We start from the raw sequence: 57671 nt of genomic DNA, 5'->3' as shown, positions 1-57671 counted from the left end.
CACACAAGTTAGTAGACACTCTTACATTCGGTTGCTAGAGTCTGCCTAAGGACGCAAGCGGGATGGCGCCAACAGACAATTCGATTACTCCTTCTCAATCATCCGTTTGGTGGCTGCAATATCTGCTGCTCCTAATACTCTATTCCGGATGTTTTCTTTTTCTAGCGAGTGCACTGAAAATTCAATTCGGGTTCCCGCTTGACGACTCTTACATTCATCAAACTGTTGCGCGTAATTTCGCTCGTTACGATGTTCTTGGATTCATCCCTGGCAAGCCATCGTCTGGCGCCACAAGTCTGATCTGGGCCTGCATTCAGGCATCGAATTACAAGTTTCTGCACTTCGATCCAGTCAAATTCAACTTCGTGTTTAGTTGGATCATGCTGGCATTGATTGGGCCGCTGCTCTTCACACTTTCGCGAAGAGACGGATTGCCACCTCTTTCCAGTTTCGTATTAGCTGCATCTCCTGCTCTGTGCGGGAATTTCATATGGCTGGGCTTAATTGGCATGGAGCACTTGCTTTTCATCATGCTCGTGCTCGTCTCTATTTACTTCTGGTTTGACCTCGGACCTCATCGCGGCCGTAACGCCGTATTTGCGGGGCTTGGATCTGGCCTGCTCGCGATTACACGGCCAGAAGCGATGGTTTTTGGACCCTTGCTGGCGCTTTCCTCTTTGAAAGTCAAGCGCACCTTTTCTGAGATCACCTCGGCTCTCGCTGTCTGGGCAGTGTTCCTTGTTCTTTTGTTCGGATCAAACTTCTACACATCTCACTCGTTCATGCCCGCTACACTAAAAGGGCGAACATGGCTCTATTTCCATACTAGCGGGGGCCCACACACAGTCCACTCCATGATTCGCTTTCTCGGCGCATGGATTCAGCGGCTACCGCGACAGTTTTCTACAAGATACGTTCAGCAGATACAGAGCCTGCACGAGGTACATGGCAGCTTTGCCTTGTATGGCTTTCTGCTTTTCATCCTGGCCGCCATCGGCGTGTATGCGCTGGTGTCTAAACGCTTGCCGCGCGTGAGCTTTCTACTCTCATGGGCCGTTCTCCACTCGTGTATCTACTTGCTTACATTTCCAACTGGCGGTCATGGCGGCCGCTACCAACCTCTTAATCTTCTGTTACTGTTCCCGTGTCTTTTCTTTGGAGCGCTATGGCTTCTTCAGAGAGTGGCGAGAGGTCAGACTCCATGGACCTCCACCGTTGCCGTCATTGCACTCGTTGTCGCAGGAACTGCGTCCCTTCGCACTTGGCGAATCGTTACGATTGATGGGATCGGGCACATTAACGGGACGCATGGCAAGATGGGAGTGTGGATGTTGCAGAATCTTCCTCCTGACGCAGACGTAGCAGCATTTGATATTGGTCGCATCAGTTACACCTGGAACAGAAGACTGTTGGATCTAGGAGGACTAGTTGATCCTTCTTATGTGCCATATTTGACGTCAGGCCGCATTCCTGAATACCTCGAAGAACATCATGTGCAGTACGTCGTACTGCCGAAAAAAGCAGCGGACGAATTTGGATTTACACACGATCCAGCGTTGACGATGACAAAGCTATCTGAATTCTGCAGCCCATATGATCCCTGGATCATCGGTTTCCGATATACGATCCATGCTATGGAGTGCCAGGAGCTTTATCAGTTGCACTACAATGACAGCGCGGAAAAGCAGCCCGTGGCATCCAATAAGCAGAATTGATTTGGGACGTGTTTACATACTCAATTCCGTGCGAAGGAGGTTTAAATGTACAATCTACGGCCTTTTCGTCTTACGCCTGGATTATTGGTTGCTGGCCTAGCCTTGCTGGTTTCCTACAGCAAAGCTCAGACTACGCGCGTCACACAATCCGGTACCGTCTCTGGCACAATGCCTCAATCCCTTCGCGTTCCGACCGGACTCTCTTTTAAGGTGCGATTGAAAGAGGGCTTGAGTTCTCGCATTGCGACGCCTGGCACTATTTGGACCGGTGTGCTTGCTGAAGATTTTGTGAGTCCCCAGGGTCGAGTCTATGCAGTTGTCGGGACCACAGTAACTGGTGTTGTAGCAACGGTGCAGCCTGCAGTCAACGATCAGCCGGCATCGCTTTCGCTGCGCGCAATGTCGATTGATGGAGTCGAGATATACACCGACAACAGGACCAGGAGCGGACCGGGGCCCTCCCAAGGAGGAGACCTGCTAACAAGCGGCAGCTACAATCTGCGCAACGATCATGCAGGCACAACTGGAGACTCGGGAGGATTCGCTACTTCCGGCGCAAAACAACAGGTAAATCTGGCAGCAGGTTCCCTGCTTACCTTTAGTACAAGCGCTCCTTAACCCTGAAGCAACTTTTCTTCTACGACAATCATCTCGTTGCAGGCGAAGACCGTTTCTGATGATGAGGGATTTAGTTAAGTGACTGCGTCATAGTAAGTTAACAATTACCCCTTGCTACTTTCGTTTCCCCGTGTCAGAATCTAATCAATAAGGGTACTATCGATCCACAAGGTAAAGCTGAGACTTTTAATGCATTACGGCTGATCCCTTTGCTGCTGATCTTCGCCCTTTCCACGAAAGTGGTGAATCTAAGCCACTTCCGCTCGACGCGTTTTTCCTGCCGACTCGTTGTAAAGAAAATGTTACCGGTTTGTAAGAAGTCATTGATACCGGCCGTGAGATGCAACCCTTGAGGCGGCTCGCACGGTCTAAACCATATATCAATCGCTAGCTCTTCTGCCCGGGGACCTTAAGTTGAAAGACTCGGTCATGCATTTGAGATGACGCTGGTGTACCCTCTCGGGTTTCACATCTGACCAGTAACACTTTGGCAACGGAAAGTTAGCGCGAGGATTTATGTCCCACAGTTTAGCGATCGCCAGCCGATCCAATACTTCTGTCGTATCCATCGTAGAGAGCGCATTTCGTCAAAGGCGAGTGTTTCTCTGGGCGTCGTTGGCAACCTTTTTACTGGCCATGCTTTTCATCTTTGGAACGCACAAGAAGTACAGTTCCGAGATGGTGTTATTGATTCAAAATGCACGCGGCAATCAGCCAATTACCGCCGAGCCAACTGCTGCCATGCCTCCACCCAGCGACGTCACCGAAGAGCAGTTGAATTCGCAGGCCCAGGTTCTGCAGAGCCAGGATGTGCTGGACGAAGTGGTTTCGCCGGGATGGCGGAATACTCCTGTTCAAAATCGTAGCCAAGCTGAATTGATGGAACATTTGGGCGCCACTTCGTTCCTTGCAAAGCATCTTGATATTACCCCGACCAAAAAGTCACATTTGATCTCTGTCGAACTCAGAGAACACGATCCCAAAACGGCGACTGATACCATGAACCATTTGCTTGCCGTTTTTCTCTCCAAACAACAGGATCTAACACGTCCCCGCGGGGCTTCAAAGTTCTTCGCGGAAGAAGCGGAAAAATACAAGACGCAGTGGGCCGCAGCTCAGCAGAAGCTCTCCGCCTACCAGCAACAACAATCCATAACTTCGCCGGGCGATCGAGAGACGTGGCTGCAACAGCAACTTGCAGACGCTGAGATGAACTTGCGCAACACGGATGCCCAGGTCGATGAGATGGACAAGCGCATTCTAGCCGACAAAGATGAATTAGGCCGTCTCCCGGCACGACAGAACACCGTGCAGAGAACTCTTCCCGATTCCGGATACATGGATCAAATGAGCACCCTTCTCATCCAATTGCAGAATCAGAGAACTGAGTTGCTCACGAAATATAAACCTGGCGACCGTCTGGTGAAGCAGGTGGAGGATCAAATAGCTTCAACCGAAAAGGCGCTCAACGACGCGCGCTCCAATCACTTTGGAGAAGTCACCACTGATGTCAATCCGACCTGGCAATCGGCGGACCAGAGCTATAACTCGAACAGGGCAGCGATTCAGGGCCTAAAGGCTCGCCGTGCCGCTCTGGCTGCATCGATTGCCAGCTTACAGGATCAGTTGAACAAGGCAGAAGGAGGGGAGACCACTTATAAGTCGCTTCTGCACGATGTAACCGATGCTGAGAATAACTACCAGCTGTACGTGCAGAAACGTGATGCTGCTCAAATCGCAGATGCAATGGACACGCACGAGTTGCTGAATGTGGCAGTTGTGCAGTATCCCACCTATTCACCAACGCCAGTTCACCCAAGACCTCTGATCGATACCGTGCTCGCTGTTCTTAGCTCGCTATTCATCGGCGCATTCGCGGTCTTTCTTGCCGAAAACGGACGACGGACTTTCTCCACACCCTACGAGTTGGAACAAGCCTCGAAGTTTCCTGTTCTGGCGACGGTGCCGCTCGGAGAAGCTGCACCACCGGCGATACTCGATCCAGGCGGGCGGTCTGGTCGCGTGGCGGTTCTAACAACACCGGGCATGCGATCCACTCAACTGACCAAACTAAATTGGGCGAACTTTTTATCGCATTTTGGTTTCAAGGACGGTGAAGACCCCGTTGGTTCGGCGCTCTGATGAAGGGACGAGATATGCAGTCTTATGGCACCATCTTTCAGGGTTTGATTTACAACGTCCTCCAGCAACCTCGAGCTGAATCTGACAAAGGCATCGTACTTTGTTTTACATCTGCTCAATCAGGAGAAGGCGTCACGCACGTGGTGCGCGCACTCTCGAACGAGCTCGGGACGCAGGCTCCGGAGCGCGTCGCTCGCGTGGACCTGGCATATCTCCAGACACGCGCCCTGCCATCTCCAACATCTACGGCGATGATTCTCAGTCCAAGAGCTGACGGGACAATTGAAGAGGAAGAAGAACCCGAGTTTGCATCAGGCAGCCCAGATTTGTCTGTTAATTGGCACGGCAGTCGGCAAATCCGCCAGGACAGTATTGATAAGCTCAGATCGCACTTCGACTATGTGCTGATCGATTGTCCATCGCTGAGAATCAGTGGAGATGTCCTGGGCATAGCATCGCTGGTAGACGGTGTTTTCCTCGTCGTCGAAGCAAATCGTACGCAGGCTCACCAGGTGCTGCATGCCGAACGTCAGATTCAGGCTGCAGGCGGCGTCATTTACGGCCACATTCTCAATAAACGGAAATACTTTGTTCCTCAATGGATCTATCGACGACTAGCGGCGAACTAAGGGGGTAAGTCATGAAAATGAAAGGTATCGGACTGTTGCTCGCTACGTTATTGATTGCGTCTATTGTGCATGCCGATGATCAGTTGCATAAGCGACCGCGTTATACCCTACACGTGGGAGATGTCGTCGATCTTAGTTATCGATTGACGCCTGAGTACAATCAATCGGTCACAATTCAGCCTGACGGCTATGCCAGCCTCAATGTTGCCGGAGATGTTCATCTGGAAGGTTTGACCCTCGACGAGGCGCACGATCTGATTATCAAAAAGGACTCCGAACGACTGAATGATCCGGAACTGAATCTGATTTTGAGCAGCTTTCAGCGACCCTATGTCATCGTTGGCGGTGAAGTGCTCCAGCCTGGCAGAATTGATCTCCGCGAGAACATGACTGCGATGCAGGCAGTCATGATGGCAGGAGGGTTCAAGCTAAGTGCCAAGGACACCAAAATTGTGGTCTTCCGCCATATCAATGCTGACATGGGTGAAGTTCGTGAACTCAACCTACACAACATCAACAAGACGGCAAAACTGGAGCAAGATATGGTGCTCCAGCCCGGAGATATGCTGCTTGTGCCCGCCAACAAGATGGAGCATTTTGCACGTTATATGCATGCGTTCTCGTTCAGCTCAAGTTTTGCACCTTCAAGTGTTTTCTGAGGCGACTACACGGCGGAATTTGAGTAGGGCCAGCACGGACTGCGACGTTTCGATTACATGTTTCCAGATTTCAAACCGGACAGGCGGCTCTGTGCGCGATCTATGCCATCCAAGAGTGAATCGCGTGGGCTTTGCCAGAATCTTCTCTAAGGGAGAGCGCAGACGTTCCGCAAAGCGTAGTGTTATTGGAGGAGGAAGGACCGCCGCATGAGCACAGCGGAGGTAAATGTTGCTCCGAACCCCGCATGGAATGATCCCGCGCCAGCGTCCCGGCAACGAGGCGCCCACGCGATAGCCCAGACGATCGGCAGTAAGATCCTGATTCAGGCTATCAACGCCGGTACGGGTATCATTACCGCGCGCGCGTTGATGCCGGCGGGCCGTGGTCAGCTCGCGGCAATGATTCTTTGGTCCCAGTTTCTTTCTTATCTTTCGTCGCTAGGTATACCTAGCTCTCTGGTTCACGCCTATCGGCGTCATCCGGAAAAGCGCTACGATATTGTCGCCACTGGGCTTCTGATGAGCTTGGGTACAGGCATTCTTGTAACTTTGATCGGAGTAGTCTTCTTACCTCACTGGATGCAGCGATACCCTGCGCCGGTCATCCGCTACGCCCAGTGGTTTTTGATTATCACTCCGATTTGCTCTCTTACTTACACAGGAAAATCGATTCTAGAGGCCGCAGGATCCTTCACCTCCTCCAACTTAATGCAGATCCTTACGCCCGTAGCCACGATCATTCCATTGATTGTGCTCGCTCTGTTTCATGCGCTTACACCGTTTAATTCCGCACTTTGTTATGTAGTAGCAGCAATCCCTCCGTTCTACTACCTCATGCTTCAGGTACGCCCATACGTCCATGGGCTGAAGCCGAGTCTGGACATCGGCAAGCTTCTTCTTAGTTTCGGCGTCCGCTCGTATGGCATTGATATTCTTGGCACACTTGCATTCCAGGTCGACCAGGTTTTAGTCGTAAACCTGCTAACACCGGCAGAGATGGGCTCATACGTTGTCATTTTGAGTCTTACCCGCACACTCAATGTTTTCCAGAACTCAGTTGTGAGTGTGCTTTTCCCAAAGGCTTCCGGACTTCCGAAAGAATCAGTCCTCAAGATGAGTGAGAAGTCGGCGCGTGTCAGCATGTTGGTGACTTCGTTCTTTGCTGTCGTGGTTTATATCTTCGGCCCGATTCTTCTTAGAGTGCTCTACGGCAAAGCCTACATGGGTGCGCTGAACGCGTTCCGCATCCTACTGATAGAAGTCACCCTCTCTGGCTGTGTTTTTGTATTGGCGCAGGCATTTATGGCGCTGGGCCGACCAGGTATTGTTACTTTCCTCCAAGGAACCGGCCTCTCATTGAGTATTCCCCTCATGCTCGTACTCATTCCCAGATGGCACATTCTGGGAGCAGTGGTCGCTCTCCTGGCCTCCACAATCGCGCGTCTGATTTTTGTTTTCCTGGGATTTCGATTGTTCCTGAAAGCACCTCTGCCTGATCTCATGCCGCGCCTGCGTGATTTCGAAGAGCTACGAGCAATGTTTCGCCGGCGCCGCGCAGCGGAGGCAGCATGACACTGCATCGCAGCAATCTTCCGGATCAATTAGGAAGCCCGGAAAAGAAAGCGCGCGTGACATGGGTCTTTCTCGTCTTCATTTTGACAAATGCTCTGGTGGCTTTTTCGCCGCTCGCTCGTGCTGCGATCGTCTTTTATCCAGCTTCGTGTTTTCTGGTTAGCCTGTTTGTTATCAGGCGTTCCAAGCCGGCATATACTGCCTTTATCTGCTGGCTCTGGCTTCTCACGCCATTTGTTCGCAGGGTTGTTGAATGGCGCGCCGGAGGCACCCTAAACCTCATCCTTCTTGCGCCTTATGTTTCGATCGGCGTCGCCGCACTCTTTCTAGTACCAAAGCTATCTCAAGTCTTGACGCGGCGAACGATGCCTTTGCTCTTTGCCCTGGCTGCGGTTTGCTATGGAGTTTTCGTCGGGATTCTCCATCTCACCTTCACCGGACTTCCGCAGGCGGTCATCGCTTGGGCAATGCCTCCACTTTTCGCACTCTTTCTCTTTGGTGAACGTTCGGAGCACGAGTCCATCTATAAAAGCTTTGAAATGGCAATGGTCATCGGCCTCTTCGTGATCGGCGCATATGGAATCTATCAGTTTTTCATGCTGCCGGAGTGGGACGCGCAATGGATGATCCAATCCGATCTCCAATCCATCGGGTTACCGGAACCATTTCAAGTGCGTGTCTTCAGCACAATGAATTCTCCGCAGGTGTTTGCCGCATTTTGCGCTGCTGGATTGCTGGTCGCACTGCGATCACATTTGAAGATCCGCTATCTTGCAATTCCCGCCGGCTTCATCTCGCTGGTGCTATCTCTTAGTCGAACAGCCTGGATGGGGCTGACTGTCGGAGTTCTTTATCTCTTCTGCTTGATGCCCAACCGCCAGCGCATTCGCATTGTGGCCGCGGTTGGTTGCTGCCTTATCGTTTCATTCGTCGCGCTGCAGGTGCCAGAAGTCAATACGATCGTGATGATGCGTTTCAATTCACTTGCCGATCCTCAACATGACAGCAGTTATGAAGCTCGGATGCACGATTACAACACCGTGGTCCAAACCATGATCGACAATCCATTCGGCCACGGGCTTTCAGCCGACGCGGGCAGCGGCGACCAGTCGGCGCCGCCTGGCGCAATATCGCAACAAGACAGCAGCATCACGGCTTCGCTCTTTTCGCTCGGGTTATTGGGGACAACAATCTTCGGCCTTGGCCTTCTATTGCTTGGCTTTGGCATTTTCAGTACACGAGGCACTTCCGGCGCGCTGATTGGGGCCAAGGCCACATTGTTAGCGATCGCAATAGAGGCTCCGTTTAACAACGTCATCTCCGGGCCCGTCGGGTTTCTTCTCTGGTGCTGTATTGGGCTTTGTATTGCCGAGTGCGAAACGGTGAATGCGCTCGATCTGAATCATGACCCAGGCACCGCTCAGGCTTCGGTATCTCCGCCTGCGGCCATTGCAAGCTAATCCCATGCGCATCCTACACGTGATGAATCACGTTTCCGATCGCGGAAACGGAATCGTTAATCTCGCTGTTGATCTCGCTATAGAACAGCGCAAAGCAGGACACCTCGTCACGTTTGCCAGTGGTCACGGCGGATATGAGCCGCTGCTCCAGCAATATGGAATTACCTTTTACCATCTCGACCAAACACGCTCGCCCAAACAATTGTTCGCGGCTTGCATGGAATTCCGAAGAATTCTTGCTGAATTTGAGCCGGAGATTATCCACGCTCATATGCGCGTTGGCCTGCTGATCTCCTGGTTGTGGTCGCGGGCGAGGCACATACCCCTCGTAGCGCACCTGCACAATGTACACGACAAGGCTTCGATCCTCATGGGGCTCGCTGACCGCATCATCGCAGTCAGCCAATCTGTCAGCAAATCCATGCAGAAGCAGGGCATACGCCAGTCAAAGCTACGTGTGGTTCTCAATGGCACCTTGAATGGTGCTCGTGCCACTCAGGAAGGAGCAGTTGCGCCAGCAAGGTTGCAGCGCCCGGCAATCACAACAGTAGCCGGCATGAACCATCGGAAAGGCATCCATGAGTTGATCGCTGCGTTCAACATGATTGCCGGGGATTTTGTCGACTCGCATCTATATCTTGTAGGAGACGGACCGGAACGCAAGCTATTTGAACAGTTGGCAGCAGAATCACCCTTTCGCGATCGTATCCATTTCGAGGGCTTTCAAAGCAGACCCCAAGCGTATCTTCTCTCGTCGGATATTTTCGTTCTCGCTTCCAGGCGCGAGTCGTTCGGCCTCGTTCTCTCCGAGGCCCGCCAAGCCGGCTGCGCGATCATCGCCACGAACGTCGATGGCATTCCTGAAGCATTGGAGGACGGCAAAGCAGGAATGCTCGTCCCTCCGCGCGATCCCCGAGCGCTTGCAAACGCCCTACGTTTGCTGCTTGACAATGATGAACTCCGCCGCGACTGGCAAAACAGAGCGCGACAAAACACTGAGGTATTTACAACTGCTCGCATGGCTGAGGAAGTGGAAAACGTCTATCTCGAATTGACTCCGGCGACCGCAATCAAGATGTCGTTATGAAACTCCTGCTTACCCGCAGCCTCGGGTTGAGCGCTTTCCTTACGGCAACATCTCAAGAACAAGTACGTGATCTGGAATATTCACGTCGACCTTTGCCGCTTTGCTCCACTGCTGGATTGGGCTGGCACTTTCCATCGGGTTGTAGAGATTGATGTGCCGGAAAGCCTTTGGAAAAGAGATGCTCTCATGTACAGCCTGCACGACCAGATCGGTTTGCGTCTTGGTATCGTAGCTTGGGACCTCCTGCCAGATGGCAAGGTAGTACGCACCATTGCGCTTGCGAAGCAGTGTATGCGCGAGGTTTGGTGATTCATCGCTGATCTGATAAGAAAGCATACCGGCGCTCGCAGGACCGCCAGAGTTGTCCCGCAGGATCGAAATCAGATTTCGCATGGCCACAAACGCAGGCTTGGGAGTGCCATCATAGCGAACCAATCCAAAGTGAAACTCCTGATTTGTTTGGGCCGGGTCATTGCCTTCGTCAAAAAATTCGTAGAGATATGTTTTTTCGATTCCGGCGTTGAACGACTGAAAATATAGCCGTGGAATATATTTCGCGCCAGCCGCTTCGGATATTGGAGGCTGCGAGCCATGATTATTCATGGCATTGTGATAACCGGTCTCCGTCACAATCAGCGGTTTCTGTCCGTACATCGCTGTTGCCTGCTGCGCCTGTTTGGCGTACAAGCTATCCGGCATGCCGCCAGCAGCGTATGTGTGCAGATTGCCGCGCGTGACAAACTCTGAGATGTCCCCAACTCGCTGCGCATTCTTTACGAACGCCATGGATGGACCGACAAAATTCAGTTCTGTGGCGGCGGGAACCTGCTTAGCTGCTGTAAATAGAGCTTGCTGATAGTTGTGAGCAACGTCAATCCATGCAGGCTTCTTGCTGATATCAAGTTCGTTTGGCCCTTCGATGCTTTCTACCGATCCACCAGCCAAGTCGAGCAATTTGCTGATTTGTTCCGGGCTGGGCTGCTTGATCGATCCTCGCGGATCGAAACACATATCGAACTTAACCCCAAAGCTTGCCAGTGTCTTCCATCGCCCGTAAACGAGCCGATTGTAAGCGTCGTTTTGCAGCACCGCACCGTCGCGGACGTGACGTATCCCAGACTCTTCAAGCCGCTGCTTAAGCAAATCAAAATTTCCGTAGAGCCGGTCGAAATAATTGATATGCGTATTAACGCCGATACTGTCGACAAAAGTCTGCGTGTCCTTTGCTTGCTCCGTTTCAAGTGCAAGGCATGGTCTGGTCAGTAGCAGAACCGTGAAAACGGCGCATGCAGCGATAAAGCATGCTGAAGGATTTAGAACTCGACGCATATACACCTCCCGCGTGTGACGATGAGCGAAGTCGGTCGATTAAAGTTGGAAATCGGCATTATTAGCCTAAAGTACTTCTCTATAAACAGCCGCGGTCCGCATTGCCATTAGACTCGCATTGAAGTGTTCCGCGGCGTAGGACCTGCACGCTTGTTCAGACGGTAATAACTCCGGGTGGGATAACTGCGTCAGCAGATGTTGTTCCAAGTCTTCCTGCTTTGAGGACGGAAAAATAAGATTCTCAGAGAGTGGCGCAACCACTTCCGGCAAACCACCGACAGGCGTCACAATCGAAGGCGTTCCCGCTGCTAGTGCCTCTGCTGCTACAAGACCAAAGCCCTCCAGGGCCAGCGTTGGAACAATATTCATATCCGCAGCCCGATATAGCAATGGCAGCGTGGTGTCCGGCACATAACCCAGGAGCTTTACATGTTGGTGCAGGCCTGACTCCTCTATCTGTGCCTGCAGTGCCTCACGCAATCGCCCTTTCCCCGCGATATAGAGAATCGTGTCGGGATATTCTTTCGTTACGCGCTGCATGGCAGCAACTAATGTTCCCAACCCCATGCGATTCGCCAATCGTCTGACCGAAACGAGGATTCTTCTGTCCTTCGGCCAGTCGAGAGTCTCTCTTGCCTGCTGACGACTCTCGCTTACCGCAAATCGTTCCAGATCCACTGCTCCGGGAATGATGCGAACAATAGCTTCCGGTACTCCATAGGATCGTGTGGCCAAATCTGCGAATGCGCGCGACAGTACGATCACGCGAGCCGCTTTGCTATACACCGTCTCTTCAACCCAATGTTTCACCGCCGCTGTTACCTTGTCTGCGCCTTCTTCGCGGGATTCATCAGACCATGGCCCATGAAAATGCACGACGTGGGTTGAACGCTTCAACCTGTCCAGTGCGGGGAACGTATACAAGGCAAAATGTGAAGCAACAATCTGCGGTTGCTTCTCGTTTATGATTTGAGTAATAGTTTTACGCGCTCCCAGCATGCGGCTCCAAGTCGAAGACGCACCAGGCGCAACGTTCAGAATTTTTCCGCCGGTTACCTCTGCTACGTTTGGCGGAGCAGAAACTGCGCCCAAAACGTCAATACCTTGAGCTGGAAGATATTTGGCAAGATCAGCAGTGACGCGACCGGAACCGCCAGCACCCTCCGTGGCCCAGGAGATAGCAATGTGCAAGGATGAAATTCTAGATGATGCGGAATGATTCACCAGATGTTCCCTTGCCTGGCTAGTAGGATTTCTATGTCAGTGTAGCGCACGGTTTTACTAGATTTGATGCGCATAAACGCTAGTCCACTGCCTTTTCATTACTTTTCTTTATTCGTGAAAGAAGCATCCATTACTTTGTGAGCAGCAGGAGATTTGCCTCGTTTTCCATGAACGTACAAACAAGATCAGACGACCACCCGCAACACCGGGAACTTGCGCAGATCTCTCCGCGAGGGCGTACTCCCGTCTCGCCGACACGCGTTTTGCTCTTCGACCATACCGCTCAGTTAGGCGGTGGCGAGATTGCCCTTCTGGACTTAATCCAATTTTTCGATCGTTCTCGCGTTATGCCGATTGTCCTGCTTGGCGCAGATGGCCCACTCGCGGATCGGCTTCGAGGCATTGCCGAGCTCCATATTCTGGAGATTAGTCCTGATGTTTTGCACACGCGCAAGGATACTCTTGGCTCATCTAGCATTGTTCAACTGAAGACCGCTTTCAATATCCTTGCATACGTGTTGCGTCTGATTGACTTCATTCACACGCACAACATCGAGCTCATCCACACCAACTCGCTTAAGGCTGACATACTGGGCGGAATAGCCGGCAAACTCACGCAGACGCCAGTTATCTGGCATATGCGCGACCGCATCACAGAAGATTATTTGCCAAAGCCGGCCGTACATGTGATGCGTAAATTGTGCAGGCTCATTCCCGACTTCATCATCGGAAATTCAGCCGCTACGATCGAGACGTTGCAACTGAAGGGAGTTCGGCCAAGCATGGCCGTCGCTTCCGGAGTAGACATCCGTGCATACGAACAGCCTGGATCATCGCCTCTAAAAACTTCGAATACCAACCACAAGGTAAGGATCGGCTTAGTAGGCCGCATCTGCCCCTGGAAAGGCCAGCACATCTTTCTGCAGGCTGCAGCTGACGTTCTTAAACGATTCCCTGAAACGCACTTCCAGATCATTGGGGCGGCGCTCTTCAAAGAGCAGCAATACGAACTGGAAATGCACGAGCTCTCGAGAACACTAGGAATCGGACAGGCCGTAGAGTTCACCGGTTTTCGTAATGATGTAGCCGACCTTATCTGTAAGCTGGATATTCTGGTTCACGCATCCACAACTGGTGAACCGTTTGGGCAAGTCATTGTGCAGGGGATGGCGGCTGGCAAGCCTGTCGTGGCCACGAATGGCGGCGGCGTGCCGGAAATCGTAGTACACGGCACGACGGGATTATTGGTTCCGATGGCCGACGCCTCGGCCCTAAGTTCGGCGATCTGCACACTCTTGGAGGCTCCGCAGACAGCGGAGTCAATGGGGGCGGCTGGTAGAGAGCGTGTCCTTGGACACTTCACCATCCAGCAGAGTGCACGAAAAGTAGAAGTCGCATACGCTCAGGTGCTGGCCTGAGAGCGTGTAATTCGAATCAATTCGTCGGAACGATCTTCAATAGAATTACGCTCGGCGTGAGTTGAACATCGTATGCATACGAATTATTCACCTTGGTGTTAGTGAGCATCCCTGCAGAGTCAATGGAGAAATTGCCATGAACTGCGTGACCAGCATCCAGCGTCACAGTAACCTTTTGCGGGGTGACGCTCATCGACTCGTTGGTTGCCGGGTTATAGATCGGCAGGTTTAGCCACAACGCAAGGTAGAATGTCCCATCTTGCTTTTGCATCAATAAGTGATGCACATTTGCCGTCGAGCCGCTTAGCGAATATTGTAGCTTCCCAGGTGCAAAGGATGCTCCCTTATCGACAAGAACACTCGTTAACGATTGAAGTGCAGTATAGGAAGACTTGGGCTGCAACGTATTCGTCATCAATCCCAACTCGGGAGATGAAGGTTCGTCCATCAACTCATACATATATGTTCTCTTAATGCCGTGCGTCATCATCTCGAAGATAGTTTGAATCGTGTAGAAGGATGCAACACTGTTTGGCACGGTATACGGAGTCGTAGTCGTAGGGAGTTGATTATAGCCACTCTCTGTAACGTAGGAGGCCACGCCGGATGCCGATATATTTGCATTATCGAGCCACCATGGAATGCTTCCATAGGAGTGCCCTTCTGCATTCACAGATCCCCAGCCATTGGTACCCGGATTTCTCCCGCCGAAGTAGATATGGAGATTGGTGTAGTTGATATATTGCGAGATATCCCCAAGTTGGCCGTAGGATTTTTCCTGGAACAAAGACGGCCCAAGGACTGGGACATGCAACGCAGCGCCCGCTTGCCCTAGAGTCGGCAGAAAACTGGCAAGCAACGTCTCCCAGTTGCTACCTCCGTTTAGATCGATCTCATTCGGTCCTTCGATGCTCTCCATATCTCCGACAAGCGATTGAAACGATTCGAGGTCCGAGACCGTCGTCAACGAATTATAGGCAACGACATAGTCTGTACCAATACCGGCAGCATGAACTGCCTGATGAATCTTATACATTTGATTACCAGCCGGCCAGTAATGATAGCCATCGCGGATATGGCGAATGCCAGCGGCGCTAATCGCGGAGATAGCCTGTGGATATTTCTGGTAGTAATAGGTATTCGTGTAGGCAAAGTGAGAATTCACCCCAATTGAATCAACAAGATCATCGGCCCTGATCGCTTGCTCTTGTGCGGTTGATGCACCTACCGCCAGGAAGATAAACACCAATAGGGTGGTGAGTCCGCGGATCACCATATAGCAATTTCCTCCAATAACATTTGTCCTGGATGCAATTGAAGGCTATCACCAAGTTTTTCGTAGCGGTAGATTACTTAAGTCGGAAAAGTGACATGTTATAAGTGCCGGACTGAAGATATTGACTAGACCACTGTCGCCCAGCGTGACAGACCAAGACAGCGGCAAAAGGCTTGCGACTTGTGACGGTCTTGCGTTCAATTCGACAGTTCTATTCATTAGGTCTCGCATCTATTGAGTGCAGAGGACAATCCTGCTATGCCGTTTTTTCTCCGAAACCAAGCGCAAAGGGCGTGGATTCATCGAGGTGCGCCCCGATTCGCGATAGAAACGCATGCATGCGTGTTTGGAATACTTCCACGCTGAACCCTCTGGCGTGGTTGCGAAGAAGGCGTTCAGACCATCTCAATCTTTCAAAATGTTCGATTGCGGACGCTACGTATTCAGGCTCCTGACGATCGAAGAATACCCCCGTTTCATCTTCGACGATTGTCTCCATAGCGCCTCCGGCGCGGAACGCGATTGTCGGTCGGCCCGCCGCAGCGATTTCGAGCGGCGCCATACCGAAGTCTTCTTCACCCGGAAAAATAAGCGCGAGACAACGCGCGGCGTGATACTGAACCTCGCGATCCGGCAACCGGCCGAGAAAAGTGACCGTTGGACCCGCCAGGGCAGAAAGGCGTGCACGGTCGGGACCATCGCCTATGATTAGCAGCTTCCGCCCTAAGAGGTTGCAAGCGGCAATTGCGAGATCGATGCGCTTGTAGGAAATCAATCGCGAAAGAACAAGGTAGTAATCTCCCTGCTCATTGGATATACCGAAGCGACTGATATCAATCGGAGGATGGATGACCTCGGCATGACGGCCATAGGCTCGTGCGATTCTCGCGGCGACGGCGCGCGAATTCGCAATGAAGTGGTCGGGTTGTCGCGAAGCGCCAATATCCCAGTCGCGTAGTCCGCGAATCATGCCGCGAAGCATGAGTCGATGCGCAGCGCTGAAGGCTTCCCGCTCTGAATAACGATCGAACCCCCAAACCCAACGCATGGGAGTGTGACAGTAGCAGATATGAAGGGCATCCCTGCTCGTACGCACTCCTTTGACATACCCGGAAGAACTGGAAATCACCAGGTCATATTGAGATAGATTGAGTGAACGAACCGCCAGTGGGTAGAGAAGGAAATAAAGCCGGTAATAGTCCTTTAGGCGCGGAAGATGCTGCATCCATGATGTTTTAATCGGAACATGCGCAAGGCTCGTCGGCATACAATCTGCCAACGCAACCGTCGAATGCAGCGTGGCCTGTGGCATCATGCGCATAATTTCTTCAGCCACTTTCTCTGCGCCGCCCAATTGCGTGAAATAGTCGTGCACAACTGCAATTCGCATCAGACCTCCTGTGCCGCTTAAGCTGAACCCGAACGCTTTAATACCGCGGGCACGGTGCGGGCAAGAATTTTGAGATCAAGAGCAAGAGACCACTCATCCAGGTATGCGAAATCCAAGGTTATCCACTGCTCAAAATTGAGAGAACTCCGGCCTGACACCTGCCAGATACCCGTGATCCCGGGTCGCACGCTGAAGCGCCGCATCAGTTGCGCTTCTGTGAAACGTGAGACATCTCTGATGCTCATCGGCCGCGGTCCCACCAGCGACATATCCCCCACCAGTACATTCCATAATTGGGGAAGCTCATCGAGCGAAGTACTCCGGAGGAATTTTCCGAGAGGCGTAATACGAGGATCGTTTTTGATTTTGAAGATCGGGCCGTTCGCCTCGTTCTGACTTTCCAGGGAGGCCATCAAGTCAGGTGCGTTCGACACCATGCTTCGGAATTTCCACATCGGGAAAAGTCTGCGCCGGTAGCCGTATCGCTTTTGAACAAAGAATATTGGCCCTGGACCGGTAAGTTTGATTGCAATGGCAATAGCCGCAAAGATCGGTAGAACGAGTATCAGGCCAATACCCGCCGCTACAACATCGAATGCACGCTTTACGCTTTCGGCAGTGATCAACCTTTCATCTTTAGGAATGAGCTCAGTAAAGAGCGGCGCGCGAGCACGAAGAGTCTTGCTGAAACTGAGACCATATGTGTCATTTAGTGTAAGGACACGGACGCCAACGGCCTCGGCGATGGAGACCGCTCGCTGGGCCAGATCGTAGCAGGATCGCATGGGCACTGCGATGATGAGTTCGTCAACGACATGATGTAAAAGGAACTCCGAAAGCCGATCTATGTCACAGACATAACTCGCCTCTAACTCAGCCGGCAACAGATGGGGATCCCGATCATCGACGAATCCAATCAGACGCTTGCTCCCGTGATATCGAACACGCAATTCCTTCCAGGCTTTGATTGCGCGACGTCCGCTGCCGAGAATTAATACCTGCTCAAATTCACGTTGTGTTGAGCGCAGACCGCGATTGGTAATCGCGAGGCGGACGAGTTGGTAAACACATATCGAAATGAAGAATTCCAGCAGTATGATCGCGATAGGGCTTGGGGACTTACGAAGCAGGAGGTAGACTGCCACAAAGGTGGTCATGATTCCACAGGATGTTACCGCCTTGAATCCTGCACGAAGCCAGTCAGTAAAATCGCCTCGATACATGCCGAGAGCGCTTGAACATTTCGTACTAAGAACAACGAACACAATCGCAAAAATTGCGTTGAGCAACGTAACCCGCATCTCGAGAAAATCCTCGAGCGTTCCGGATGCCATGTATAACTGGTTTGCCCACACGACGGCAAACACAGCCAACATGAGGGATATAAGGCCGTCGACCGCAACAGTAAGCGTCCTGGGCTTCTGCTGTCTCATAGGCATCCTCCGCAAATAAAGAGAGCATTGCGCATTCGGTATGCGCTCAATGAAGAAACCTACTCGTTCAGGTTTTTCAGTTTTGTTTACCCAGCGATCTAATTCGGACCTCAACAGATGCGATTTCAATTAGTCAACTAGTCAACGCAGTCGGGCTCAAGGTTTTTGACAGCGTGTGCATCGACTCTCTGTTGCTCTAGAGTCCCCTCGCTCGTATATTTTGAGAGCGTATGCGAAACCGAGCGGTTGCAGTTGTTACTTTCAGGTTCTAGCTTAGATGGATGTCGGAGTCAGCATGACAAACATAACTGCTGCTCGCTTACTTTTCTATTTCTATATCGTAAATGAATGCGTCGTCACAGTATGTATGTTTATTTAAGATGCGGTAGTGACGATAAAGTTGCTCCAACCATAGCACAGTTGCTTTTGTTGAGACTACGACAAACTCCCTACTGTTACAGTAATTTACGCTACATTTACAGAAATTTTTACCACCTCGCAACCTCTATAACTCCTATGCATGGGGCAAAAAAGTAATTCGTATCGTGAAATATATACATCTTTGGCTGCAAGATTGCCTTGCTAATCGCCAATCAAGTAACATACTAGCAACTGGAATTCCCTTCATGGCTATTCTATTTATTTATGCGTACGATAATATTTGCCAATAGCGACTATCTTTCAATCGGCGGATCCCTTGCGATCACTTAACCATCTCGTCTAGGGTGCCTATAATTCGGCATGCGCAGAATTCCCGTCATTTGGCGCGTGATTCTTCTTGCGTTGATCATTGAAGGTGTGTTGGTCGGACTATATGGCCCACGCGGGCATGAGGCGCTCAATATCCCCACGGTCTATCATGCGCTGCGTATCAAACCGACCGGCATAGATTCAACCCGCTGGATGTCACTTGCTGATGCCGCTTTTCAAGCAGGAAATCATCGAATTTACCCAACATTGTTTTTTGTACAGCATGAAAAATATCTTTACCCTCCTTCAGCGCTCTTTGTAATGGAGTTCCTCCAGCAGGCACCCTCCAGCACATGGAAAGTTGTGATGACACTAAGTTGGCTTGGCTGTTTGAGTGTGGGGCTATTCCTGTGGCGAGCGATCCGCGGGAACTTCACCTTGACCGATACTGTCGCCGTGCTTCTCTTAGGTGTGTTATTTCGCCCCATTGGAATGGCCCTGGCAGAAGGCCAGGTACAACTTCTGATCACGGCTTTGTTTGGCCTCAGCCTTTTATTCTGGGCACATCACCGCCGACTCGGCTCGGGGGCTTCGCTGTCGCTTACTTGTGTCTTCAAACCGCAGTTGAGTTGCTTTCTTCTGTGGGGAACACTACGTCGCCAGTGGCGCTTCACGGTGGGCTTCACAGCCATCATCACATTCGTCCTGGCAGCATCCGTCAGACATTTCGGGTTGCAAAATCACGTGGATTACGTGCGGGTGCTAAGTTATCTCAGTCATCATGGTGAGGCCTACTATCCGAATCAAAGCTTAAACGGAGTTCTCAATCGCCTTCTTCATAATGGTGACGCCAGCACCTGGAGCTTTTACTCATATCCGCCGTACCATCCATTCATTTATGTCACTGGCGTTCTATTTTCTCTCGTTTGCATAATCGCGGGAATATGGATTCCCTTACGATATCGCTGGCAGGCGACACTGGCGGATTTGCTGTTCTTCGGTTGCCTTGCTGTGATGATCTCACCGATAGCGTGGCCTCATCATTATGGGGGAGATTACTTCCTTTTCGTTTACCTGATGGCCAAACATGAGCGGCTTTTTACCGGGAACAAGTGGTTGTGGCTGGCGCTCTCTTACATCGCGATGTTTGAGCGATTTCCTCGACTCGATCGTTATCTTTATGGTCTTCCCAGTTTGGTTGGCGATTACCTCTTCTTTGGCGCAATCCTTGCGCTGACGCTTCTCGTTGTGGCTGAGAGCTACAGCCACACTCTTCCGCAAGCTTCTATTGGAGTCCAGAGCTAGCACTGGAAGCAAAGCATCACACGCTTCTTTAAGGCGCCTTCAGTCGCCTCCGCGGACAAGCACAGAATCGAGCTCATTTGACAATGACACTGAGATGTCTATATATAGATGTCTCAGTATGCCGAAGACCGATTCGCTGCAGGGTTCGCTTGATTTGCTTGTGCTGAAAATTCTTTCGCGCAGACCGCGTTTACATGGCTACGCGATCATGTCCGCGATTGGTGAAATGTCCGCCGACGTGCTGCGTGCAGAGGAAGGCTCGCTCTATCCAGCATTGCATCGGATGGAAGAGGCCGGCTGGATTCGCGCGGAGTGGGTAACTAAAGATAACGGTCGGCGAGCGCGTGTCTACGAACTCACTGCGGCGGGGAAAAGGCAACTTGTCGCTGAGGAATCGCGTTGGGTGACGGTGACTTCTGCGGTGAATCGCATTTTGAGGACGGTGTGATATGTCTCTCTGGTCGCGTATCTCGAATGTGTTTCGCGGCGAATGCCTGAACCGCGATATCGAAGAAGAGTTTGAAGCGCACGTTGCCGAAGCGGTTGAGCAGGGACGCGATCCAGAAGAAGCGCGGCGGGCACTGGGCGCTGCGATACGGCAGCGGCAGGAGAGCCACGATGTCCGCGTGATTGGCTGGCTCGATTCGCTGCGGGCTGATCTTGTGTTTGGGTGGCGGCAGCTGAAGCGCAACAAAGTGACCTCCGCTGCGGCGATTCTTTCGCTGGCACTGGCGATTGGCGCCTGCACTTCGGCGTTTCGGCTGATTGATGCGTTGCTGCTGCGTCCATTACCAGTGAAACATCCGGAGCGGCTGTATGTTTTGTCGCGGTATGGGATGGGTTTCGACAACAAGCCGGGTGAATGGGATTCGTGGGCGTATCCGTGCTTTCAGCTGATGCGCGCTGCGGCGAAAGACGAGGCGGAATTGATTGCGGTCTCGTATGTTAGTCGCACGGACATCACATACAAAACCGACAACGAGATAGAGAAGGCGAATGTGCAGTATGTGTCGGGTTGGCTATTCCCCACATATGGCATTGAGCCTGCGCTGGGCCGGTTGTTTACGGAGAATGATGATCTAAAGCCGGGCGCGGCTCCGTATGCGGTGCTTTCCTACGACTATTGGACGCGGCGCTTCGGGCGTGACCCTCATGTGATTGGGCGTACTCTCCATGTTGACGACCGCGTTTATGGGGGCGTTTTTGAGATTATTGGCGTCAGTGAGAAGAAATTCACTGGCACAGAGCCGGGTACGCTTGTCGATATTTTTGTTCCAACGATGATGCATAACGGCGTCACGCGCAATGACTGGACATGGTTTCGCACACTGGCTGTCGTCAGTCCGGGAGTTGCGATTGAGCCGTTGCGAGCAAAGTTGGAGGCGGTCAGCCATGCGTTTGAGGCGCAAAGGCTGAGCGGTGAGACCGGGCTGTCGCAGGAGACGCTAAAGAATGTGCTCGCCAATCAGGTGCGGATGGAACCTGCGCCCACGGGTGCGTCTGGAATGCAACAGGAATACAGTCACGCGCTGGCTGCTCTTGCAGTGCTGGTGCTGATGGTTCTGCTGATTGCCTGCGCGAACGTAGCAAACCTGATGACGGCGCAGGCTGCGGCTCGGGCGCGCGAAATGGCGCTGCGGGTTTCGATTGGCGCGGGTCGGTGGAGACTGGTGCAGATGGTGCTTGTCGAAAGCATACTGCTGGCGTGTCTTGCGGCCGCGAGCGGAGCGCTATTCGCATGGTGGTCTGCGCCGTTCGTGGTGAGCATGATCAATCCGCCGGATAATCCTGCGCGAGTGATTTTGCCTGCGGACTGGCGTGTGCTTGGGTTTGGGATTGCGCTGACGCTGATTGTTGTTCTGCTCTTCGGGCTGCTGCCTGCGCTGCGGGCTTCGTCGGTCAAGCCGGTCAGCATTTTGAAAGGCGGCGATGATCCGCATTCGCGGCAGCGGATGATGCATGGGATGATTGCGTTGCAGGTGGCCTTCTGTTTTCTGGTGCTATTTGTGGCCGGACTGTTTGTGACTACATTTGAACGGCTTTCAAACAAGTCCACGGGGTTTTCTACTGAGAGGATTTTATTGCTGGAGACGACAAGCCGTCCTGCGCAGTCGTCGCTTTACTGGGATCAGGTGGCTGACCATTTGCGCTCGGTGCCGGGAGTTGAGCGCGTATCGCAAGCTTCATGGGCTCTGCTGAAAGGCGTTGGTTGGAATGATTCGATCTCGGTGAATGGAGGGCCCCCGAGCGTTGACCTTGCTTATTTTCTAAGCGTCTCTCCAGGCTTTCTGGAGACCATGCGGATTCCGCTGCTTGCCGGCAGGGATTTTCGCGAGGGCGATCTGTATCCCAACGCCGCGATCGTGAATGAAACGTTTGCCAGGAAATTTTTGAATGATGCGAATCCAGTTGGGCGTGCCTTTGTGAAGGCGTCGGATGACGGCTCGCGTGAACGCATGCAGGTGATTGGCGTGATGCGCGATGCTTATTACCGCGGGCTTCGCGAGCCGATGCTGCCTGTTATCTTTACTCCGATTCACAACATGAATAAAAACGGGGAAATGCATCCGTTAAAGAGCGATACGTTCATTGTGCGCACCGCGTCAGCAAATCCGATGGCGCTGGCCTCGATGCTGCGGCAGGACGTGGCGAAGGCGCGCTCCGGGTTTCACGTCTCAAATGTGCGGACGCAGTTGGAGCTAAACCAGTCGCAGACGATACGCGAACGCCTGCTGGCGACGCTGGCTTTCTTCTTCGGCGCGGTTGCGCTGCTGCTTGCCGGGGTTGGGTTGTACGGTGTGTTGAATTATTCAGTACAGCAGCGGGAGCGCGAGATTGGGATTCGCATGGCGCTAGGCGCGCGAATTGGGGATGTTGCGCGGCGCGTCACGGCGGGGATTGCGTTCGCGGTGATCGTGGGTACGATTGCGGGTTTGGCTCTCGGTATGGCTTCAGTGCGTTATGTCGAGTCGCTGCTGTATGAAGTAAAGGCTACCGATGCTAATGTGCTGGCAGTTCCCTGCCTCACGATTCTCCTGGCGGTTGTAATTGCTGCTGTACCTGCAGTGCTGCGGGCGCTGCGGATCGATCCGGTTGCGATGCTGCGGGTTGAGTGACTAAGGACCAGCCAGTGCTTTCTCCGAATCGTTAATAGCTTTGCGAAAAGCGTCCACTGCTGGAACGCCGGGAGGCTCAAGCGCGTCCTTTCTCGTGTATCGCCATACTGGCGGCGAATTGAGGGGATTCTGCTCTGTGATGTGGTTCGGATCGCCGCGGTACACGGCGAACGTGTCGTCCGGAGTGCTAACCTCCATTTCCGGATGCGGATCGGACGTTTCAAGTGGCGGCCCAGCGCGACCGGAAGCAGTGACGCCGGTATCTGTTCGTTGGGCAATCACGGGAGGCGGAGCGTTGATGGGTGTGCCGCCGATTGTCGGCTGCACCAGCTTGCCGTTGCCTTTGCGAATCACAATGATGAGGTCCGCCTGGGACGGGTCCGTTACCGGCATGAGCCTGCCCCACTTTGCCAGAGCGTTTTCGACATCAGCGCGAGCAATGCGATTGGCATTTGGGTCAGTGACATCAACGCCCGCGCCGGGATCGACGATCACCCAGGCTGTATGTGCCTGGAGCACGTCGACCGGCAGCTGAAGTTTTTTCTTGTCCTTTGCGGCAGCAGCCAGGCAGCACAGGAACAGCGCGGACAGAGTAAGACTTCTGCGGTACGGCATGCTCTGCCTCCCAGACGGATTAGTCTAGTCCATCGAGTGATTGACGCGGAAGGACATGAAGGGTTATCCGTCATTCCATACAAAACAAAAGGCCGAACCAGCGATCAGGTTGGGCCTTTGTGTATCAAGTTATGTATGAAACGTTGTTGGTTACCTGGCGAAGACCAGTGGCATCTCTACCAGGTGCTCACTGATGAACCATACCTGCATTTCATTCGTGCGGACGACGTCGCTGATCAGGAGATCATTGGTACCGTCGTCGCGCACGTCGCTTGCACGCTTGGCCAGCTTGCGGGCATCGTCGAGGATGATCTTGTGTGCTTCAAGCAGGCGCGAGATGATCACCGGAACTTCTTCGCGGCCTTTGGGCGGGCGTTGCAAGCGTGTGGTTTCTGCGATGTCGTGCGCCATGGCGATGCTGACGCCGCCAAGCATCTGGATGCGTTCCGCCAGGCCGTCAACAAGCTCTACCTGCTCGCCAAAATGCTTATCGAAGAGAAGGTGAAGCTGATAAAAGGTCGGGCCGGAGACGTGCCAGTGCGATTTCTTATAAAGGTCCCGCAAGCTTGCGGTATCAGCGAGAAGGACATTGAGACGCCCCGTAATCTCCAGGCGGGCACTTTCATCCAAGCCGATAGGCATGTCACTGATGACTGTGCCGAACTTTTGAATTTCTTTGGCGTTCTGGTGCCAGTGGGGTGTAATGTGGTCTGCTTTGCTCGTAACTTCTTTCAGGGCAGGCTTGCTCATACTTCAATCCTCCACTCTGCATGTTTAGATGCAACAGCCCGAACCGACGCTGCTGAAGGTTGGAATCAGACCGACTAATCTTAAGGAAGGATCAGATAACAGGAATCGTCTCATAGAGACAAACGGGTAATGTAGCGGGAGAACGGAAGACGGGACCGCCATGCCACTCTACAGTTCCCGTAATTTCAACCCACCCAAAACGCTCCAGCAGCGGGCGCGTGATCGTAATGGCCGCCATGCGAATCAGGCTTCCTCCCACGCACGTGTGCGGACCTGAGCCAAGCGCAAGGTGGCCTTTCCCCTGATGAACCCAGTCCATTTCATTGGGCCGAGGAAAGCGCTCCGGGTCTTTATTGGCAACCGCAATTCTTAGTATCACGCGATCGCCTTTCCGCAGAGGAACACCGTTAAGATCTACATCCTCAATGGCGCGACGAAAAAGAAGCCGCGTCAATCCTGCATAACGCAGCAACTCCTCCATTGCTTTCGCGGTGAGCGCCGGTCGCTGGTGCAGACGTCTCCATTGCTGGGGATGCGCAAGCAATGCAAACCACGCATTTGCAAGCAAACAAGGTAAGGTATGCGAGAGCGCAACGAAACCTGAGTCGCGCAGGGCTTCGGCCCCGGCGTGGAAGCAACCACGAAGCTCTGCGTTTGCTGCTTCAGCGGAAGCTCCAATTTTCGTGTCGTACGGTTCTGCGGCCGCAGCGGAAACGTGCCTGGCCAACGACTGAAGGTGGCTTGCATCCTTTGGATCGGCCTTCGTCACTGCTACTGCAAGCGTAAGGCACAGCGGCCGGGCAACTTTCTCAACTAGGTTCACTGGCACACCGAGAGGCAGGCGCTGCGTTAATGCGTCCGCCTCCGACGTGAGAATTTTTTGCCACTTATACAATTGCCGGAGCGAGAGCGCCGCCTTTGTCTCCGCGCGCATCTTCAATCGTATTGTTTCATTGGGTGCCGCTTTCTTTGATCCACCCTTCGCGCCTGTTGGCACAAGAACGGGACTGCGGAACGCGGCAAGCACATCCGCATAGCGACTCAACACCCATGCTCCCAGCTTCTCGTCAAAGTAAGAAGCCTTGATTTCAGGCGGAGAAGAAGAATCCAAGTGGTCGTCGCTCCAGGATGGCCTTACGCATTCTTCTTGTCTGGAGGTCATGATCTATCGCACCAGTATCTGTGGACGCTGTGCGGATTTTGTCATCAAAATGTCAGGCTTTGGTCAAAAGATCGGGCGATTCTCAGACCACGGCGGATGTTACATTGCCTGGGTCCGAGAATCGCGCGGATGCAGATTACTTCACCCTGACTTTGGGCTCAACCGACATGCCCGGACGCAGCAAATGGTCAGAGTTTTGGTCACGATTGGTCAAGTCGATACGCACTGGAATACGCTGAACTACCTTGACGTAGTTTCCAGTTGCGTTTTCCGGCGGGAAGAGGCTCAAAACAGAGCCGGTAGCGCCACCGATCTGCGTCACCTTGCCGTCGTATTTGCGGCCGCCGTAGGCATCAACACTGATGGTGACGAGCTGTCCCTGACGCATGTGCTCGAGCTGGGTTTCCTTAAAGTTGGCAGTGATCCAGATGTCGTCGAGCGAGACGAGGGTGGCCATGTTCTGGCCGACGCTCACGTTCTGTCCCACTTCGACGCTCTTCTTGGTGATGATGCCCGCCGTCGAGGCATAGATTCTGGTGTAGCTGAGGTTCAGCTTGGCCTGGTCGAGCGCGGCCTTCGCTTGCTGGACCTGGGCAGCAGCCTGGTCCGCGCGGGCTTTCTGAATGGCCACCTGTTGCGGCCCGGTCTGAGCGTATTTCAAGGACGCCTGCGCGGAGGCTACACGGTCTTTCGCCACTCGGACTGCAGAGTTCGCAGCTTCGAGATTGGCCTTGGCTTGTTCCAGAGCGGCCTTGTCGCCGTCGGCCGCGGCTACAGCAGCATCGAACTGCTGCTTGGAGATCACATCCTTTTCGACGAGCGGCTTGTAGCGCTGCAGATCGAGTTGCGCCTTGGTGTTGTTGGCATCGGCCTGCACGACCGCAGCCTGCGCAGCCTGCTGCTGGTGTTCGGACTGCACGACCTGTGCGTCCGCGCTGGAGACGTCTGCACCAGCCGAGGTCAGAGTACTGCCGGTGTTGATGTGGATGACGGGGACGTTGACGTTAGCGGCTTCATAGGCCGCTTGGGCAGCTTCAAGATTGGCCTCGTCCTGTGCGACTGCTGTTTCAAAGTCCTTGGGGTCGAGTTCTGCTATGACTGTGTTGGCTTCAACGTACTGGTTTTCGTCGACGTTCACCTTGAGGACATGGCCTTGAATGCGCGCGCTGATCTGGATCAGGTGCCCGTTGACCTGCGCGTCGTCCGTGTCCTCGTAGTAGGTGGAATGCCACCACCAGAGAAGCCCGACAATCACCAGGACAGCGACAACTCCGATAATGATGAACCGCTTACTCGACTTTTGCGGCGCCCGCTCTTCAGGCGTGTCGATGCGATTTTTTTCTGTAGGTTCCGCTACCTGCTCGGCCACGTTTCACTTTCCTCCCACATAACTCTTGTAGTTCTTCTGAGCGACTCCCAGCGCTCGCGCTAAAGAAAGCTTCGCGATGTTGTGCTGATAGAGGCTGCTCACATACTGATCATTTGCCTGAGCAACGGATTGCTGCGCCTGTGATACGGCAAGATTATCCGAAACCCCGGCAGCGTAGCGCTGTTGCGCTTCGCTCAATGCTTCATTCGCCAGTTGCACATTGCTGCGCGAGACTTCCACCTGCTTTTGCGCAGAACGAATGTCGAGGATGCTGTCGCGCACATCGGCACTGATCTGCCCGTGAAGATCACTGAACTGCGCGCGTTTGATTTCAAGCTGCGCCTGCGCCTGACGTGCATCGCCGCCAAGCTTTCCTTCTTCATACACGGGGACAGAAAGCGTGCCGGAAGCGTTACCGGTTCCGTGCGAGTTCGCCGGGTTCACGCCAATGTCGCCATAGTCCCCCGAGAAGCTGATGGTCGGATATCGCTCAGCGGTTGCAGCGGAGCGGGCTTTTTCCGCCGACTTGACCTGCTCAGCCGTTGCCTTGAGGTCACTGCGGGTATCGATTGCATGCTGTACAGCCGTGTCGGGATCGACATCGTCGAGGGCCGCATACGGCGCCTGGTCGCTGAGTTCGAATTTCTGTTCGAGCGGCAGACCAATGGCGCGAGCGAGCGCGATCTTGTCTTTTTCGTATGCGTTTTGCGCGGAAATGAGCGTCTGCTGCTGCGTCTGGTAATCGACGCGGGCGCGCAGCTCATCGAGCAGCGGAGCGGTTCCGGCCTGATGGTTCGCGACTGCCTGGTCGAGCGATACCTTTGAGGTGTCCACCTGCGCCTGGGCACTGTCGATACGGGACTTGTCGGCGATAACAAGCAGATAGGCATTGCCCACGGTCAGCACCACCATGTCGCGGGCATCATCAACAGAAAGCTTCGAACTCTGGAAGTTGTGTTTCGCCGCCAGGTAGTTCCGGAGCGAGGCGATGTTCACCAGCGACCAATCAAGCGAAGCCCGAATATCGGTAAAGCCATAAGGCCCGATGATCGTGGGAAAGCCAGGAATGCGGAGACCTTCGGCTGCGAGGTTCACCTGCTGTACAGAGACTTCTCCTTTGGCCTTCACCGTAGGAAGCAAATCTTGCAGCTCTTGCAAGCGCGAGCCGTTCACATTGGTCGTGTTCTCGGCGCTGAGAATATAGCCAAGATTGTGCTTCAGACCGCGCTGGATCGCATCGTCCAGAGACAGCGGGAGTACGCCTTCTGTGGGCTTGTCTTCAACGACACTGCCCTGAAAGCCGCTGCCACCCTGCTGTGGCGTGGAAATCTGGTAAGGACTGGGAATGGACGACGAGGAGCTGCTGCTTGTAGGTGCCCCCAACTGTGCCACTGCACTCGCTGGAGCGATGAGGGAGCCGACTGCCAGCAGACCGGAAGCCACACGCCACCGCCAGCCATTTCTGGTTATTTGGACCAACGATTCACCTGTGTTACCCGGAGATACCCCAAAAGGGGCTTTACTTTCGATGCGTAGTCTGTTCAAAAAATTCAGAAAATAACAGGGAATCAAGACCTTGCGCCGGGAACCATGCCATTTTACATGGCCGTGGTGGCGAGAATCAGCGGCCAGATCGGCCCAATGCTCACGTCACCTTGCTTAGGCACACTAGTCTTCCGCCGTCAGGGGAATTACCCGCGGCCCAAAAGGAGTTAAGCGACAGGAGTCGGGGTTGCTGAGTGTGCCAGCGAGTTAGCCAGCGAGCACAGCGCCTGGCGGAAGGCTCCACTAACTTTGTCCGCCGTCCAGCCTGCAGCGGTTTCACCGCCTGCACTGCGAATTGTCTGCGCGGTCGCGGCATTGTCGCGCCCTAGCATGGCTCTCTCCACAAAGACAGCCCGCTGCGCTGCTGGCAGGTGTTCAAGCCAATCACGAAGCTGGCCTCTGCCTTCAAGAAGAAGCTGGCTCAGCTGAGCCGAGGTGATACCGGAAACGGACAGGTCATCATCGTCGATGCAAAGAGCGTTGCCGCCTTCTGTTTCAACTGCGGCAAACGAACCGGGCTCACGCTGGCTGAGTTCGCGAATAGCCGCCTGTACGAGCTGGTTCTGGAGTACGGCCGTGGCCTGGTTGCCGTCCGCGCAAGGATCGACATCGGCTCCCGCCATGGTTTCCTCGACCAGGCGGACTGCCTCGTCCCCGTCTCCGAGCAGGAGGGCTGCGGTCTGAAACAGCTTGGCCGCTGTATCCTGAACGAGCACATCGCTACAACCGTGTTTTCCCATCGCATTTCCTCCAACAGCTACCTTTTATCCTCATGGAGTGGCGTCTAGGAGTCAAATCGGACTAAAAAGGCCGTCTTTTTAGCGGGCCTTTCATATCCGCACGCCCGGCCCCGGTGTATAGCAGATTGTGTACACTTTCCATCTAAGTCCGGATCTAGAGCCATGAACGCACGTTCGACGCAACCGCAGAACCTTTTGATTGGCCGGGACGAGTCCTGGATGCAATTTAACCGGCGCGTGCTGGAAGAGGCCCAGGATACCTCGAATCCTCTGCTGGAACGGGTGAAATTTCTGGCCATTACCGCCAGTAACTTAGACGAATTCATCGAGATCAGAGTGGCCGGACTGCTACAACGGATCGAAGACGGCTACACCGATATCGGCCCCGAGGGAGTGACGCCTCAGCAAACGCTCGAAGCGCTCACGGAGGATATGCACTCCTTCATGACCCAGCAGTATGCCTGCTGGAATCAAGAGTTGCAGCCGGCGCTTCACGAGGCGGGCGTGCGTGTGCTGGGCTGGAATGAGCTGGGAGACACGGCAAAAGAGGCGGCGACCTCATTTTACCAGCGCGAAGTCGATCCTCTGCTCACGCCTATCACAATCGATCCCGCCCACCCATTTCCTCGCGTTCTGAACAAGGCGCTTTGCATTGCTCTACTTCTGCGGCGCAAGCGAAAGGGCACAGCGGGTCCGGTTCTGGGTGTAGTCACCGTACCGCGTGCACTGCCACGGCTGGTGCCCTTGCCTTGCTGCTCACCAGGGACGCACGATTTCATTCTTTTGCACGATCTCATTGAAAAGCATGCCGCAGGCATGTATCGGGGCTATGAGATTCTTTCCAAAGCCGCCTTTCGCGTGACGCGAAACAGCAATCTGTACTTCCAGGAAGAAGAGGCGCGCTCACTCCTGGAGACAGTCCGGACCGAGCTTCATAATCGCCGCAAAGGAGATGCTGTTCGGCTCGAGATTGAGCGCCGGGCCGACGCCGAAATCATCGACCGTCTGCGCATCAATTTTGAGTTGGATGAGTTGCAGGTCTACCGCACCGATGGGCCGGTGAACCTGTCTCGCTTAATGAACCTTTACAGCGATGCGCCACGGCCTGATCTGAAGTTTGCGCCTTTCGTTCCGCACGAGCTGCGGCTAAACCGCAAATCGGCGGATCTGTTTGATGAGCTGCGGCACCGCGACATTCTGCTGCATCATCCGTATGACTCGTACGATGCCGTGGTCGGGTATATCGAGTCTGCAGCCGCCGACCCTAACGTGATCTCGATCAAGCAGACGCTCTACAGAACGAGTTCTGATTCCCCCATGTTTCGTGCCCTTGTCGATGCCGCCCAAAGCAAGGAAGTGACGGTCGTCGTCGAGTTGATGGCTCGCTTCGATGAAGCGTCGAATATTCGCTGGGCGCGTGATCTCGAAGATGCTGGCGTACAGGTTTTTCACGGCATCGTAGGCCTGAAAACGCATTGCAAACTGGCCCTCCTCGTGCGTCGCGATCCGGATGGGACGATCCGCCGCTATGCGCATCTTGGAACAGGCAACTACAACCCGAATACTGCGCGCTTTTACACCGACCTCAGCCTGTTGACTTCCGATGCTGCAATCACGGCGGGTGTGCACAGCGTCTTCAATTACCTGACCGCGCACTCGGAGTCGGATGATTACGCGCCCTTGTTCGTAGCCCCGCTGACGCTGGCGGAGAGCTTTATTCGGCTAATCGCAAGAGAGACAGAGCATGCCAAGGCGGGCCAACCAGCTCACATCATCGCCAAAATGAACTCGCTGCTCGAGCAGAGTGTTATCGAAGCGCTCTATGCTGCGTCGCAGGCCGGTGTGCAGGTGGATTTGATCGTGCGTGGCATCTGCGCCATACGTCCGGGACTGAAAGGTGTAAGCGACAACATTCGCGTGCGGTCGATCGTGGGCCGCTTCCTGGAACACAGCCGCATTTTTTACTTTGCGAATGCTGGCGAAGAAGAGTTCTACTGCGGCAGCGCCGATTGGATGCCGCGCAATCTGTTTGAGCGCTGCGAAGTCGTTTTTCCCGTTAAGGACGCTCAACTCTGCGCGCGCCTTCGCAACGAGATCCTCGCCGCCTATCTTGCCGACACGGTAAAAACCCGGCTCCTTGCAGGCGACGGCAAGTACCACCGTGTGCGCGAGACAGCGCTTGGCAAATCTCTGCCCGCTTTCAGCTCACAGGATTTCTTCATGCGCGTAGCCGAGGGCAAGGCTTCGGCAGACGATATCCCAAAGTTGCCGGAAGAGGAGCAACCGAAGCCGAAAGTACCCGCGAAGAAGGTGTCATCCCGACGCAGAGTCGCAGCAGATTAATTGCGACTCAAAGCGAATGCTTGGCTCGTGCATCCAGAGCGTTCGCGGGTATTTGGAGCCGCTTCAGCTCCTCGGATTCGTGTTGGCCTCTTACAATAAAGTGTGGCTCTTGCAGCTGAGCAGACCTCGGCAACAACGCGATTCACCAGCATCCCGGCGAAGCTCCCCGTGTATTGGCACTTACTCAGCCTGGATGCCCCGACAGTTGCCGCATTGTGGTGCTGGAGTTTTTCCCGCGTCGCGCATATCGATTTGCCTGTGTTAGCGCCTGCATTGCTGGCCGTCGGAACATGGTTGATCTACGTGGCAGACCGCATTCTTGACGGATTGGATCGTACGAATTGGCAGCGTCTTCGTGAGCGGCACTTCTTCTATTCACAGCATCGATCGACCTTTCTCATAGCCGGTGCGATCGTCAGTCCGGCTTTTGCCTGGATCATATTTACTCGAATGTCGCCAGCGGCTCGTTTAGGGGACGCTGCCGTCTTCGCCTTCGCAGCGTTTTATTTCCTGATTGTGCATACTCATGGGCGCCAGGCAGAGCGATGGCTTCCGAAGGAGCTTGCCGTAGGCGTGCTGTTTGCCGTCGCAACCGCAGTACCGACCTGGGCACGGGACACCAACGGAAAGTCTGCGCTGGTACCTCCGGTCGCCATCTTCGCTGTTTTGTGCTGGCTGAATTGCGTAGCGATCGAGAGTTGGGAGGGTTCCGCGACAGATTCATCGCATTCAACAACGTCATGGGCCGCACGACACCTGCGAGGTCTTGCATCAACGACGCTGGCGCTTTCCCTGGCTATGGCATTGCTCTGTCTCCATGATGGCGCCAGTGTGAGCCTTTTTCTGGCTTCAGCGATGAGCGCCTTTTTGCTCGTCTGGCTGGCGAGCCGCAAGCAGCGTTTTGGCCCCCTGCAACTACGTGTCGCTGTCGACGCAGCCTTACTGACACCACTCCTCTTTGTGGCGTGGCTAGGGTGAGCCGCCAGCTGAACTTCGATCGTCTGGCTCGGCCTTATCGCTGGCTGGAGTATTCAACATTCGGACGGTCACTGGAACGTTGCCGCTTTCACTTCTTGCCCAGTTTTACGAGTGCTCGGCGTGCCCTGGTGCTCGGTGACGGCGATGGACGGTTCCTGGCGCGGCTACTTCACTCCAATCCTCAGATTGAAGCTGACGTGGTCGATATAAGTCCGGCCATGCTGCGTCTCCTAAGAGAACGGCTCACGCCCGAAGCGCGAAGGCGCATCACCCTGCACGAGGCCGACGCTCGCGGCTTCACACCTGCCAAAAGTGGCTACGACCTCGTCGTCACACATTTCTTCTTTGATTGCTTATTTCAGCCTGATCTTGAGGCACTTGTAGACCGAATTACTCCCCGGTTAGCCGCAAATGCCTCATGGGTGGTTTCAGAGTTTGCGCGGTCATCAGGAGAAACTGCTTCCGTAGCTGGGCGAGCCGTCATTTCAAGCCTTTATGCAGCCTTCGGCCTGTTAACCGGACTCGAAGTGCGGTCCTTGCCCGACCAGCAAACCGCGTTGGAGGGATGTGGATTTCAATTGTGCAGCGAAAAGCAGTGGCTCCGTGGATTACTAATAAGTCAACTTTGGCAGCGATGAGTCTCGCAGTTCCGGGCAACCCATAGCGGCTTGCCCCCTTCTATCACACTGAGCACCATGGCGACCTCCGACCCCCTATCACGTTGGTTACTCTCTCAGCTCCACCCGACGCTTCTCAATAGAATTCCCGGCATCGACCCCGGGACCTGGCCGCAACCGTCTCCCAAACCCGCGCCGGAGCCCGATCCAGACCCGGATCCGCTTCCGCCTTCCAGGCCGGGAAGCTCGGGCGTTGATCCTGGCTTTCCTGTCGAGCCGATCCCCTCGCCTGCTCCAGTTACTTCCGGTCGACGCCCCGCCTGAAAAGACCAAACCAACCAATTGTTACAATCAGGTTAAGATGCTGGCCAGAAACTACTGGCTCTCGCATACTCACAGTTGAAAAAAGGCCTTACCAATTCATGAATCTCTACGTTCTTCGCCATGCAAGTGCGGGTATACGCCGCGAAAATCCCCTCCTGGACGTGAAGCGCCCGTTGGACAAGGAAGGAAAGCAGCAATGCATTCTCGTCGGCAGCTTTCTGAATGCGTTGCGGGTGCAGTTTGATCTGATCGCATCCAGCCCGCTGAAACGTGCATTACAAACTGCCTCACTGGTTGGGACGGAAGTCGGTTATGACACGAAAATCCAGGTAACAGATGCCTTGGCTCCGGGTGCGACAGTCGCCACTTTCCAGCAGTACATCGCCGGCCTGGGACCACACGAAAATATCTTGGTGGTTGGCCACAACCCCAATCTGGAGCATTTTCTCGGCTCGATGATTGTTTCGCCGGGCCGCGCAAGTCTTCGCCTGCGCAAAGGAGCCATCGCACGCGTCGACTGCGGGCGTCGTCCAGGCGTGCTGAACTGGCTGGTCGATCCGCGCATCTTGCGCGGTGTTTATACCAACGTGACGAAGAGGTCTCTGCGGAAAACCTCGCGGAAGTAAACCGCTTCCTTGCGCAGCGACCAGAGTTCCAGAGCTGCACCGGTAGGCCCCGGACTGATTTCCAGCAATACCTGCTTGGGATAGACGCGCACTTTTACCCGCAAAACGTCGCTGGCTCGGTCCTGATTGAGCGCCACCGCGAGCCGCAATAAAACCACCGCACGACGCACATGCTCATGCTCCTCCGGAGGCACCTGCCGCATGGTGCGTCCCGTTGGCTCCGGCCGGCTCTTGCCGAGATAGCGCGCGACGGCCGAGGTAATGACGCGCTGCGCCGGCGTAAATCCGAACATTTCCGAGTTGGCGATGATGTACTGCGCATGCCGATGATAGCCCTGATAGTTCATGAACTTGCCGATATCGCGCAGCATCGCCGCCGTTTCCAGCCAGGTGAGATATTCAGGAGGCAGCCTATGCACCGGATCAAGGTCCCGAAAAAGCTGCACAGCATGTTGGCGTACAGGCTCCGCCTGACGCGGATCAACACCATATTTGCGGCAGGTTTCAAGCACTGACTCCCACCGGTCCCGCTCAAATTGTTGATGCGCCGTTGCCCGCGGATCCTGCTCGGCGAGCATCTGAGCGAGAATCCCATCGCGCAGCCCCATCGAGGAATAACGGAATCCTGGCAACCTGTATGCTTCGAGCAGCTCAGCGAAAACCTGCGCCCCGGCAACGATGATCTCGGATCGGCGGGGCCCGACACCCTGGACGCTCGTCCGCTCGTCGTTGGTCATCTTCGTGAGCTTTTCGGTCAGCTTGCGGACGTGCTGCGTTGGTGTGAGGCTGTCGCTTTTCCCGGTTGCTTCCCTGGCTCGCTGTTTGCTCACCAAAGACTTGCCGGCTTCCGAGAGCGCAGCCGCCGTGCCCGATGTAGCGATCACGGTCTGAACTTCCACCGGATGGACGCGCCGCTCGGCCTTGCGGAGTTCGCGAGCGATGAACTGCTTGAGACGCGCGATATCTTCTTTCGACGGCGGATCGCTTTGCAGAAATTCTTCGGTCAGCCGCACCGCACCGAGCGGGACGCTGACGGTCTCCTTAATGCGCTTACGTTCTGAGAGCGAAATCTCGCAACTGCCGCCGCCCACGTCGATCAGCAGGCAGCGGCCTGCGGTTCCAGGCTCGTTGCTCATGATGCCGCGATGTATCAGGCGACCTTCCTCAAGTCCCGAGATAATCTCAACGTCCCAGCCAGTCTCATCGCGCACCCAGGCAAGGAAGGCGCGAGCATTGCGTGCATCACGCATGGCAGCCGTGGCAACCGCGCGGACCTTATCCGCTCCATGCAACTGTGTGGCGCGGTAGAAGCGCTTCAGAGCGTCGAGCGTTGCGGCCATCGACTCTGGTGAAACCAGGCCGGTTTCAAATACGCTGCCACCAAGACGCGTAACCTCACGGTCTTCGTGCAAAACTTTGAGTTGATGTTGAACTACACGGGCAATTTTGAGTCGGCAGGAATTGGAACCGATGTCGATGGCGGCAAACGTCTGCATTCTTTTGGGGAGTGTGCTCGGGTTTCTTCGGGTCTTTCAAGAAAGATACACGAACTATGTGACAAAAAGATTGCACGCGCGCCGTGAAACAAGATCTAGAAGCCCGTTTGGCCCACAATCAGGATGACGCAGTTCTCGTTCGCGTCGTCTTTGAAGCTAAGGATGGAGAACGACGCCGGGGCTGCGACGTTGCCAGCCATTCGCCCATGAGCCTCCCGCGCAACCGGTTCACCGTTTTCATCGCGAGCACGTAGTGATGGTCACGTTCAGTGTCCAGCAACGCGATGATGTCGTTGCCTTTGTCTCCAAGCGCAGTACGGGCTTCCTCTGCAAGAACCAGCCAGTCATGCCAGTCGCCGATGTCGTCCTGCAGCCTCTTGAGCACCTTTCCGACGGCAATGGCATGGGCATCTTCAGCAGCAGATTCCGCAATATACCGCGCCTTCTTCGCACCCTTGCGAAAGTCGTGCAGATTATTGGCATCAAGCTGCTCCATCTCATGTACGAGGCGCGCAAATGATTCGAGCGCAACAATGGCGGCGCTTTGCGGACGTCGCCGCATACGCGGCCAAAGCTTCATGGCGGACTCAAAGGCAGCAGCTTCCGCGTCGAATTTTGCGAGAAGCTTTGCGGCCTTCTTCTTGAGAGCTTCGGCATTGTGCTGGCGCGCATGTTGAAGCCACGCATCCAAATGTTGCGCGTGTTCTATCAGAGGATTAGCAGGCAGGGCGGCGACTACCGGAATCTCAGCAACATCCGGAGGAGCACTCATCGCAGCATTTCCGCCTCCAGCGGTTGCCCCAGTCGCTTCGTTCCTGCTTATCTCCTTGACCAACTTCTGCAAGAGTTTCCGATGAACGTCGAGATCGCGCACCGGAGCAGCCGCGCGACGCATCTTCTTTAGAGCGCCAAGCCATTCTTCCGTTGGCTCTTGCAGCGAATGATCCTCATCGCGCTCGCGCAGGATCGACTCAACCATGGCCTGAAGCCGGCGCGTGCCTGTGCGCACGTCGTGCACCGGATCGACGTCAGGATTGCTCGCGCACTTCTCCAGATTTCCGCGCAATGTTGCTGTGATTTTGCGCAGGTGCGCCTCGCGCGCATCGGGCTTGGCCGCTCGGGACGGGCGAGCCTGTGTTCGGTTTGATCTTGCTCGCTCCACTGCGCTGATATTCTAAAGCTTTGGGATTATCATGATTGAATCGATATTGCCTGGTATCAATCCTCGCAAACCTGCACTGCTTTCGTCTCCGGTAAAAACCTGGACGCTTCTCTTACTCGTCTTTCTCGCCGTTCATTTTGCGGCGCTGTTTACGCCTTCTCTTTTAGATGATGCGGATGCAACCCACGCCAACGCCGCCCAGCACATGGCTGTCAGCGGCGACTGGGTGACGCTTTATGTGAACGGCATTCGCTATCTCGAGAAGCCTCCGCTGCCCTATTGGATGGTGGCGATTGATTATCACATCTTCGGTTACAACGTGTTTGCCACGCATCTGCCCATGACGCTCGGCGTGTTGGCTTGTGCTGTGCTCGCATGGTTTTGGGCGCGGCGAGCTTACAGTGAGCGCGCCGGCTTCTACGCAGCACTGGCAATTTTGACAAGCTTCGGTGTTTTTCTCTGGACGCGCTTCTATATTCCGGAATCGATCCTGACGTTCTTCATCGGACTCGCGCTCTACTGTTTTCTCACCGGCCTCGAAGACCGCAAGCCCTCGCGCATGTATGGGATGTACGCTGCCCTGGCAATTGCGGTGCTGGCAAAAGGGCTCATCGCTCCAGTTTTCTTTCTTGCCGCCGTAATCCCGTATCTCTTCATTACCGGTGAATGGCGCAAGTGGCGGCAACTGCGTCTGTTGACCGGCCTGCTCATGTTTCTTGCGATTGCGGCACCGTGGCACATCCTGGCCGGGATGCGAAATCCCGATCATGGCAATCCTGTCGGCAATGTCCCAACGCCCGGACACGTTCACGGCTTCTTCTACTTCTATTTCATCAACGAGCACGTTCTGCGCTTCCTCGGCAGACGCTATCCGCACGACTACAACAAGCAGCCGTTCTGGGTTTTCTGGCTGGGTCAGTTAGTCTGGCTCTTCCCCTGGAGCCTGTACTTCCCGGTTGCCCTGCGCCGCGCATGGCGGAATCGCAGGCTTGCCTGGGCCGACGTGCGCTACAACGCATCCGATACGCTGCACTTTCTCGATGCCCGCAGCACAGCCTATGAAGCAGCCGGAATGGCGGCTCGGGTACGTTTCCGCGCACGCACCGGCCTGCTGCTCGCGCTCTATGCCGCGTTCATTCTGCTCTTCTTTGCCATCTCAACCAATCAGGAGTACTACACCTGGCCAGCCTATCTTCCGCTGCTGATCCTGACCGCAGGCGCATTGGGCGCAGTCGAAGATGCGCCGGAAGCAGGACGCTGGCTTAACGCGAAAAGCAAGTGGCTCACCGGCGCGCACGCTGCATTTGCGATCGTCGGCATCGCTGCCGCCGTCGCGCTTGGAGCCGGGCTGTGGACGTCGCGCAATCTGCCCTATGAGTCGGACATCGGTACGCTGCTCGCGCATCGCGGCGTGGGTGATTATTCCCTGGCCTCGTCCCACTTCTTCGATCTCACCGGCCCTTCGTTCGCAGCACTGCGATTACCTGCTGCACTGGCAGCTGTGACGTTGCTCGTGGGCCCGCTCGTGGCGTGGATTCTGCGCAGGCGTGGCCACTCATTTGAGTCGACAGTATCCGTCGCGTTTACCTCGGCTGTCTTTTTGATCGCTGCACACATAGCCTTCGTTCGCTTCGAGCCGATGCTGTCCTCGCGGGCAATGGCAGACACCGTCAACCACCTGGCATCGCCTACCGATCAATTAATCCTTTATGGCGATCAGGCAGACGGATCATCACTCGTCTTTTACACCCATCGGCAGGCATTGCTCGTAAATGGCAAGTCTTCATCAATGATCTGGGGCTCATACTACCCCGATGCTCCGCACATCTTTCTCGATGACAACGATCTGACTGCGACGTGGGGCAATGGTCCGCGCAAATTTCTCTTTGTGCCCGGCGACCACCACGATCATGTGGAGACACTGCTGGCAGGGCATCTGGTCAAACTGCAGGAGCTCTCGCACAACACGCTATATACAGATCGGCCGCTCTAGGCTGCTAAGGAGCGGTCAGTAGAGAATCGTTCAGCGACCCCTGAGCGGTTCTTCGCCGACCGTTTTATCAGCCGACCGTTTCATTGGCTCGTCGCCCTCGATCTGACTCGGCAGCATCAGGCCGCCCTCAGCCAGGCGATACACGCGCCCACGCCACAATATGTGACTGCTCGCATAGCTCGCCGCCCAGTAGAAGAATCCAAGCAGGTCGCGCAGCGGATAGAGCAGACTTGTTCGCAGCAGATGACGCTCCTCAACTACGGTCTTGCCCACGACTGCCGCCAGCATCACGCGCGCCACCACGCTGTAAACGACGAACGCTAATGCCAAACGTGGCATGTGCAGGGCCAACGCCGCGAAACCGGCGAGCAATCCAAAAGGCACAGCAAACGTCAGCGACGTTCCAAAGTGTCCTTTGGGGCGCGAAAAGCGCGTCGACTTCATCCAGCGAACCTGATGCTTCACCGATGCAGCAAAGCTCAGATTCAAAACGATGTGGTCGATCACGTGATCCGAGAGGACGACTTCATGTCCATGAGCCGCGACCTGATTGCCCAGAATAAAATCGTCCGCGCAGTACGGTCCCAAATAGCCGAACCCACCCATCTCATTGACGCAACTGCGTCGCACGGCCATCGTCGGACCCAATGTGAATTGCATGCCCTCCATCATGTTCGCGACCAGCACGCCTGAAGTCATTTCGATGGACATACCCGCAGCTTCGAGCTCCGACCAGACGCCTTCGTCAGCCACACCGCGATAGAGACAAGTGACCGCTCCAACTTTCGCATTCACAAATGGAGCAACAACTTCGCGAATATAGTTCGGCGTCACTCGCACATCGCTATCGCTGATGATGAAAATGTCTGACGTCGCTGCGGCTGCCATCTTCTCCAGCGACGACACTTTGGCATTGATGTACGAGGGCTCGCCGGTCGTTAAGAATTTGACCGGAACGGAAGGATAACGAGCAGCGACCTTGCGTGCAGTCTGCAGGCCTGCATCGTTGGCGTGGCGTGCACAGAACAAGATTTCAAAATTGCCGTAGTGCTGTTCGAAAAAGCTGGTGATGTGCGCGTCAAGATTCGGCTCGTTGCCATGCAGCGGCTTCAACAGGCTCACAAACGGCTGATAAGGGACCTGCGCCATCATGCGATGCCTCCGCCGTGCCATCACAAAACGGTAGGCACCCGCAAAGACGAGGCCCTGGAAGACGGTGGAACTGACGAGGCCGAGAATGCCAACACCCATCAGAACTGCGAGAATTCGTGCAGAAATCACTATCTATCAGAATATCGTATCGCTGAGCTGTTCTCGCTAACTGCCTGATTTCAGTCTCTCAAGGACCTGCGGAGCAAGTTGGGAGACATTGCCTGCGCCCAGCGTAAAGATCACATCTCCTTTGCTGGCGCGCTCCACCACGCGTTGGATTGCCTCTTCCGTGTTGGCAGCATATTCGACACCGTCCTGGTGCATCTTTTCAACCAGCGCCTTACTCGTGACACCCGCAATCGGCTCTTCGCTCGCGGCATAGATGTCGAGCATCTCCACCGTATTGGCCTCTTCAAAAGCGCTTAGAAATTCTTCCATGAGATCGCGCGTCCGCGAATAACGGTGCGGCTGGAAGATGACGTGAACCTGGCGATAATTACACTCGCGCGCCGCATGCAGAGTGGCCCGAATTTCCGTCGGATGATGGCCGTAGTCATCAATCACAGCAACACCGCGCTCGCAACCCTTCAGCTGAAAACGCCGATCCACGCCTCGAAATGAATCCAACCCTCGTGCCATGGCTTCCGGAGCAATTTCCAACTGCGCGGCAATAGCGACTGCAGCCGTTGCATTCAGCACGTTGTGCCGTCCGGGAACATGCAGCGAAAATGGCCCGAAAACCTGACCATTTGCGGCAACTTCAAATCGTGCGCGCGCTTCATCGCACGGAGGCAGCATGCGCGTAATAAAGTCTGCCTTGGATGTCGTCCCATAAGTAAAAACACGGCGACGCACGCGCGGCAGAATTCCAGCTAGTTGCTCGTTGTCGATACACGCGACACAACTCCCATAAAAGGGGACGCGGTCCATGAACTCCACAAAAGCATCTTCCACGTCCGCCATGTCGCGATAGCAGTCCATGTGTTCGCGATCAAGATTGGTGACAACCGCGAGAATCGGCGACAGCTTCAGAAAGGAGCGATCGCTCTCGTCTGCCTCCGCAACCAGGTACTGCGACTTGCCAAGACGCGCGTTGGAACCGAGAGCATCGACCCTGCCCCCAACCACAACCGTAGGATCAAGATTCCCCGCCGCGAGAACAGTCGCAATCATCGATGTTGTGGTTGTCTTGCCATGCATGCCAGCGATGGCGATGCCGTACTTCAAGCGCATCAGCTCTGCGAGCATCTCAGCGCGTTGGATCACGGGAATCTTACGCGATCTTGCTTCGATGACTTCCGGGTTATGCTCATTTACGGCAGAGCTGGTGACGACAACGCCAGAGCCAACCACATTGGCTGCCGCATGACCTTCAAAGACGATGGCCCCAAGCGACGCAAGGCGGTCGGTGATGGAAGACCGGCGCAGATCGGAACCCGAAACCGCATAGCCGAGATTCAGCAGGATCTCGGCTATCCCGCTCATGCCGATTCCACCAATCCCGATAAAGTGCACCCTCTGTGCTTTTGCAAACATAGTTTCAGAACGCTCTGATTACTGTAGCAGCGCGCTGCACAAATGCGCAGGAACGATGCAGTTACTTACTCGCCGCAATGCTGCGGCTGTGCAAAGTCCGCGCAACATTTATCCGCAACTGCTGTTCACACTGATGGAAAGAATGAGCGTTCAGGCTCGCAGACAAAAACGAAGCCGAAACGCTGAGAGGATGAACATGATGAAACGCGCACTTTACACTCTTGCCCTTGCCGTTGGTGCTTTATTTACCACTGCGGCTGCTCATGCGCAGGTTGGGGTTGCAGTCCGCGTCGGCCCTGCTGCGGTGTATGCAATACCTTGCCCGGGACCAGGTTACATTTGGACCCCTGGCTACTATGCTGGCGCGGTTTGGGTGCCGGGACGCTGGGCGTATCGCAGCTACTATCACCCCTATTACGGGCGGCCTTACTATCATGCGCACTACTATCATCCCTATTACTACGGTCGCCGCTAACGACCGCTGGCTCCGGATGCTCCCACGGCTTCCGGAGCCAGCTTCACATCCGCAAAAACAAATCCATCCCGTTCCACCACGTCCCCACTCTCAATTGCAATCGGCTTATGGAACATGGGACCAGCGTAAGCACAGGTATGAAACTCACCATTCTCCGCACACGGATCGATATCTGGCGAAAACTGTTCCAACAGAGATTCGTCGAGATCGCGCCCCGCGAATTCTCGCGGCAGCTTCTTCGGATCGACACAAACGATGCGTGCTCTCACTCCCGCATGAAGCATAGTTCGCACCAGCGCAACCGTATTCATACCCCATAACGGAAAAATCGGCGCGAGCCCAGTGCCTGCGAGGCGCTCTTCGCGATAGCGGCGCACGTCCTCAAGAAACAGATCGCCGAAAGCGATTGCCTCAATTCCTTCAACGACCGCGCGCCGGCAAGCATCACTCATCGCAGCTTCGTATTCTGCGTTGGAACAATGCCATGGCAGCGGAACGGTCCACAGCGCCACCCCCACTGCATCGGCCTGTGCTTCAAGAATCTCGCGGCGCGTCCCGTGCATGGCCACGCGATCGAAGGCAGCGTTTACCGTCGTCAGCAGCCCGGCAATTTCATATTCGCCTGCCTGCCGTAGTTGGTGGAGCGCCCATGCACTGTCTTTACCGCTGCTCCAGGAGACAAGGACCTTCCTCACAACGTCGCCAGTGCCTGATCGAGATCGGCAAGCAGATCGTCAACGTCTTCAATACCAACAGACAAGCGCACCAGACCATCGGTGATGCCGAGTCTCGCCCGCTCCTGCTCCCCAACCGCAGCATGCGTCATCGTGGCCGGATGCGAGATAAGCGTCTCTACCCCACCCAGCGATTCGCCTAATGTGCAAACGTGAACGCTCTTGAGCAGCGTGTTCGCTTTTTCGAGCGATCCGGTTTCAAACGAGATCATCGATCCGAAACCAGTCATCTGTTTCTTTGCGAGTGCGTGCTGCGGATGCTCCGGCAAGCCCGGATAGAAAACCTGCTTCACCTTCTTGTGCTGCGTGAGATAGGCCGCAACCTTGCGCCCGCTCTCATCGTGCTGCTCCATGCGAACGGCCAGCGTCTTAACACCACGCAATATCAGCCAGCACTCAAATGGCGAGAGAATGCCACCCGTGCATTTCTGCACAAAGGCAAATTGCTCCTTGTGCTTTGGAGTCGTTCCGACAAGCACGCCGCCAAGACCATCACTATGGCCATTAAGAAACTTGGTCGTCGAATGCATTACGATGTCGGCACCAAGTTCGATGGGCCGCTGGAAGTACGGCGACATAAACGTGTTGTCGACGCTCAACTCAATCTTGTGTGCATGGCAGATCTCCGCAACGGCGCGGATGTCCGTTATGGTCATGATCGGATTCGTTGGCGTCTCAATATGTACCAGCTTCGTCTCTGGCTTGATCGCTCGACGCACAGCTTCGACATCCGACGTATCGACATAGGTAAACTCGATCCCGTAGTTCACAACGATCTGGTTGAAGAGGCGCGCTGTCCCGCCGTAGACATTTTCACCACAAATGACATGATCGCCAGACTTCAGCATCGTAACCATCGCCATGATGGCTGCCATGCCGCTCGCAAAAACGTGCGCGCTTGAGCCGCCTTCGAGCGATGCGAGATTCGTCTCCAGCGCATCGCGCGTGGGATTCGAGACTCGCGCATACTCATATCCTTTGTGCCTGCCTATTTCTTCCTGTTGATAAGTAGAAGAGAGATAGATTGGCACATTGACCGCGCCTGTCAGCGGATCAGCCGCCTGTCCATCGTGAATAGCGCGGGTCGAGAATCCATGATTCGATTTCGTCATTCGTTTGTGCTCCTGCACACTTGTTTTCGCTGATTGTTAAGCCCGCAAAGGCTATCAGAGACAGGCAGGCTCTGCTACAGCCCACCTTCAAAAATCTTCTTCGAGAGGTAGCGTTCCGCCGAATCGGGAATCAGTGTCGCAACGCGCTTGCCCGGTCCCAGCTTTGCAGCAACATCGATTGCCGCGTGCACCATCGCGCCCGCGCTCGATCCGGCGAGCACGCCTTCTTCCAACGCGAGGCGATTGACCATCGTAAAAGCATCCACATCCGTAACGCGCACGATCTCGTCCGCAACTTCAGAATCGAATGTTCTGGGAATAAAAGACGCGCCGATGCCTTCCACCTTATGCGGTCCCGGCTCGCCACCCTGCAGCACAGAGCCTTCCGTCTCAATCGCAACAGTGAGAATGTTGCGATCCTTCTCTTTCAGAAACCGTGCAACGCCAGTAAAGGTACCGCCGGTGCCCACTCCCGCAATAAAGGCATCAACCCGGCCCTCCATCTGTTCCCACAACTCCCGCGCGGTTGTCTCGTAATGAAATCGCGGATTCGCCTGATTATCGAACTGCAGGGCGGGAAAGATATTCTCGCCGCTCTTCGCGAATTCAAGCGCACGCTGAATCGCTCCGCGCATACCCTCGGCTTCAGGCGTGCGCTCAACCGTCGCGCCAAAACCACGCATCAGAATGCATTTTTCCTCGGCAAAGCCTTCGGGAACAAAGAGCATGACCCTATATCCCCGATTCACGCCGACAAGCGCAAGCCCCACGCCGGTATTTCCCGCCGTAGCCTCGACAATTGTCGAACCCGGCTTCAAAATGCCGCGCGCTTCTGCATCAAGGATCATCCCAAGGGCGGCGCGATCCTTCACACTGCCGCCAGGATTGAGGAACTCAAGCTTGGCGTAGACATCAGCCATCTGGGGTGTTGTGAGACGACACAGGTGCAGCATGGGCGTCTGTCCCATGAGCTCAACAATGCTCTCGGCAACACGCAAAGAACGGGCAGGTTGGAGTGTAGTTGAATCCGTCATAACAAAACTTTTTAGTGTAGCAGGCAAAATACAACTTATACCTTAGAGACTCTCAACGAAACTCGTTCTTGCCTCATACCTTGTGCTGTACACTTCTCGCATCGGTGCGCCGCTCTTGGGTATGAAGCCCCTATCTGCGCTGAGTGCAAGAAGTCGTACTATACCTCTGCTCATGCTTGGCGCCCTCGGGGCATTACTGTTCACGTGCACAGCCGCAGCCATTTTTTACAGGAACACACTACGTCTGCTCGGGTCCCACGAACTGGAGAGACATTCGCGGGAAGTGCTGAGTTTACTGGAGTTGACGGCGCGACAGATGGAACGAGGCGACTACCTGAGCCGCCTATATCTGACCGCGAGGAATCAAGACGATCTGAATACAGTTCGGGCAACTGGAGTTTCACTGGACACGGACATGGAGCAGCTCCGGAATCTGGTGAGGGATCCCGGTCAGCGTAGCCGCGCGCAGAATGCCGATAGCTGCGTGCAGGAACTGAAGAAACAATTCTTTGCACAACTTCAACAGAGCACCGAGGCAGACAGAATGAGTATGACTCGAAAGGTACTGGAGTGTCGCGACATCATTAGCCAAATGCAGCTGCAGGAGGCCATTCTGCTGAAGCAGCGTATTTCCGAGGCGCAGCAGATTACCTACCAAAACCTGATCGCAGGGGTTGTCTTTCTGCTGGTGTCGCTCACCGTCGTCCTCATTCTCTTTGGTATTCTCCTGCGGGATGCTAGTAAGCGGATCGAGATGGAAAAGCAAATCTCAGATACCAATGACCGCCTCAAGGTCACGGTGAAAACCCTCGAAAGCCAAGCAACAGAAACTAATTTGCTGACTTCCCTGCGGGGAGAATTACAGCTATGCGCGACTCCGGCTGAAGGATATCGAACTGCCCAGCGTTACGTCGCACAGGTTTTACCCGCTGCGAAAATCACGCTGTTCACGGTCAATCACTCACGACAACTGCTCGATCTTGCCACTACGTCCGACCATCAGGCTCAGCTTATGGACGGGGTCCCGCTTGACGCCTGCTGCTCACTCCGCGGGGCTCGCGCACGTCACCGCAAGCCCGGCAATTCCGAGGTCGACTGCGCGCATTTTCTTGGAAACCCTCCTCAGGACTATCTCTGTCTGCCGATGGCAGCGCACGGACAAGCTTTGGGCATTTTCTATATTGAATGTCCCGAAAAGTGCGATTCGGATAAGCTTGATGCCCATTTGAATATCCTGCAACGGCTGGCGGAAATGAGTTCCATGTGGATTGCCGGTCTCAATCTGATCGAGCGCTTTGAAAGCGAGTCCATTCGTGACGGACTGACGAATCTTTTCAACCGTCGATTCATGGAAATCTCCCTCGACCGCGAACTGCGATTGGCCGCAAGGAGAAAGGGCGACCTTTCGCTGCTGATGCTCGACATCGACCACTTCAAGCGATTCAATGACACGTTTGGCCACGAAGCGGGCGACCAGATCCTGCGAAAAGTGGCTGAAATTCTGCGCGACGCCGTACGCACGGAAGACATTGTCTGCCGCTACGGAGGCGAGGAGTTTCTTGTCATTCTGCCCGGCATGGGAGCCGAGGCTTCATTCTGGCGCGCGGAAGACATTCGCCAGCGCGTGAGCAAGTTGCGCCTCGACTTTCCCGGAGAAGCAACGAAAGAAGTAACCATTTCCATCGGGGTGTCGACATTCCCGCAGGCCGGTCAGGCGGTCGAGGAACTAGTCCACTCGGCCGACCGCGCCCTGTATAACGCGAAGGAAAGCGGACGTAACCGCGTTCAGGCAGCCAGTTCTCCGATCACAGTCTGAGAAATCGATCTGCCAAAGTACTCCTAACTTCTCTTGCCGCCTAGTTTATAAGTGCAATCTGTCAGCAAAGGAGCTTAAGAAGGTGGAAACTCACCCTCAGTACGGGCTATTACTATAGAAAGAAAACCGTTTTATTGCTGTCAATTTAGCTTTTGATGCCAGCGACCCTTGCGGTACACTTGATCCACTCTCTACACTGGATAACTTTAGATCCTTGGCTCTGCATCCGGGATTTGATGCCGATATCTTCAATAATTGAGTGGATACACCAGTTCCATCTACGGTAAACACTAAGGACCACACAGTTCCTTTGTTGCTGCTCGCCGCGACAGGCGCTATCTTCTTTATCTGCGCTTCAGCCTTCTTCGTTTACAACACTACCCAGCACCTGGTAGCCTCACGCGATTGGCGGGACCATTCTCAGGAGGTGCTGAGCACTCTGCAGCTGACCTCGCAACGGCTCGACCGCATCGACCTTTCCAGCCGCCTCTACATTTTGGAGAAAAATGAAGAGGACATCTCTGTCGCTCAAGCCAATGCAATTGCGCTGGATGCCGGCCTCGTACACCTCGTTGAGCTGGTAAAGGATAATGCGGCGCAAGTGGCGCGAGCACGCGAACTCGACAACTGCGTCTTGGGCCTTAAACAGCAGATAAATGAAGCTCTGCCACAGGGCGTGAGTCCTCACAACAAGGTCTTCGAGTGCCGTGACGATGCCAGCAGAATGCAGGAATCGGAACGAACCCTCCTCAGTCAACGAACCGAAGAATCTCAGAAAAGCATCTATCGCAGCCTGCTCGCTGGCGCTGGCTTTCTGGTTGTCTCGCTCGCAGTAGTCATCGCCCTATTCGCCTTCCTCGTGCGTGACGCGAGACGTCGTCGAAGGCTGGACCAGCAGGTAATTAACGCAAATTCCCAACTCGAAGTCACAGTGCTGACCCTGCAAAAACGAGCTTCTGAATCGACCCTGCTGACCGCCGCCCGCGAGGAACTACAGCTTTGCACAAGACCGACGCAGGCGCATGAGGCAGTCGTTCGCTACACCAAGCAACTACTACCTTCCGTGCATGCTGCGCTCCTCATGATCAACAATTCGCGCCACATGGTGGAGATCGTTTCAGAGTCGCAGGGTGAAACAAAATTGCTGGATGGCTTTCCCGTCGACGCATGTTGCGGTCTCCGATCCGGCACACTCAGGTGGAGAAAGCCTGGACAATCCGAGGTTCATTGCGCTCACTTCGTCGGTGCTTCTCCAGAGAACTACTTGTGCATTCCATTGGCGGCGCATGGAGATACGCTTGGCGTCCTCTACATAGAGTGCCCGACAGTGCTGGTCGGGATTGATGTTAGAGCGAATCTAGACAATCTGGAAGAACTGGCGGAAATCGCGTCCATGTCTATCGCCGGATTGAATTTGCGCGCACGCCTGGAACATCAATCGATCCGCGACGGCCTCACCAATCTCTACAACCGTCATTTCATGGAAATCTCGCTCGATCGCGAAGTACGCCGCGCGGCAAGAAACCAGACCGACATCTCCATCCTGATGCTCGATGTTGACCACTTCAAGAAATTCAACGACACCTACGGGCACGAAGCCGGGGACTGCATCCTGCGCGAAGTTGCCGAAACCTTCCGCCAATCTGTCAGGGCCGAAGACATCATCTGCCGTTACGGCGGTGAGGAATTCGTCATCATCCTGCCGGAAACTTCGCAGGAATCCGCACTGGAGCGCGCTGAGAATATTCGACAGCGCGTAAGTGAACTCAGGGTCCGATTCCGCAGCGAGGCCTTGCGCGAAATCACCATTTCCGTCGGGGTAGCCACATATCCGCAGTCGGGTACCACGCTGGAAGAAATGTTGCGCGCAGCCGACCGCGCGCTTTATCTGGCAAAACATGGCGGTCGGAATCAGGTGGTGATTGCTGACACTCCGCTGGCCACCGTCTAAGCCTGTTAACGAACCAATCCGCGAATCCACTTCTGCGTCGGTTTCTCGATAAGCTTCATCGTCAGCAGCGCCCCCGCAACGAGCAGCCCATAGCTGATCCACGGATCGAACGCGATGAGATGCGTCGCCTCGAGCATATGCGACTTGTGAATCAGGTCCCACAGATTGAAGTGCAGAATATACAGGCAATAGCTCGCCTGTCCCACAGCAACGAAAGGCCAGAACCCAAAAAAGCGGGCAACAATGTTGTGTCCGGCAAGGCCGAGAATGGCAAGGCCAAAGAGCGGCATTAGCAAGCCATCGTGCATCAGGGCAAACGGCATGAGGTCGCCGTAATAAAGCACTGTATATATCGCCCCCACGCCGAGAATACCCAGCAACAGCCGCCAGCGATTAGCCCGAGAGATGCGCGCATCCACATCCGCCAGCACAATGCCAAACAGAAATGCAGGCACATGGGGCGGTGGCGAAAACTTGAGCGCGCGCATCCAGAAGCTGTCTGTATATCGCCCCGGATGCGGACCGTCAGGCTGCAGCAGCGTGTACAACGTTGGCAAGAACATACCTGCAACCCAGAGTAGAGCGAGCAGACCAATCAGACCACGCCACCGTTGCGGACGCTGCCAGCAGACCACCACCGGGAAAATCAAGTAGAAGAAGCCTTCGGTGCACATCGTCCACGCCGGCGTATTCCAGAAAGTCGCCAGCTTCGGAATCCATCCCTGCAAAAGCAGGGGCGTAAGAACCACGCCAAGCGCAAACTCGCCATGGGTTCGCACATGCCACTCGGCCATCAGCATGCCGAGCGAAACAATCAGGGCGAAGATGTATACGGGATAAAGCCGCGAGAAGCGAGCAATCCAGAAATGCTTGACTTTGAACTGACCACTCTGCGCGCGGTCGCTGTAGTTATACGCGAGAATGAAGCCCGACATCAGCAGGAAGAAGCTGACCGACGTATACCCGTTGTCAACGATAGGAGCGAACGGTCCAAACCACTTCGGATTCGAAAAGTGGTAAAAGACGATATTCAGAGCAGCGAAGGCGCGCAGGCCGGACAGCGCCGGTAATAACGATTTCTTTGCAGGTTTTATAACTTCTACTGCGGCGCCAGCCTCAGGGGAGGGATGCAGTATCTCTGCAGGCTGCTCCAGCACTGCAGCCGAGGAGGCGTATTGCGTCTCTAAACTCAGGCTGTCACCAGTGACCCGACCTTCTCCCCGCTGATTACGCGTCGGATATTTCCCGGCCGGTTCATGTTGAAGATAATCATGGGCAGATTGTTGTCTTTGCACAGGCTAACTGCGGTCGTATCCATTACTTTCAAGCCCAACCGCAGGATGTCCATATACGTAATCTGCTCAAATTTCACAGCATCGGTTTTGATGACCGGGTCAGCATCGTAGATGCCTTCCACTTTGGTCGCTTTCAATAAGACGTCCGCCTTGATCTCCATGGCTCGCAAAGATGCCGCCGTATCTGTGGAAAAGTACGGATTTCCGGTGCCAGCGGCAAAAATCACCACACGACCCTTTTCCAAGTGCCGAATCGCCCGTCGCCGGATGTAAGGCTCGCAAACCTGATGCATCTCAATCGCCGACATCACCCGCGCATGTACGCCGCATTTCTCCAGTGCGTCCTGAATAGCCAGCGCATTGATGACCGTAGCCAGCATGCCCATATGGTCAGCCGAGACGCGATCCATTTCCTTGGCCTGCTCGGCCACGCCGCGAAAGAAGTTCCCGCCGCCAACCACAATAGCGATATCCACTCCCAAGTCCCTGACCTCGGCAATTTCGCCAGCGATTTCGTGGACGCGGTCACCGTCAACGCCAAAGCCGCGTCCTGCGGCCAGCGCTTCTCCAGAAAGCTTCAAAACGACGCGATTGTACATTCTCTTTGAGTATCGCATGCGACTCGGTGGGGGTGAAATGGGAATCCAGTACAACAGGCGACCAAAGGGAGGCATCCCTTTTAACAGCGGAGGCAGCATGGATCCCAAGATAATCGTCGTCATAGCGGTGGCAGTGATCGCTCTGCTTATCGTTGTCTGGGCAGTAATGCGGAAACGTCAACGCACTGTGGTGCTGCGTAAGAATTTTGGCCCTGAATACGAGCGGGTCGTCAAAGAGCAAGGCGCCACTCGTGCGGAAACGGTTCTGCTGGAGCGGCAACAGCGAGTGGAGAAGTTCCATCTTCGCACGCTCGCTGTCGACGAGCGCGAGCGCTTCATCACCGAGTGGCGTATCGTCCAGTCGCGCTTCGTAGACGATCCGGCTATGGCAGTCACTGAAGCGGATGCTCTTGTCACAAGGCTGATGCAGTTTCGCGGCTACCCGATGACGGACTTCGAACAACGGTCAGCAGACATTTCGGTGCACTACCCGCTCGTAGTGAACAACTATCGCGCGGCTCACGAGGTCGCGCTGCGACACCAACGCGGCGAAGCCAGCACTGAAGATCTACGAAATTCAATGATTTATTACCGCACCTTATTCGATGAACTGCTTGAATCGAATGCCGTGCGCGCGAAACGAGAGGTGGCATAATGGCAGAACTAAGACGTCAGGAAGAAGAGCAGTATTTTGACCGGACGAAAATGGCAAACGATCGCGAAGGAGTCTTTCTAGAGAACGATAACGAGACTCAATCCCTGAACAAGCCGCGATTGATAAACGCTTCGCTGCCTGTCGAGAATGCGACAACGAGGTCTGATTTCGACACTCGCGATTTCGAATCGACTCCCGCAACCATGAACAGACAATCTTCACCGGCTGCAAATTCCGTCACGCCGCTATTTTCAACGGCGGACGTAGGAGATCTGCGCACACGCTGGGGCAGCGTTCAGGCAGGTTTCGTGGATGAACCGCGCTGGGCGGTGCGAGAAGCCGATAAGTTGGTCGCTACCGCAATGGACCGCCTCACGGCTGGTTTTTCTGAGGAGCGTTCCACATTGGAAAAACAATGGGACCGTGGAGAGGATGTCTCCACAGAAGAGCTGCGCCTTGCCTTGCAACGCTACCGCACGTTCTTTGACAGATTGCTCAATGTTTAAAGCTTCACCCACAGTGTCAAGGGGCGACCGTTCACCGGTCGCCCTTTCTTTTTGCGCCTGACGCACCTTGCCCTGAGTTCCCACAGCAATGGCTGCGTGGGCAAAATGCACGCCGTCGCTGCCTCGGTATGAAAACAAGACATTCCCAGCTAAACCGTTTTACACTCATCTGCGCAGAGCACTTCATTCTTTACCTGGATCCAGCGTGCAGAAACTGATCAAGAAGTTTTCTCTTACAGCCATTGTCAGCGCCGCAATCCTGATTTCATTTGCTTACGCGAACGCGCAGGCTGGCGAGCAGCGCCTCGTGATGGAACGCGGCGACTCCACCATCGTCTTTGAGCCATACGCTCCCAATGTCATCCGCGTTACGCTCAGCCTGCTCAAAGACCCTGCGCTCGCTGCTCCCGGATATGGCTTCGTCGCCTCGCCTTCAGCCACAGGCTGGAACCACGCTCAGGGCGGTATCGATGACGTTTATAGATCATCGCGCTTGGTTGTAACGCTGAAAGGTCATCGCACGGGCGGCACGCCTCCACCACAATCTGTCATGGATCCCGGCAAGTACTTCAGCGGCTCAACTCCCGGCGCGGATATCACATTCACAACTCCGGAAGGCAAGACGTTGGCAGAATTGAATGGCTGGTCCATGTCCGCACCGAATCACAAAGACGGCAATTCGCAAGTCCTATACGACCGTCGCACCACCGACCCCAACTTCTACCAGGTGGGTGCGGACTTCGCTTCGCCCGACGATGAGCACTACTATGGCCTGGGACAAAACCAGGAGGGTTATCTCGATCATCGGGGTCATGTCGTGCACTGCTGGCACGACTACAACGCTCCCGGCGGCCAGAGCGTATGTGTGCCTTTCATGGTTACAAATTACGGCTATGGTATCGTCTGGGATAATCCGTCGAAGACCACCATCGCCCCGCACTTCAACGAGCGCACCAGTTGGACCTCCGAAGCGGGTGCTCGCGTTTCCTTCTTCCTCATCGCTGGCAAAACGACAGACGAAATCTACGCAGGCTACCGCCTGTTAACCGGAGCGACGCCTCTCTTGCCTAAAGCTGATTACGGATACATCCAGTGCAAGCAGCGCTACCGCTCGCAGGATGAGGTAATGGCCGTTGCCAAAGGCTATCGCGAGCGCCATCTGCCTGCCGACGTCATCGTCGTCGACTGGCTCTACTACTCAAAGATGGGCCAGATGGATTTCGTCCCCAATCTCTGGCCTGATCCAAAAGCGATGAACGGCGAGCTGCACAAAATGGGTTTCCAGACGATGATCAGCGTGTGGCCGCGCTTTGAGCAAGGCTCGCGCTACTACGATTTCATCTTGAAAAAAGGCTGGTTCGAGCACCTCGCCGATGGCACGCCAACAAACGGCCTGCCTTTTGACAAAGCAGGCTCAGACATCGACACGACCAACCCCGACGCAGCCCACTGGTACTGGAACATGATCAAAGAAAACATCATCAGCAAAGGTTTCGATTCCATCTGGGCCGATGAAACCGAGCCCGATCTCCCTCCTAACGGCAGTTATCTGCAGATCGGCCCCGGCACACAATATTTCAACGTCTATCCCCTCTTTCACACCGCTGCGATTTACGATGGCTTCCGGCGCGACACGCCACATCGCGGCTTGGTCCTTTCGCGCGACGCATATCTCGGCGCACAAAGAAACGGCGCGATCTTCTGGTCGTCCGACATCACAGCCACATGGGACGCCTTCAGGCGCCAGGTCCCGACAGGCCTCGACTTCACAGCATCCGGTCTGACTTACTGGAGCAACGATACTGGCGGATGGCAGCCGCTGCCCGCCGTTCATCATCCCGAGCATCCCCCGCTGATCGATCCGTCTGACGTTCACGACAACGTCGGCGGCTACGACGACTACGTCGAGCTATACACGCGCTGGTTCGAATACGCGACCTTCCTGCCCATCATGCGCACACATGGAAGCCGCCGCTACAACGAGGTCTGGTCCTACGGCAAACAGGCAGAGCCGATACTCGAAAAATATCTCAAGCTCAGATACGAACTGCTGCCCTACATCTACTCCCTCGGCTACCAGACCTACCAAACCGGAGCCCCGTTCATGCGTGCGCTCTTCATGGATTTCCCGAATGACGCGAATGTGATCGACATTCGCGACGAATACATGCTCGGCCCGGCGTTCCTCGTGGCTCCGATGACGGAGCAAGGCGCAACCAGCCGCAGCATCTATCTACCTGCAGGCGCCGACTGGTACAACTACTGGACGAATGAGCGCATAAAGGGCGGCCAGACCATCACTGTCAATGCCCCAATCGACACCATTCCACTCTTCGTCCGTGCCGGCTCGATCATCCCCACCGGTTCCTACATCGAAAACACTTCGCAGCCCCAGCAGATTGCAAAAGTCCATGTCTATCCCGGAGCCGATGCTGATTTCGCCCTCTTTCAGGACGACGGCAACACCTACGCCTACGAAAAAGGAGACGCAAAGATCACGCACCTGCACTGGAACGACAGCTCACACCAACTTACCCACGAAGGAGCACAAGCCTGGAGCGGCTCGGATGCGACGGTAATCGACGTGATTGGCAGATAACCATTCGACTCTCTGAAAGAGAGCTGACACTTTTTATGGAGTTCGGTCACTTCTCTTTAACAAAGCATCGCCTCCGGACAAGCGTACACTTTAGAGCAATTTCAACCTCCAGCGATGGTTGCGCGGTGACGGAGGACGGAGGGTTCACCGCCATGATCGATATCGTTTACACCGATCTGGATCTGATTCTCTATTTCAAAGAGAAACAGAACCAGCCGAGTTCCCGACCATGAAAAAAGGCCCGGCATACCACCGGGCCTTCGCATTTCACAAAACAATTCTCTTACGACTGCGCTTCTTCCGTAACAGCCTTGGTCTGAGCAACCGTCCAGTTCGGATCGCCAACCTTAAAGCGGGCAAAGCGGCGGACGGTGATGTTCTCACCCAGCTTGCCAACCTTCTGTGCTATCAGGTCCTTGATCGAAACCGTCTGCTCCTTGATGAATGGCTGTTCAAGCAGGCAGACTTCCTCGTAGAACTTGCTCATCTTTCCTTCGACGATCTTTTCGATCACCGGAGCGGGCTTGCCCGTCGCCGCCGCCTGTGCGCGGAAAATGTCCTTCTCGCGATCGAGATCCTCAGCCGTTACATCCTCAGAGCGAATGTAGCGGGGATCGGTCGCGGCAATGTGCATGGCGATGTCCTTGAGCAGCTCCTGAAAGTCCGCAGTGCGGGCAACGAAGTCGCTCTCGCAGTTCACTTCGACCAGCACGCCGATCTTGCCGCCTGCGTGGATGTAGGTGCCCACTGCGCCCTCATTCGTGGTACGCGAAGCCTTTTTCTGCGCCGAGGCCATCCCGCGCTTGCGCAGAATGACGAAAGCCTCTTCCATGTCACCTTTCGACTCTTGCAGCGCTTTCAGGCAATCGCCCATCGGGGCGCCGGACTTCTCGCGCAGCTCCTTCACCAGCTTTGCATCAATCTTCTCGCTCACAGTCGACATTCCTTTTCCAAATCCCTTCTACTCAATCTTTTCATTGGCGGCTGGATTTCCGCAAAACGCGCACCAAAAACATCAGTGTTACAACCTGTCTTTACAGTGCGATGAACGAAAACCGCGGGAACACAACAAAAGCGTGGCTCGATAAGAACTGCAGCCACGCTTTCGCGAAGAATACGTCGCAGTCCGCATCGAAACCGGCGCAGGCTGCTTTTATCTCTTAGAAGCTGCTTTCGGCTGCCTCAGCGTCGTCCAGCGCGCTCACGGTTGCAGGCGACTTGCGAATGCCTCCACCCAGCGCTGCTTCCAGATCAACCTCGTCTTCCGGAGATTCCAGAGCACCAGCCTGAATGCCTTCGAGCGTGCCCGCTTCGACATCGCCAGCCACACCGTCAGCACTCACGCCAGCCACTTCGGCGAGCGTCTTATCGCCGGCCATTTGCACGCCCTCTACTGCCGAATCGGCAATCTTTGAAGCGAAGAGGCGGATCGCGCGGAGCGCGTCATCGTTGCCCGGAATCACGTAGTCAACCACCGTTGGGTCGCAGTTCGTGTCAACAACAGCGACGACAGGAATACCCAGCTTACGGGCTTCCTTCACAGCAATTGCTTCGTTGTTCGAGTCGATCACGAAGAGCGCATCAGGAAGACGCTTCATGTTCTTGATGCCAGCCAAATTGGCTTGAAGGTGCTTGCGTTCGCGCTCGAGGCGAATGACTTCTTTCTTGGTCAGCAGATCATAGCGGCCGTCGGTGGCCATCTCATCCAGTTCCTGAAGGCGCTTCACCGACTTCTGCACCGTCACCCAGTTGGTCAGCAACCCGCCCAGCCAGCGGTTGTTAATGTAGAACATCCCGGCTCGGTTCGCCTCTTCGGCGATCGCGTCCTGTGCCTGGCGCTTGGTGCCGACAAAAAGAATTACTTTGCCCTGCGAGGTGATGTCGGTCACGAATTTGCTCGCGTCCTTGAACATCTTCAGGGTCTTCTGCAGGTCGATGATGTAAATGCCGTTGCGCTCGCCGAAGATGTATTCCTTCATGCGAGGATCCCAGCGCTTCGTCTGATGCCCGAAGTGGACTCCCGCTTCGAGCAGCTCCTTCATGGTGATGGTTGCCAAACAGCCTCCTTCGTGGACTGCATCCCGGCAATGGTTAGGTCGCCGGAATTGATTCCCCTATTTGGGAAGATTTAACTACCTAAACTCTACGCAGCTGCTAAGTCCGGGTGCCCCATCTTGTCGCGCAATTTGCGGACAGGGTGGGGTTTTCCCAAAACCAAATTAGCGCTTGCTGAACTGGAACCGCTTACGAGCGCCCTTCTGACCGTACTTCTTGCGCTCCTTGGCGCGTGCGTCACGGGTCAGCAGGCCTTCGCCCTTCAGCGTCTTGCGCAGTTCCGCATTGAACTCGAGCAGGGCGCGGGCAATGCCCATCTTGATCGCGTCAGCCTGCGCATTTACGCCGCCACCGGCAACCCGCGTAATCACGTCAAAGGTTGCCGTGGTCTCCGTCAGAGCCAGCGGGCGCTTCGCCGCCACGCGCTGCTGCTCGGTGACAAAGTAAGCGTCAAACGCCTTGTCGTTGACCTTGAACTCGCCGCTGCCGGGGCGCAGAAAGACGCGGGCAATCGCCGACTTGCGGCGTCCCGTTCCGTAATACTGAACCAAATCTGCCATTCGCTTGTCCTGAACTCTCTATACGTTGTCATCCTGAGCGGAGCGAAGGATCTGCTTTTCCCTCTCCCCGGCAGGATACTTAAATGCCTTACGCCTTCACTTCCAGAGGCTGCGGCTTCTGGGCCTGGTGCGGATGCTGATCGCCGCGATAGACGTTCAGCTTCGTGCCCATCTTGCGGCCCATTTTGGTCTTGGGCAGCATGCCCTTGATCGCCTCTTCCACAATCTTTTCCGGCTTGCGCTCGAGCAAGCGGACAAAAGACTCCTCGCGCAGGCCACCCGGGAAACCGGTGTAGCGACGATAGACCTTCTGCTGGCTCTTCAGGCCGGTCAACCGAACCTTCTCGGCGTTGATCACGATCACGTGATCGCCCATATCGATGTATGGGGTGTACTTGGGATTCCGCTTACCGCTCAGCACACTGGCCGCCTCGGTCGCAAGACGCCCCAGGGTCTTGCCGCTCGCGTCTACCACGAACCACTTGCGCTCAATCTCGTGCGCGCTGGGAATGTACGTCGACATCTCTGCTATCTCCACTAAAAACTTGCGTTCAAACGCAATTTGACCGCGCAAATCACAGCGCGGCTTCAAAACTTACCCACGACGAGAACTTCATGGACGCGTGAGGCTCGGGGCCCCCAACACGCGCGATGTTCGCGTTTTGGGGTGATTTGGCGCAGGCTCAACCGATTGGGGTTTTCCGGGTTCGGCGCCCAGTCAATCTGCGAGATGGTCGCAGACATACGGACAAGCAGACGCGGAACTGCGCAAGGATTTTAGAATACGGGATTTTGGGGTTCGAGTCAAT

General features: G+C 54.8%; 48 protein-coding genes. 23 read left to right on the top strand and 25 right to left on the bottom strand.

Annotated features, from left to right (window positions below):
• Window positions 1-62: 62 nt before the first annotated feature.
• From H7849_RS25240 to H7849_RS25205, 8 genes are all read left to right on the top strand, one after another.
• Window positions 63-1715 carry a DUF8728 domain-containing protein gene (locus H7849_RS25240; RefSeq protein ID WP_186743205.1) on the top strand — a complete coding sequence of 551 codons (1653 nt, stop codon included), beginning with the start codon at window positions 63-65 and terminating at the stop codon, window positions 1713-1715.
• A 45-nt stretch (window positions 1716-1760) separates the two neighbouring features.
• A complete protein-coding gene (locus tag H7849_RS25235) occupies window positions 1761-2333 on the top strand; it encodes a hypothetical protein (protein ID WP_186743204.1) in 573 nt (190 codons plus the stop codon).
• Between the two features lie 516 nt (window positions 2334-2849).
• Entirely contained in the window at window positions 2850-4475 is a 1626-nt protein-coding gene (locus tag H7849_RS25230; protein ID WP_186743203.1) for a GumC family protein, read from the top strand.
• A 14-nt stretch (window positions 4476-4489) separates the two neighbouring features.
• Window positions 4490-5104, top strand: a complete 615-nt coding sequence (locus tag H7849_RS25225) for a P-loop NTPase family protein (protein WP_186743202.1) — start codon at window positions 4490-4492, stop codon at window positions 5102-5104.
• Window positions 5105-5115: 11 nt separating this feature from the next.
• Window positions 5116-5763 (top strand): polysaccharide biosynthesis/export family protein, encoded by a 648-nt coding sequence (locus H7849_RS25220; RefSeq protein WP_251106482.1) that lies wholly within the window; start codon window positions 5116-5118, stop codon window positions 5761-5763.
• Between the two features lie 207 nt (window positions 5764-5970).
• Window positions 5971-7335 carry an oligosaccharide flippase family protein gene (locus H7849_RS25215; RefSeq protein ID WP_186743201.1) on the top strand — a complete coding sequence of 455 codons (1365 nt, stop codon included), beginning with the start codon at window positions 5971-5973 and terminating at the stop codon, window positions 7333-7335.
• Window positions 7332-8795 (top strand): O-antigen ligase family protein, encoded by a 1464-nt coding sequence (locus tag H7849_RS25210; protein ID WP_186743200.1) that lies wholly within the window; start codon window positions 7332-7334, stop codon window positions 8793-8795. The genes H7849_RS25215 and H7849_RS25210 overlap by 4 nt, the downstream gene beginning before the upstream one ends.
• 4 nt (window positions 8796-8799) lie before the next feature.
• Window positions 8800-9882 carry a glycosyltransferase family 4 protein gene (locus tag H7849_RS25205; RefSeq protein WP_186743199.1) on the top strand — a complete coding sequence of 361 codons (1083 nt, stop codon included), beginning with the start codon at window positions 8800-8802 and terminating at the stop codon, window positions 9880-9882.
• 39 nt (window positions 9883-9921) lie between these two features.
• Here H7849_RS25205 and H7849_RS25200 read toward each other — a convergent pair whose 3' ends face one another.
• Window positions 9922-11211 (bottom strand): glycoside hydrolase family protein, encoded by a 1290-nt coding sequence (locus H7849_RS25200; RefSeq protein WP_186743198.1) that lies wholly within the window; start codon window positions 11209-11211, stop codon window positions 9922-9924.
• 66 nt (window positions 11212-11277) lie between these two features.
• On the bottom strand, window positions 11278-12402 hold the full coding sequence (locus H7849_RS25195; protein WP_251106481.1) for a glycosyltransferase family 4 protein: 1125 nt from the start codon (window positions 12400-12402) through the stop codon (window positions 11278-11280).
• A gap of 200 nt (window positions 12403-12602) precedes the next feature.
• Here H7849_RS25195 and H7849_RS25190 point away from each other — a divergent pair, with 200 nt between their 5' ends.
• Complete coding sequence (locus tag H7849_RS25190; RefSeq protein ID WP_186743197.1) at window positions 12603-13853, top strand: glycosyltransferase family 4 protein; 1251 nt, start codon at window positions 12603-12605, stop codon at window positions 13851-13853.
• A gap of 16 nt (window positions 13854-13869) precedes the next feature.
• Here H7849_RS25190 and H7849_RS25185 read toward each other — a convergent pair whose 3' ends face one another.
• From H7849_RS25185 to H7849_RS25175, 3 genes are all read right to left on the bottom strand, one after another.
• Window positions 13870-15129, bottom strand: a complete 1260-nt coding sequence (locus H7849_RS25185; protein ID WP_186743196.1) for a hypothetical protein — start codon at window positions 15127-15129, stop codon at window positions 13870-13872.
• 256 nt (window positions 15130-15385) lie between these two features.
• Complete coding sequence (locus tag H7849_RS25180; RefSeq protein ID WP_186743195.1) at window positions 15386-16519, bottom strand: glycosyltransferase; 1134 nt, start codon at window positions 16517-16519, stop codon at window positions 15386-15388.
• A 17-nt stretch (window positions 16520-16536) separates the two neighbouring features.
• Entirely contained in the window at window positions 16537-17952 is a 1416-nt protein-coding gene (locus H7849_RS25175) for a sugar transferase (RefSeq protein WP_186743194.1), read from the bottom strand.
• Window positions 17953-18720: 768 nt separating this feature from the next.
• Between H7849_RS25175 and H7849_RS25170 the strand changes: the two genes are divergently transcribed.
• The 3 genes from H7849_RS25170 (at window position 18721) to H7849_RS25160 (ending at window position 23063) form a co-directional block, all read left to right on the top strand.
• Window positions 18721-19947 carry a glycosyltransferase family 87 protein gene (locus H7849_RS25170; protein WP_186743193.1) on the top strand — a complete coding sequence of 409 codons (1227 nt, stop codon included), beginning with the start codon at window positions 18721-18723 and terminating at the stop codon, window positions 19945-19947.
• A 118-nt stretch (window positions 19948-20065) separates the two neighbouring features.
• Complete coding sequence (locus H7849_RS25165; RefSeq protein WP_186743192.1) at window positions 20066-20395, top strand: PadR family transcriptional regulator; 330 nt, start codon at window positions 20066-20068, stop codon at window positions 20393-20395.
• 1 nt (window position 20396) lies between these two features.
• Complete coding sequence (locus tag H7849_RS25160; protein WP_186743191.1) at window positions 20397-23063, top strand: ABC transporter permease; 2667 nt, start codon at window positions 20397-20399, stop codon at window positions 23061-23063.
• Here H7849_RS25160 and H7849_RS25155 read toward each other — a convergent pair whose 3' ends face one another.
• From H7849_RS25155 to H7849_RS25130, 6 genes are all read right to left on the bottom strand, one after another.
• A complete protein-coding gene (locus H7849_RS25155; RefSeq protein WP_186743190.1) occupies window positions 23064-23678 on the bottom strand; it encodes a hypothetical protein in 615 nt (204 codons plus the stop codon). It abuts the gene before it with no gap.
• Between the two features lie 150 nt (window positions 23679-23828).
• Window positions 23829-24428, bottom strand: coding sequence for a Dps family protein (locus H7849_RS25150; protein ID WP_186743189.1), 600 nt, complete (start codon window positions 24426-24428; stop codon window positions 23829-23831).
• 91 nt (window positions 24429-24519) lie between these two features.
• Entirely contained in the window at window positions 24520-25590 is a 1071-nt protein-coding gene (locus H7849_RS25145) for a cytochrome P450 (protein ID WP_186743188.1), read from the bottom strand.
• 136 nt (window positions 25591-25726) lie between these two features.
• A complete protein-coding gene (locus H7849_RS25140) occupies window positions 25727-26959 on the bottom strand; it encodes an HlyD family secretion protein (RefSeq protein ID WP_186743187.1) in 1233 nt (410 codons plus the stop codon).
• Between the two features lie 3 nt (window positions 26960-26962).
• Window positions 26963-28402 carry a TolC family protein gene (locus H7849_RS25135; RefSeq protein ID WP_251106480.1) on the bottom strand — a complete coding sequence of 480 codons (1440 nt, stop codon included), beginning with the start codon at window positions 28400-28402 and terminating at the stop codon, window positions 26963-26965.
• A gap of 269 nt (window positions 28403-28671) precedes the next feature.
• Window positions 28672-29244, bottom strand: a complete 573-nt coding sequence (locus H7849_RS25130; protein WP_186743185.1) for a hypothetical protein — start codon at window positions 29242-29244, stop codon at window positions 28672-28674.
• Window positions 29245-29406: 162 nt separating this feature from the next.
• Between H7849_RS25130 and ppk1 the strand changes: the two genes are divergently transcribed.
• The 4 genes from ppk1 to sixA all read left to right on the top strand — a co-directional run bounded on the left by ppk1 (window position 29407) and on the right by sixA (window position 34132).
• Complete coding sequence (gene ppk1, locus H7849_RS25125; RefSeq protein ID WP_186743184.1) at window positions 29407-31587, top strand: polyphosphate kinase 1; 2181 nt, start codon at window positions 29407-29409, stop codon at window positions 31585-31587.
• A 102-nt stretch (window positions 31588-31689) separates the two neighbouring features.
• On the top strand, window positions 31690-32565 hold the full coding sequence (locus tag H7849_RS25120) for a hypothetical protein (RefSeq protein ID WP_186743183.1): 876 nt from the start codon (window positions 31690-31692) through the stop codon (window positions 32563-32565).
• On the top strand, window positions 32562-33203 hold the full coding sequence (locus tag H7849_RS25115; protein ID WP_186743182.1) for a class I SAM-dependent methyltransferase: 642 nt from the start codon (window positions 32562-32564) through the stop codon (window positions 33201-33203). The genes H7849_RS25120 and H7849_RS25115 overlap by 4 nt, the downstream gene beginning before the upstream one ends.
• 401 nt (window positions 33204-33604) lie before the next feature.
• The gene (gene sixA / locus H7849_RS25110; RefSeq protein ID WP_186743181.1) at window positions 33605-34132 is read left to right on the top strand and encodes a phosphohistidine phosphatase SixA; all 528 of its coding nucleotides are present in this window, start codon (window positions 33605-33607) and stop codon (window positions 34130-34132) included.
• Here the strand turns inward: sixA and ppx are convergent.
• Together ppx and H7849_RS25100 are read right to left on the bottom strand one after the other, a co-directional pair.
• Entirely contained in the window at window positions 34084-35628 is a 1545-nt protein-coding gene (gene ppx / locus H7849_RS25105) for an exopolyphosphatase (protein ID WP_186743180.1), read from the bottom strand. The genes sixA and ppx overlap by 49 nt on opposite strands.
• A gap of 118 nt (window positions 35629-35746) precedes the next feature.
• The gene (locus H7849_RS25100) at window positions 35747-36790 is read right to left on the bottom strand and encodes a CHAD domain-containing protein (protein ID WP_186743179.1); all 1044 of its coding nucleotides are present in this window, start codon (window positions 36788-36790) and stop codon (window positions 35747-35749) included.
• Window positions 36791-36821: 31 nt separating this feature from the next.
• Here H7849_RS25100 and H7849_RS25095 point away from each other — a divergent pair, with 31 nt between their 5' ends.
• A complete protein-coding gene (locus H7849_RS25095) occupies window positions 36822-38783 on the top strand; it encodes an ArnT family glycosyltransferase (protein ID WP_186743178.1) in 1962 nt (653 codons plus the stop codon).
• Window positions 38784-38813: 30 nt separating this feature from the next.
• On the opposite strand, the gene H7849_RS25090 is transcribed toward H7849_RS25095, so the two are convergent.
• Window positions 38814-40064, bottom strand: a complete 1251-nt coding sequence (locus tag H7849_RS25090; RefSeq protein ID WP_251106479.1) for a glycosyltransferase — start codon at window positions 40062-40064, stop codon at window positions 38814-38816.
• Between the two features lie 36 nt (window positions 40065-40100).
• On the bottom strand, window positions 40101-41471 hold the full coding sequence (gene murC, locus H7849_RS25085; protein WP_186743177.1) for a UDP-N-acetylmuramate--L-alanine ligase: 1371 nt from the start codon (window positions 41469-41471) through the stop codon (window positions 40101-40103).
• A 196-nt stretch (window positions 41472-41667) separates the two neighbouring features.
• Here murC and H7849_RS25080 point away from each other — a divergent pair, with 196 nt between their 5' ends.
• Window positions 41668-41946, top strand: coding sequence for a YXWGXW repeat-containing protein (locus tag H7849_RS25080; protein ID WP_186743176.1), 279 nt, complete (start codon window positions 41668-41670; stop codon window positions 41944-41946).
• On the opposite strand, the gene H7849_RS25075 is transcribed toward H7849_RS25080, so the two are convergent.
• The 3 genes from H7849_RS25075 to cysK form a co-directional block, all read right to left on the bottom strand.
• Window positions 41943-42641: an adenine nucleotide alpha hydrolase gene (locus H7849_RS25075; protein ID WP_186743175.1), complete on the bottom strand. Its 699-nt coding sequence runs from the start codon at window positions 42639-42641 to the stop codon at window positions 41943-41945. The two genes, H7849_RS25080 and H7849_RS25075, sit on opposite strands and share 4 nt — an antisense overlap.
• Window positions 42638-43792 carry a trans-sulfuration enzyme family protein gene (locus H7849_RS25070; protein WP_186743174.1) on the bottom strand — a complete coding sequence of 385 codons (1155 nt, stop codon included), beginning with the start codon at window positions 43790-43792 and terminating at the stop codon, window positions 42638-42640. The genes H7849_RS25075 and H7849_RS25070 overlap by 4 nt, the downstream gene beginning before the upstream one ends.
• Window positions 43793-43866: 74 nt before the next feature.
• A complete protein-coding gene (gene cysK, locus H7849_RS25065) occupies window positions 43867-44826 on the bottom strand; it encodes a cysteine synthase A (RefSeq protein ID WP_186743173.1) in 960 nt (319 codons plus the stop codon).
• 283 nt (window positions 44827-45109) lie between these two features.
• On the opposite strand from cysK, the gene H7849_RS25060 reads away from it, so the two are divergent.
• Window positions 45110-46642 (top strand): GGDEF domain-containing protein, encoded by a 1533-nt coding sequence (locus tag H7849_RS25060; protein ID WP_186743172.1) that lies wholly within the window; start codon window positions 45110-45112, stop codon window positions 46640-46642.
• Between the two features lie 259 nt (window positions 46643-46901).
• Window positions 46902-48593, top strand: a complete 1692-nt coding sequence (locus H7849_RS25055; RefSeq protein ID WP_186743171.1) for a diguanylate cyclase — start codon at window positions 46902-46904, stop codon at window positions 48591-48593.
• A gap of 5 nt (window positions 48594-48598) precedes the next feature.
• Here the strand turns inward: H7849_RS25055 and H7849_RS25050 are convergent, their stop codons facing one another.
• Window positions 48599-49750 (bottom strand): acyltransferase family protein, encoded by a 1152-nt coding sequence (locus H7849_RS25050; protein ID WP_251106478.1) that lies wholly within the window; start codon window positions 49748-49750, stop codon window positions 48599-48601.
• A gap of 32 nt (window positions 49751-49782) precedes the next feature.
• Window positions 49783-50487, bottom strand: coding sequence for a UMP kinase (pyrH, locus tag H7849_RS25045; RefSeq protein WP_186743170.1), 705 nt, complete (start codon window positions 50485-50487; stop codon window positions 49783-49785).
• A 97-nt stretch (window positions 50488-50584) separates the two neighbouring features.
• On the opposite strand from pyrH, the gene H7849_RS25040 reads away from it, so the two are divergent.
• From H7849_RS25040 to H7849_RS25030, 3 genes are all read left to right on the top strand, one after another.
• Complete coding sequence (locus tag H7849_RS25040) at window positions 50585-51142, top strand: hypothetical protein (protein ID WP_186743169.1); 558 nt, start codon at window positions 50585-50587, stop codon at window positions 51140-51142.
• Window positions 51142-51648, top strand: a complete 507-nt coding sequence (locus H7849_RS25035; RefSeq protein ID WP_186743168.1) for a hypothetical protein — start codon at window positions 51142-51144, stop codon at window positions 51646-51648. The genes H7849_RS25040 and H7849_RS25035 overlap by 1 nt, the downstream gene beginning before the upstream one ends.
• Window positions 51649-51853: 205 nt before the next feature.
• Window positions 51854-54247, top strand: a complete 2394-nt coding sequence (locus tag H7849_RS25030; protein ID WP_251106477.1) for a glycoside hydrolase family 31 protein — start codon at window positions 51854-51856, stop codon at window positions 54245-54247.
• 101 nt (window positions 54248-54348) lie between these two features.
• Here H7849_RS25030 and H7849_RS25025 read toward each other — a convergent pair whose 3' ends face one another.
• The 5 genes from H7849_RS25025 to rplM all read right to left on the bottom strand — a co-directional run bounded on the left by H7849_RS25025 (window position 54349) and on the right by rplM (window position 57385).
• Complete coding sequence (locus tag H7849_RS25025; RefSeq protein ID WP_186743166.1) at window positions 54349-54513, bottom strand: hypothetical protein; 165 nt, start codon at window positions 54511-54513, stop codon at window positions 54349-54351.
• 17 nt (window positions 54514-54530) lie between these two features.
• Window positions 54531-55190: a translation elongation factor Ts gene (locus H7849_RS25020; protein WP_186743165.1), complete on the bottom strand. Its 660-nt coding sequence runs from the start codon at window positions 55188-55190 to the stop codon at window positions 54531-54533.
• A gap of 217 nt (window positions 55191-55407) precedes the next feature.
• Complete coding sequence (gene rpsB / locus H7849_RS25015) at window positions 55408-56304, bottom strand: 30S ribosomal protein S2 (RefSeq protein ID WP_186743164.1); 897 nt, start codon at window positions 56302-56304, stop codon at window positions 55408-55410.
• Between the two features lie 162 nt (window positions 56305-56466).
• Window positions 56467-56862 (bottom strand): 30S ribosomal protein S9, encoded by a 396-nt coding sequence (rpsI, locus tag H7849_RS25010; RefSeq protein WP_186743163.1) that lies wholly within the window; start codon window positions 56860-56862, stop codon window positions 56467-56469.
• An 88-nt stretch (window positions 56863-56950) separates the two neighbouring features.
• The gene (rplM, locus tag H7849_RS25005; RefSeq protein WP_186743162.1) at window positions 56951-57385 is read right to left on the bottom strand and encodes a 50S ribosomal protein L13; all 435 of its coding nucleotides are present in this window, start codon (window positions 57383-57385) and stop codon (window positions 56951-56953) included.
• Between the last annotated feature and the right edge of the window lie 286 nt (window positions 57386-57671).

Source organism: Alloacidobacterium dinghuense, from assembly GCF_014274465.1.
In the GTDB taxonomy this organism is placed as follows: Bacteria; Acidobacteriota; Terriglobia; order Terriglobales; family Acidobacteriaceae; genus Alloacidobacterium; species Alloacidobacterium dinghuense.
This window is presented reverse-complemented; position numbering and strand designations above follow the sequence as displayed.

Coding starts and splice junctions, on each gene's coding strand:
- ppk1 (WP_186743184.1), top strand. CDS start 29,407: ATGAACGCACGTTCGACGCAACCGCAGAACCTTTTGATTGGCCGGGAC.
- H7849_RS25180 (WP_186743195.1), bottom strand. CDS start 16,519: ATGCGAATTGCAGTTGTGCACGACTATTTCACGCAATTGGGCGGCGCA.
- rpsI (WP_186743163.1), bottom strand. CDS start 56,862: ATGGCAGATTTGGTTCAGTATTACGGAACGGGACGCCGCAAGTCGGCG.
- H7849_RS25175 (WP_186743194.1), bottom strand. CDS start 17,952: ATGAGACAGCAGAAGCCCAGGACGCTTACTGTTGCGGTCGACGGCCTT.
- H7849_RS25235 (WP_186743204.1), top strand. CDS start 1,761: ATGTACAATCTACGGCCTTTTCGTCTTACGCCTGGATTATTGGTTGCT.
- H7849_RS25190 (WP_186743197.1), top strand. CDS start 12,603: ATGAACGTACAAACAAGATCAGACGACCACCCGCAACACCGGGAACTT.
- H7849_RS25215 (WP_186743201.1), top strand. CDS start 5,971: ATGAGCACAGCGGAGGTAAATGTTGCTCCGAACCCCGCATGGAATGAT.
- H7849_RS25225 (WP_186743202.1), top strand. CDS start 4,490: ATGCAGTCTTATGGCACCATCTTTCAGGGTTTGATTTACAACGTCCTC.
- cysK (WP_186743173.1), bottom strand. CDS start 44,826: ATGACGGATTCAACTACACTCCAACCTGCCCGTTCTTTGCGTGTTGCC.
- H7849_RS25080 (WP_186743176.1), top strand. CDS start 41,668: ATGATGAAACGCGCACTTTACACTCTTGCCCTTGCCGTTGGTGCTTTA.
- ppx (WP_186743180.1), bottom strand. CDS start 35,628: ATGCAGACGTTTGCCGCCATCGACATCGGTTCCAATTCCTGCCGACTC.
- H7849_RS25165 (WP_186743192.1), top strand. CDS start 20,066: ATGCCGAAGACCGATTCGCTGCAGGGTTCGCTTGATTTGCTTGTGCTG.
- rplM (WP_186743162.1), bottom strand. CDS start 57,385: ATGTCGACGTACATTCCCAGCGCGCACGAGATTGAGCGCAAGTGGTTC.
- murC (WP_186743177.1), bottom strand. CDS start 41,471: ATGTTTGCAAAAGCACAGAGGGTGCACTTTATCGGGATTGGTGGAATC.
- H7849_RS25155 (WP_186743190.1), bottom strand. CDS start 23,678: ATGCCGTACCGCAGAAGTCTTACTCTGTCCGCGCTGTTCCTGTGCTGC.
- H7849_RS25130 (WP_186743185.1), bottom strand. CDS start 29,244: ATGGGAAAACACGGTTGTAGCGATGTGCTCGTTCAGGATACAGCGGCC.
- H7849_RS25040 (WP_186743169.1), top strand. CDS start 50,585: ATGGATCCCAAGATAATCGTCGTCATAGCGGTGGCAGTGATCGCTCTG.
- H7849_RS25240 (WP_186743205.1), top strand. CDS start 63: ATGGCGCCAACAGACAATTCGATTACTCCTTCTCAATCATCCGTTTGG.
- H7849_RS25035 (WP_186743168.1), top strand. CDS start 51,142: ATGGCAGAACTAAGACGTCAGGAAGAAGAGCAGTATTTTGACCGGACG.
- H7849_RS25145 (WP_186743188.1), bottom strand. CDS start 25,590: ATGACCTCCAGACAAGAAGAATGCGTAAGGCCATCCTGGAGCGACGAC.
- H7849_RS25150 (WP_186743189.1), bottom strand. CDS start 24,428: ATGAGCAAGCCTGCCCTGAAAGAAGTTACGAGCAAAGCAGACCACATT.
- H7849_RS25200 (WP_186743198.1), bottom strand. CDS start 11,211: ATGCGTCGAGTTCTAAATCCTTCAGCATGCTTTATCGCTGCATGCGCC.
- sixA (WP_186743181.1), top strand. CDS start 33,605: ATGAATCTCTACGTTCTTCGCCATGCAAGTGCGGGTATACGCCGCGAA.
- H7849_RS25185 (WP_186743196.1), bottom strand. CDS start 15,129: ATGGTGATCCGCGGACTCACCACCCTATTGGTGTTTATCTTCCTGGCG.
- H7849_RS25160 (WP_186743191.1), top strand. CDS start 20,397: ATGTCTCTCTGGTCGCGTATCTCGAATGTGTTTCGCGGCGAATGCCTG.
- H7849_RS25220 (WP_251106482.1), top strand. CDS start 5,116: ATGAAAATGAAAGGTATCGGACTGTTGCTCGCTACGTTATTGATTGCG.
- H7849_RS25020 (WP_186743165.1), bottom strand. CDS start 55,190: ATGTCGACTGTGAGCGAGAAGATTGATGCAAAGCTGGTGAAGGAGCTG.
- H7849_RS25210 (WP_186743200.1), top strand. CDS start 7,332: ATGACACTGCATCGCAGCAATCTTCCGGATCAATTAGGAAGCCCGGAA.
- H7849_RS25095 (WP_186743178.1), top strand. CDS start 36,822: ATGATTGAATCGATATTGCCTGGTATCAATCCTCGCAAACCTGCACTG.
- H7849_RS25070 (WP_186743174.1), bottom strand. CDS start 43,792: ATGACGAAATCGAATCATGGATTCTCGACCCGCGCTATTCACGATGGA.
- H7849_RS25230 (WP_186743203.1), top strand. CDS start 2,850: ATGTCCCACAGTTTAGCGATCGCCAGCCGATCCAATACTTCTGTCGTA.
- H7849_RS25025 (WP_186743166.1), bottom strand. CDS start 54,513: ATGCGAAGGCCCGGTGGTATGCCGGGCCTTTTTTCATGGTCGGGAACT.
- pyrH (WP_186743170.1), bottom strand. CDS start 50,487: ATGTACAATCGCGTCGTTTTGAAGCTTTCTGGAGAAGCGCTGGCCGCA.
- H7849_RS25205 (WP_186743199.1), top strand. CDS start 8,800: ATGCGCATCCTACACGTGATGAATCACGTTTCCGATCGCGGAAACGGA.